This is a genomic window from Flavobacterium bizetiae (genome assembly GCF_024271895.1).
GTDB lineage: Bacteria > Bacteroidota > Bacteroidia > Flavobacteriales > Flavobacteriaceae > Flavobacterium > Flavobacterium bizetiae.
Window position 1 is genome coordinate 580,172 of the sequence record NZ_CP091861.1, and the last position, 57,671, is coordinate 637,842.

At 33.5% G+C, this 57,671-nt stretch carries 53 protein-coding genes (2 of these 53 running past the window's edge); 27 read left to right on the plus strand and 26 right to left on the minus strand.

Annotation, left to right across the window (positions count from 1 at the left end; genetic code table 11):
• From L0669_RS02725 to L0669_RS02735, 3 genes are all read right to left on the minus strand, one after another.
• Positions 1-241: the beginning of a ribonucleoside-diphosphate reductase subunit alpha gene (locus L0669_RS02725; RefSeq protein ID WP_263761133.1), read on the minus strand. The gene continues 2,156 nt to the left of window position 1, outside the view; the window shows 241 of its 2,397 coding nt (coding positions 1-241); its start codon is at positions 239-241; its stop codon lies beyond the left edge, outside the window.
• A 265-nt stretch (positions 242-506) separates the two neighbouring features.
• Complete coding sequence (locus L0669_RS02730; RefSeq protein WP_029270611.1) at positions 507-1,484, minus strand: ribonucleotide-diphosphate reductase subunit beta; 978 nt, start codon at positions 1,482-1,484, stop codon at positions 507-509.
• A 336-nt stretch (positions 1,485-1,820) separates the two neighbouring features.
• Positions 1,821-2,390 (minus strand): DUF3109 family protein, encoded by a 570-nt coding sequence (locus tag L0669_RS02735; protein WP_263761136.1) that lies wholly within the window; start codon positions 2,388-2,390, stop codon positions 1,821-1,823.
• 297 nt (positions 2,391-2,687) lie between these two features.
• Here L0669_RS02735 and L0669_RS02740 point away from each other — a divergent pair, with 297 nt between their 5' ends.
• The 3 genes from L0669_RS02740 to L0669_RS02750 all read left to right on the plus strand — a co-directional run bounded on the left by L0669_RS02740 (position 2,688) and on the right by L0669_RS02750 (position 4,189).
• The gene (locus tag L0669_RS02740) at positions 2,688-3,266 is read left to right on the plus strand and encodes a MarC family protein (RefSeq protein ID WP_263761138.1); all 579 of its coding nucleotides are present in this window, start codon (positions 2,688-2,690) and stop codon (positions 3,264-3,266) included.
• Positions 3,267-3,372: 106 nt separating this feature from the next.
• Positions 3,373-3,573 carry a hypothetical protein gene (locus L0669_RS02745; RefSeq protein WP_017496183.1) on the plus strand — a complete coding sequence of 67 codons (201 nt, stop codon included), beginning with the start codon at positions 3,373-3,375 and terminating at the stop codon, positions 3,571-3,573.
• 1 nt (position 3,574) lies between these two features.
• Complete coding sequence (locus L0669_RS02750; RefSeq protein ID WP_263763899.1) at positions 3,575-4,189, plus strand: NAD(P)/FAD-dependent oxidoreductase; 615 nt, start codon at positions 3,575-3,577, stop codon at positions 4,187-4,189.
• Positions 4,190-4,357: 168 nt separating this feature from the next.
• On the opposite strand, the gene L0669_RS02755 is transcribed toward L0669_RS02750, so the two are convergent.
• The 5 genes from L0669_RS02755 to L0669_RS02775 form a co-directional block, all read right to left on the minus strand.
• Positions 4,358-4,669 carry a hypothetical protein gene (locus tag L0669_RS02755; protein ID WP_173971419.1) on the minus strand — a complete coding sequence of 104 codons (312 nt, stop codon included), beginning with the start codon at positions 4,667-4,669 and terminating at the stop codon, positions 4,358-4,360.
• Between the two features lie 75 nt (positions 4,670-4,744).
• Entirely contained in the window at positions 4,745-5,110 is a 366-nt protein-coding gene (locus L0669_RS02760) for a nuclear transport factor 2 family protein (protein WP_263761140.1), read from the minus strand.
• 19 nt (positions 5,111-5,129) lie between these two features.
• A complete protein-coding gene (locus L0669_RS02765) occupies positions 5,130-6,707 on the minus strand; it encodes a S41 family peptidase (RefSeq protein ID WP_263761142.1) in 1,578 nt (525 codons plus the stop codon).
• Positions 6,707-7,138, minus strand: coding sequence for a deoxycytidylate deaminase (locus L0669_RS02770; protein WP_173971416.1), 432 nt, complete (start codon positions 7,136-7,138; stop codon positions 6,707-6,709). Before L0669_RS02770 ends, L0669_RS02765 begins: the two co-directional genes overlap by 1 nt.
• Before the next feature lie 5 nt (positions 7,139-7,143).
• Positions 7,144-7,737, minus strand: a complete 594-nt coding sequence (locus tag L0669_RS02775; protein WP_263761144.1) for a HupE/UreJ family protein — start codon at positions 7,735-7,737, stop codon at positions 7,144-7,146.
• Positions 7,738-7,906: 169 nt separating this feature from the next.
• On the opposite strand from L0669_RS02775, the gene L0669_RS02780 reads away from it, so the two are divergent.
• Complete coding sequence (locus L0669_RS02780; protein ID WP_263761146.1) at positions 7,907-8,338, plus strand: tellurite resistance TerB family protein; 432 nt, start codon at positions 7,907-7,909, stop codon at positions 8,336-8,338.
• Positions 8,339-8,498: 160 nt separating this feature from the next.
• Here the strand turns inward: L0669_RS02780 and fbp are convergent, their stop codons facing one another.
• Positions 8,499-9,503: a class 1 fructose-bisphosphatase gene (gene fbp, locus L0669_RS02785; RefSeq protein WP_173970320.1), complete on the minus strand. Its 1,005-nt coding sequence runs from the start codon at positions 9,501-9,503 to the stop codon at positions 8,499-8,501.
• A 263-nt stretch (positions 9,504-9,766) separates the two neighbouring features.
• On the opposite strand from fbp, the gene L0669_RS02790 reads away from it, so the two are divergent.
• Entirely contained in the window at positions 9,767-10,255 is a 489-nt protein-coding gene (locus L0669_RS02790; protein WP_263761148.1) for a GNAT family N-acetyltransferase, read from the plus strand.
• Between the two features lie 138 nt (positions 10,256-10,393).
• Positions 10,394-11,653: an aspartate kinase gene (locus L0669_RS02795; RefSeq protein WP_173970322.1), complete on the plus strand. Its 1,260-nt coding sequence runs from the start codon at positions 10,394-10,396 to the stop codon at positions 11,651-11,653.
• A 74-nt stretch (positions 11,654-11,727) separates the two neighbouring features.
• Here L0669_RS02795 and L0669_RS02800 read toward each other — a convergent pair whose 3' ends face one another.
• From L0669_RS02800 to L0669_RS02810, 3 genes are all read right to left on the minus strand, one after another.
• A complete protein-coding gene (locus L0669_RS02800) occupies positions 11,728-13,905 on the minus strand; it encodes a TonB-dependent receptor domain-containing protein (RefSeq protein ID WP_263761150.1) in 2,178 nt (725 codons plus the stop codon).
• A gap of 115 nt (positions 13,906-14,020) precedes the next feature.
• Entirely contained in the window at positions 14,021-15,082 is a 1,062-nt protein-coding gene (locus L0669_RS02805) for a helix-turn-helix domain-containing protein (protein WP_263761152.1), read from the minus strand.
• Positions 15,083-15,120: 38 nt separating this feature from the next.
• Positions 15,121-15,489, minus strand: a complete 369-nt coding sequence (locus tag L0669_RS02810; RefSeq protein ID WP_263761155.1) for a helix-turn-helix transcriptional regulator — start codon at positions 15,487-15,489, stop codon at positions 15,121-15,123.
• A gap of 340 nt (positions 15,490-15,829) precedes the next feature.
• On the opposite strand from L0669_RS02810, the gene L0669_RS02815 reads away from it, so the two are divergent.
• The 5 genes from L0669_RS02815 to L0669_RS02835 all read left to right on the plus strand — a co-directional run bounded on the left by L0669_RS02815 (position 15,830) and on the right by L0669_RS02835 (position 21,713).
• Positions 15,830-16,060 (plus strand): DUF5808 domain-containing protein, encoded by a 231-nt coding sequence (locus L0669_RS02815; RefSeq protein WP_263761157.1) that lies wholly within the window; start codon positions 15,830-15,832, stop codon positions 16,058-16,060.
• A 46-nt stretch (positions 16,061-16,106) separates the two neighbouring features.
• Positions 16,107-16,277: a hypothetical protein gene (locus L0669_RS02820; protein ID WP_173970327.1), complete on the plus strand. Its 171-nt coding sequence runs from the start codon at positions 16,107-16,109 to the stop codon at positions 16,275-16,277.
• Between the two features lie 90 nt (positions 16,278-16,367).
• Positions 16,368-19,799 (plus strand): hypothetical protein, encoded by a 3,432-nt coding sequence (locus tag L0669_RS02825; protein WP_263761159.1) that lies wholly within the window; start codon positions 16,368-16,370, stop codon positions 19,797-19,799.
• A 63-nt stretch (positions 19,800-19,862) separates the two neighbouring features.
• On the plus strand, positions 19,863-20,396 hold the full coding sequence (locus tag L0669_RS02830; protein WP_263761161.1) for a hypothetical protein: 534 nt from the start codon (positions 19,863-19,865) through the stop codon (positions 20,394-20,396).
• Between the two features lie 246 nt (positions 20,397-20,642).
• Positions 20,643-21,713, plus strand: coding sequence for a glycosyltransferase (locus tag L0669_RS02835; protein WP_173970330.1), 1,071 nt, complete (start codon positions 20,643-20,645; stop codon positions 21,711-21,713).
• Positions 21,714-21,715: 2 nt separating this feature from the next.
• On the opposite strand, the gene L0669_RS02840 is transcribed toward L0669_RS02835, so the two are convergent.
• The 3 genes from L0669_RS02840 to L0669_RS02850 form a co-directional block, all read right to left on the minus strand.
• Positions 21,716-23,011: a porin gene (locus L0669_RS02840; protein ID WP_173970331.1), complete on the minus strand. Its 1,296-nt coding sequence runs from the start codon at positions 23,009-23,011 to the stop codon at positions 21,716-21,718.
• A 170-nt stretch (positions 23,012-23,181) separates the two neighbouring features.
• Positions 23,182-24,261 (minus strand): sensor histidine kinase, encoded by a 1,080-nt coding sequence (locus L0669_RS02845; protein ID WP_173970332.1) that lies wholly within the window; start codon positions 24,259-24,261, stop codon positions 23,182-23,184.
• Between the two features lie 212 nt (positions 24,262-24,473).
• The gene (locus tag L0669_RS02850; protein ID WP_041518469.1) at positions 24,474-25,157 is read right to left on the minus strand and encodes a response regulator transcription factor; all 684 of its coding nucleotides are present in this window, start codon (positions 25,155-25,157) and stop codon (positions 24,474-24,476) included.
• 233 nt (positions 25,158-25,390) lie between these two features.
• Between L0669_RS02850 and L0669_RS02855 the strand changes: the two genes are divergently transcribed.
• The 4 genes from L0669_RS02855 (at position 25,391) to L0669_RS02870 (ending at position 31,241) form a co-directional block, all read left to right on the plus strand.
• Positions 25,391-28,210 (plus strand): TonB-dependent receptor, encoded by a 2,820-nt coding sequence (locus L0669_RS02855; RefSeq protein ID WP_263761164.1) that lies wholly within the window; start codon positions 25,391-25,393, stop codon positions 28,208-28,210.
• Positions 28,211-28,343: 133 nt separating this feature from the next.
• A complete protein-coding gene (locus L0669_RS02860; protein ID WP_263761166.1) occupies positions 28,344-29,558 on the plus strand; it encodes a hypothetical protein in 1,215 nt (404 codons plus the stop codon).
• A 107-nt stretch (positions 29,559-29,665) separates the two neighbouring features.
• Positions 29,666-30,004, plus strand: a complete 339-nt coding sequence (locus tag L0669_RS02865) for a T9SS type A sorting domain-containing protein (RefSeq protein ID WP_263761167.1) — start codon at positions 29,666-29,668, stop codon at positions 30,002-30,004.
• A gap of 256 nt (positions 30,005-30,260) precedes the next feature.
• Positions 30,261-31,241 carry a LuxE/PaaK family acyltransferase gene (locus tag L0669_RS02870; protein WP_263763901.1) on the plus strand — a complete coding sequence of 327 codons (981 nt, stop codon included), beginning with the start codon at positions 30,261-30,263 and terminating at the stop codon, positions 31,239-31,241.
• Positions 31,242-31,321: 80 nt separating this feature from the next.
• On the opposite strand, the gene tyrS is transcribed toward L0669_RS02870, so the two are convergent.
• Complete coding sequence (gene tyrS, locus L0669_RS02875; protein WP_263761169.1) at positions 31,322-32,617, minus strand: tyrosine--tRNA ligase; 1,296 nt, start codon at positions 32,615-32,617, stop codon at positions 31,322-31,324.
• Positions 32,618-33,093: 476 nt separating this feature from the next.
• Between tyrS and L0669_RS02880 the strand changes: the two genes are divergently transcribed.
• Positions 33,094-34,092: an NAD-dependent epimerase/dehydratase family protein gene (locus L0669_RS02880; protein ID WP_263761171.1), complete on the plus strand. Its 999-nt coding sequence runs from the start codon at positions 33,094-33,096 to the stop codon at positions 34,090-34,092.
• 3 nt (positions 34,093-34,095) lie between these two features.
• Here the strand turns inward: L0669_RS02880 and L0669_RS02885 are convergent, their stop codons facing one another.
• Genes L0669_RS02885 through L0669_RS02895 form a run of 3 tightly spaced genes read right to left on the minus strand, consistent with a single transcriptional unit; the run spans position 34,096 to position 36,664 of the window.
• The gene (locus L0669_RS02885; protein ID WP_263761173.1) at positions 34,096-34,575 is read right to left on the minus strand and encodes a DUF4296 domain-containing protein; all 480 of its coding nucleotides are present in this window, start codon (positions 34,573-34,575) and stop codon (positions 34,096-34,098) included.
• A 9-nt stretch (positions 34,576-34,584) separates the two neighbouring features.
• Positions 34,585-35,925: a dihydroorotase gene (locus tag L0669_RS02890; protein WP_173970340.1), complete on the minus strand. Its 1,341-nt coding sequence runs from the start codon at positions 35,923-35,925 to the stop codon at positions 34,585-34,587.
• Positions 35,926-35,938: 13 nt separating this feature from the next.
• Positions 35,939-36,664, minus strand: a complete 726-nt coding sequence (locus tag L0669_RS02895) for a polyprenol monophosphomannose synthase (protein ID WP_173970341.1) — start codon at positions 36,662-36,664, stop codon at positions 35,939-35,941.
• Positions 36,665-36,770: 106 nt separating this feature from the next.
• Here L0669_RS02895 and L0669_RS02900 point away from each other — a divergent pair, with 106 nt between their 5' ends.
• The 3 genes from L0669_RS02900 to L0669_RS02910 all read left to right on the plus strand — a co-directional run bounded on the left by L0669_RS02900 (position 36,771) and on the right by L0669_RS02910 (position 38,996).
• On the plus strand, positions 36,771-37,463 hold the full coding sequence (locus tag L0669_RS02900; protein ID WP_263761175.1) for a DUF4271 domain-containing protein: 693 nt from the start codon (positions 36,771-36,773) through the stop codon (positions 37,461-37,463).
• A 14-nt stretch (positions 37,464-37,477) separates the two neighbouring features.
• Positions 37,478-38,227: a uroporphyrinogen-III synthase gene (locus L0669_RS02905; protein WP_041518659.1), complete on the plus strand. Its 750-nt coding sequence runs from the start codon at positions 37,478-37,480 to the stop codon at positions 38,225-38,227.
• A gap of 298 nt (positions 38,228-38,525) precedes the next feature.
• Positions 38,526-38,996: an Lrp/AsnC family transcriptional regulator gene (locus L0669_RS02910; RefSeq protein WP_007811264.1), complete on the plus strand. Its 471-nt coding sequence runs from the start codon at positions 38,526-38,528 to the stop codon at positions 38,994-38,996.
• 404 nt (positions 38,997-39,400) lie between these two features.
• Here the strand turns inward: L0669_RS02910 and L0669_RS02915 are convergent, their stop codons facing one another.
• The 3 genes from L0669_RS02915 to L0669_RS02925 all read right to left on the minus strand — a co-directional run bounded on the left by L0669_RS02915 (position 39,401) and on the right by L0669_RS02925 (position 42,831).
• Positions 39,401-40,087: a zinc metallopeptidase gene (locus L0669_RS02915; RefSeq protein ID WP_173970343.1), complete on the minus strand. Its 687-nt coding sequence runs from the start codon at positions 40,085-40,087 to the stop codon at positions 39,401-39,403.
• A 103-nt stretch (positions 40,088-40,190) separates the two neighbouring features.
• The gene (locus tag L0669_RS02920) at positions 40,191-40,826 is read right to left on the minus strand and encodes a response regulator (RefSeq protein ID WP_263761177.1); all 636 of its coding nucleotides are present in this window, start codon (positions 40,824-40,826) and stop codon (positions 40,191-40,193) included.
• Positions 40,819-42,831 carry a tetratricopeptide repeat-containing sensor histidine kinase gene (locus tag L0669_RS02925; RefSeq protein ID WP_263761179.1) on the minus strand — a complete coding sequence of 671 codons (2,013 nt, stop codon included), beginning with the start codon at positions 42,829-42,831 and terminating at the stop codon, positions 40,819-40,821. The genes L0669_RS02920 and L0669_RS02925 overlap by 8 nt, the downstream gene beginning before the upstream one ends.
• A 167-nt stretch (positions 42,832-42,998) precedes the next feature.
• On the opposite strand from L0669_RS02925, the gene L0669_RS02930 reads away from it, so the two are divergent.
• Positions 42,999-43,397 (plus strand): MmpS family transport accessory protein, encoded by a 399-nt coding sequence (locus L0669_RS02930; RefSeq protein WP_263761181.1) that lies wholly within the window; start codon positions 42,999-43,001, stop codon positions 43,395-43,397.
• A gap of 68 nt (positions 43,398-43,465) precedes the next feature.
• Here the strand turns inward: L0669_RS02930 and L0669_RS02935 are convergent, their stop codons facing one another.
• From L0669_RS02935 to L0669_RS02945, 3 genes are read right to left on the minus strand one after another with little or no spacing between them, the layout of a single operon-like run.
• Entirely contained in the window at positions 43,466-44,059 is a 594-nt protein-coding gene (locus L0669_RS02935) for a hypothetical protein (protein WP_263761183.1), read from the minus strand.
• Positions 44,046-44,519 (minus strand): RNA polymerase sigma factor, encoded by a 474-nt coding sequence (locus L0669_RS02940; protein ID WP_263761185.1) that lies wholly within the window; start codon positions 44,517-44,519, stop codon positions 44,046-44,048. Before L0669_RS02940 ends, L0669_RS02935 begins: the two co-directional genes overlap by 14 nt.
• A gap of 3 nt (positions 44,520-44,522) precedes the next feature.
• Positions 44,523-45,371 (minus strand): alpha/beta fold hydrolase, encoded by an 849-nt coding sequence (locus L0669_RS02945; RefSeq protein ID WP_263761187.1) that lies wholly within the window; start codon positions 45,369-45,371, stop codon positions 44,523-44,525.
• A gap of 509 nt (positions 45,372-45,880) precedes the next feature.
• Here L0669_RS02945 and L0669_RS02950 point away from each other — a divergent pair.
• The 3 genes from L0669_RS02950 to L0669_RS02960 all read left to right on the plus strand — a co-directional run bounded on the left by L0669_RS02950 (position 45,881) and on the right by L0669_RS02960 (position 49,992).
• The gene (locus tag L0669_RS02950) at positions 45,881-47,512 is read left to right on the plus strand and encodes a hypothetical protein (protein WP_263761189.1); all 1,632 of its coding nucleotides are present in this window, start codon (positions 45,881-45,883) and stop codon (positions 47,510-47,512) included.
• Between the two features lie 504 nt (positions 47,513-48,016).
• Positions 48,017-48,997, plus strand: coding sequence for a helix-turn-helix domain-containing protein (locus tag L0669_RS02955; RefSeq protein WP_263761191.1), 981 nt, complete (start codon positions 48,017-48,019; stop codon positions 48,995-48,997).
• Between the two features lie 2 nt (positions 48,998-48,999).
• The gene (locus L0669_RS02960) at positions 49,000-49,992 is read left to right on the plus strand and encodes a helix-turn-helix domain-containing protein (protein ID WP_263761193.1); all 993 of its coding nucleotides are present in this window, start codon (positions 49,000-49,002) and stop codon (positions 49,990-49,992) included.
• 91 nt (positions 49,993-50,083) lie between these two features.
• Here the strand turns inward: L0669_RS02960 and leuS are convergent, their stop codons facing one another.
• Positions 50,084-52,951, minus strand: coding sequence for a leucine--tRNA ligase (gene leuS / locus L0669_RS02965; RefSeq protein ID WP_263761195.1), 2,868 nt, complete (start codon positions 52,949-52,951; stop codon positions 50,084-50,086).
• 272 nt (positions 52,952-53,223) lie between these two features.
• Between leuS and L0669_RS02970 the strand changes: the two genes are divergently transcribed.
• The 4 genes from L0669_RS02970 to L0669_RS02985 all read left to right on the plus strand — a co-directional run.
• Entirely contained in the window at positions 53,224-53,571 is a 348-nt protein-coding gene (locus tag L0669_RS02970) for a winged helix-turn-helix domain-containing protein (RefSeq protein WP_263761197.1), read from the plus strand.
• Positions 53,572-53,665: 94 nt separating this feature from the next.
• The gene (locus L0669_RS02975; RefSeq protein ID WP_263761199.1) at positions 53,666-56,221 is read left to right on the plus strand and encodes a TonB-dependent receptor; all 2,556 of its coding nucleotides are present in this window, start codon (positions 53,666-53,668) and stop codon (positions 56,219-56,221) included.
• A 467-nt stretch (positions 56,222-56,688) separates the two neighbouring features.
• Positions 56,689-57,564, plus strand: a complete 876-nt coding sequence (locus L0669_RS02980; protein ID WP_173970353.1) for a cell division protein FtsX — start codon at positions 56,689-56,691, stop codon at positions 57,562-57,564.
• A gap of 86 nt (positions 57,565-57,650) precedes the next feature.
• Positions 57,651-57,671, plus strand: partial view of a DUF3098 domain-containing protein gene (locus L0669_RS02985; protein WP_173970354.1) — the beginning only. 234 nt of this gene lie beyond the right edge of the window; 21 of the gene's 255 nt are visible here — the first part of the coding sequence; its start codon is at positions 57,651-57,653; the stop codon falls past the right edge of the window.

Genomic DNA, 57,671 nt, shown 5'->3' on the forward strand with positions numbered 1-57,671 from the left:
CCACACGCGCTGCTAATTGTGCATAGTCTGGATGCGCAATTGTCATAGAAGCCGCCGTTTCTGCCGCAAGATTATCCAGTTCAGAAGTTGAAACCCCATCATACAATCCTTCGATAACACGCATGGCTACCTTAACAGGATCTACAAGTTCATTTAAACCGTAACACAATTTTTTGATTCTTTCTGTAATCTTATCAAACATTACGGGCTCTCTGTGGCCATCTCTTTTTACTACATACATAAGCTTACTATTTTAGTTATTGAAAAAATGAAAGACACTGGAATAACGATTTCCAGTACTTAAACATTGCGTGTTTTAAAATTATTTTTTGAGAATTGCAGGATTCTCAATAGTTATCTGTTCCAGCCTACAAAATAGACCGAAAAGGCATTAAAAATTGTTATTGAATCTGCGATTTGGGAAAGAGATTCAACCGAAAAATGTTCTGTTATAAAATTCTATTCTTTTTAGCGTTTCGAGGTAACGCTAAAATTATTCTTGTTGTCTAAAAATCTGCATCAAATGAAATTTTCTGAGCATCACTGTCTGTGTTCATCACACCAGATTTTTGATACTCTGCAACACGTTTTTCAAAGAAATTAGTTTTTCCCTGAAGAGAAATCATGTCCATGAAGTCAAACGGATTCGCTGATCCATATACACGTTCGCAACCTAATTCTACTAATAATCTATCCGCAACAAATTCTAAGTATTGCGTCATTAAAGCAGCATTCATACCAATTAAACTTACCGGCAGAGATTCTGTAACAAATTCTCTTTCGATATCTAAGGCATCAACGATGATTTCTTTAATTCTGTCTTTTGGTACTTTGTTAATCAGGTGATGATTGTGTAAGTGCACTGCAAAGTCACAGTGTACACCTTCGTCACGAGAAATCAACTCGTTAGAGAAAGTTAAACCTGGCATTAAACCACGTTTTTTTAACCAATAAATAGAACAGAAAGCACCTGAAAAGAAAATTCCTTCAACGGCAGCAAAAGCAATTAGCCTTTCAGCGAATGAATCAGATTCGATCCACTTTAAAGCCCAGTCTGCTTTTTTCTTAATTGCAGGAAAAACTTCCAAAGCATTAAACAATTCTGCTTTCTCTGCTTCATCTTTCACGTAAGTGTCAATTAATAAAGAGTAAGTTTCGCTGTGAATGTTTTCCATCATGATCTGGAAACCATAGAAAAACTTCGCCTCGGCATATTGAACTTCGTTTACAAAGTTTTCAGCAAGGTTTTCATTTACAATTCCGTCAGAAGCTGCAAAGAATGCTAATATATGTTTAATGAAATATCTTTCGTCGTCACTAAGTTTATTGTTCCAATCTGTCAAATCCTGGTGCAAGTCAATTTCTTCGGCAGTCCAGAAACTAGCCTCCATTTTTTTATACCATTCCCAAATATCGTGATGTTTGATAGGAAAAATAACGAAACGATTTTTATTTTCTTGTAATATTGGCTCGACTTGTGACATGGTAATTTTTATTTAATTTTTGTACTGAATTTTTACTAATTCAATAGACTACAAAGATTGTCAATTATCGCTAAAAATGAAAGCCAAACTTATTCACAATTCGACGTAGTTTTTAACAACGGTCGAAAAATGCGATATTTTTCAGACAATAATTAATTTATTGTAAATGAATGGTTTAAAAACGAATAAACGACCTTGAAGCCCGTAAAATATAGACTTTTTACAATAAAAAGCAAGAAATTTTCAATTGTTTTTAAAAGTTTTTTTTTGAGTTAAAACTTTATTTTTTGAGTTAAAATATATCCTCTAAAAGCAGTAACTAAGGCGCCGGAATTTTTAAGATTTCTTAAGTTCTTCGGCTACTTTTTCAAGCTCTAAATACCAATCCTGACCAAAACGGCGGATCAACGCTTCTTTTACAAATTTATAAACCGGAACTTCCAATTCTTTACCTAAAGAACAGGCATCATCGCAAATATCCCATTTATCATAATTGACCGCAGCAAACTCTGTAAAGTCTTTTACACGGATTGGATACAAATGACAAGAAACTGGTTTTTTCCAATCTATGATTCCCTGATTATAAGCTTGCTCGATTCCGCAAAGTGCAGTTTTGCCATCAAAAATAACATACGCACAATCTTTTTCATCGATTAATGGTGTTTCAAGATCACCATCGGTTCCTTTTACCCAAGTTCCTTGCGCTTCGATTGCAACAATTCCTTCTTTACGTAAAAATGGTTTTACTTTAGGATAAATCTCTTCCAGTATTTTAGTCTCCGCTTCGTTTAATGGCGCACCGGCATCTCCGTCAACACAGCAAGCTCCTTTACAAGCTGACAAGTTGCACACAAATTCTTTTTCAAGAATATCTTCTGAAATAATGGTTTTTCCTAATTGAAACATGATAATAAAGTACTGAAATTTATAAAGTGCAAAGATAGTCAAAGAAAGCAGATAAACACTTTAAAATATTAACCGCAAAGCACGCAGTGATTTACGCAAAGCTTTATAACATTTTATCCTTTGTGAACTTTGCGTAAATCTTTACGAATCTTTGCGGTTAAATTATTTTTTGTTACAAATATCACTTTTTTAACCACTAAACCATGTTTTTATAACAAAAATACATCGTATCAAAAAAACACCTACCTTTATTATCTACCTTTGCAAAAAATTTTAAATCCTTAAAATCAAAGTGATATGCTAGAAATCGACTTTAAAGAAATAATTACTGTTGGGATGGTACTTTTTGCGGTAATTGATATTGTAGGATCAATTCCGATCATTGTAAACTTAAGATCTAAAGTGGGCCATATCGAATCTGAGAAGGCTTCGATTGTAGCAGGTCTTATTATGATTGTATTTCTTTTTGTTGGAGAAGGCTTTTTAAGTCTTATAGGTATCGACGTGCATTCGTTTGCCGTTGCGGGTTCGTTTGTATTATTCTTCCTGGCTTTAGAGATGATTCTGGGAATCAGGATTTATCGTGACGAAGAACCGGGCTCAGCTTCTATCGTTCCGTTAGCGTTTCCGTTAATTGCGGGAGCAGGAACTATGACAACTTTATTATCGCTACGATCTCAATTTCACACCATTAATATTATCATCGCAATTATATTAAATATTATACTGGTTTACATCGTTTTAAAATCTTCTAAAAAAATCGAAAATTTATTAGGAGAAAACGGACTTGGCGTGGTTCGCAAGACATTTGGAGTGATACTTTTAGCAATTGCTGTTAAATTATTTGCTGCTAATGTTAAAGGTTTGTTTGTCTAACATTTATTTTTATAAATTTACCCCATAAAATTTCTAAAATACAACTTTAAGACATTTTTTAAGTCAAAGAGTTTTACTTTATTATTTTAGGCAAACAACAACCATTATGAAAATTTTTACTTCAATCTTAGTGCTTTTAGCATTAGCTTTAATTGTTTTTAATATTACGTTGCTAGACTTCAAAAATCCTTTCCAGGGAGACAGTGTAGTTGCTTTTATTGGAATCGCAGCTTCATTTTGTGCCGTTTTGATTCTTTTAATCTTTAGAATTTCTAAAAGAATTGAAGAAAAAACAAACGGTCGTTAATATGTTCGAGGTTTTAATTATTGGCGGAGGTGCTTCGGGAGTTTCTTGTGCACTTGTTTTGGGTTCAGCTAAGAAAAAAGCTTTTGTCATCGATAAAAAAATCGGGATTTTTATGCATCAGAAAAACTCTGCTTTACAAGAAGCCGTTTTCTATAATGCTTATGGCGTCCCTTCAGGAAAATTAGGTTCTCAATTGCTAGATGAAAGTTCACAATTTTTAGGTGAAAGTTATCCGCAAATTGACCAAATATTTAATGAAAAAGTAATAAAAGTCGAAGGCTCTTACCCTGAATTTACGGTTACTACAAACAAAAATTCTTATCAAGCAAAAAATATTGTTGTTGGTATTGGTTCTGCGAATACTTTTGACATCGAGGGCTTGATACAATATGTAGAACCCCACAAAAAAGCATTACCAGAAAAACAGCGTATTCAGCTTAAAAATGACGATCATAAAGTAGCCGACGGTATTTATGTTATTGGAACTTTAGCAGGCTGGAGAAGTCAATTGGCAATTGCTGCCGGAAGTGGCGCTGCCGTTGCAACGGATATTCTTACTTTATGGAATAACGGAATACAAACTCACTCGCACGATAGTATTCGAGAAACCCTATAAAATTATTAAACCATATAAATTATATAAGTTCATTTAATGCATTGCGCATATTATCAACTTATATAATTTATATGGTTTCTTTTTTTTACTTAAGTTTATTTTCTTTTAATAGTTATTGCTTCACGCATAGTATTAAATGAACTTATATAACTTATATGGTTTAACCCTTTATTTTACCGAAACAATTTCTTTTACTGTGATATGTTTCTCAGTATCTGCTTTCCAGATTTCTCCTTTTAGAGATACCTCATCGCCTTCTTTAAATCTTTTGAAATTCTCAGGTCCACCAAGATTTACAATGCTGATTGTAGCAAAATAAACCTCATTTTTATCGGTGTTGATCTTGGCCGTATAACCGTCTTTTCCATTTTCGATAGAAATCACTTTTCCTGAAATCGTATTTTTATCTTTCATACAGGCACAAGAAATTACAAAAGTCATTAGCAATAATAAGAAACTTACTCTTTTTAGATTTTTCATATTTTATAATTTAACCGCAATTCCAATAATTATCAGAAACCGGTTATGTTAGATTTATATTTTTACTTTCAAAATTTATACCATTTGTGTACAACTTCCGGCAATAACTTTTAGGCTTTCGCCGAATTGCCTCCACACTCTTATATAACGAAACGAATTAGCGATAGGATTATTATCATAAGCTCCTTTTAATAAGATAATCACACTCACTACTGCTGTATCTTCTATGATATTAATGATTTGATCAGAAGCTTCTAAGGTTTCGATTTTCATTTTTCCTAAACGATACGATTCTAAATCAAATTCTTTCGTGATGGTTTGTCCGTCCGACAAATTAAAAAGCAAATCATCGTGCAGCATTTTATCCAACGCTGCAACATCAGCATTTTTTATTGCCGTTAAAAGTTCGATTTCAGCATTTACAATAGTTTCTATTTTCATCTGATACAAGAATTAAGGATTACTTTTTCGGATTCAAAACTGCTTTGATCATGGCATCATCTTTCAGGATAACATCATAATAATACAATTCGCCATAAAGCTGACGGGCAAATTCTGCAGCAATATAACGGTTTACCAATGCTTTGGTTTTATCTAATTTTAAGTCAAGCCCTGTCATTAAAATATAATTTCTGAACTTTTTAAAATAAGCATCAGAGCTTTTCATCTTAGCCAAAAACTCATTAAAATGAAGTCCCGCAAAAGCATCGCGGTTTTTATCTAATTCCTCAAAAACAAAATGCCCCACAATTCCGGTCTGCATTAAATAAGCCACATTCTCGTTTCCGTGTTCTGCTTCAATTGGCACAAAAATGTCAGGAACGATTCCGCCGCCGCCATAAACGATTTTACCTTTTGGAGTTTTAAATTTTAATGAGTCGGCTACTTTTATGCTGTCTTTTGCATAAAGTTCGCCTGATTTTACACGCGATTCTGATTCTTTAAAATACTCTTCGTTTCCTTTTTTATAAGGTTTCTGAATCGATCTTCCGGTTGGGGTATAATATCTCGCTACGGTTAATCGCACAGCAGATCCGTCATTGAAATCCATTTCGCGTTGTACCAATCCTTTACCAAAAGAACGGCGACCTACAATAGTTCCGCGATCGCTATCCTGAATAGCTCCTGCCAAAATTTCGCTTGCTGAAGCACTATTTTCATTAATTAAAACGTAGACTTTTCCGGTTTCAAAACTTCCTGCTTTTGTCGCAAAAGTTTTTTCGGTTGTTCCGTTTTTATTCTTGGTAAAAACAATCAGCTGTTTGTCTTTCAAAAACTCATCGGCAATTGCAATAGCTTCTTCCATATAACCGCCGCCATTATCGCGAAGGTCGATGATAAGTGATTCAATTCCGTTTTGTTTTAGTCGCGTTAAACCGGTTTTAAATTCATTAAAAGTAGTTTCTGCAAAACGGTTGATCTTGATATAACCTGTTTTATTATCGAGCAATAAAGAAGCATCCACACTTTTTATAGGGATAATATCTCTTTTTACTTTAAACTTTAATTTCTTTTGTTCTGATTTTCTAAAAACCGTCAATTCAATTTCAGAACCTTTTATTCCTTTTAATTTCGAAAATAAACTGTCAGATGGTAATCTTCTGCCGTATAATTTCGTTTTTCCTGCAAATAAAATTCTATCTCCGGATTTTATTCCGGCTTTCGCCGAAGGTCCGTTTTCGATTGGTTTTATAATCGCAACAGAATCTTTATACATATAAAAATTAATTCCGATTCCCACGAAATCACCTTTCATACTTTCGGCTACTTCAGCCTGTTCTGTTGGCGGAATATAAACAGAATGCGGATCTAATTTTGAGAGAATATTATCTACGGTAAGGTTTACAATAGAATCGGTATTGATGCTATCAACATATTCGTTATTGATAAAATCAATGAGTTTGTTCAGCTTGGTTTTCGAATAATTTTTAGCCAAAAGCTGATCATCAACGGGAGCATTCATAAGGCTTCCGCTGACAATACCAAGAGCAAAGGTTGCTCCTATAATAATTGGCAAATATTTTGAGTTAAATTTCATTATTCTTCTAAAACAGGAATATGTTCTACTTCGACACCTGCTTTTATTAAAAACTGAATTCCGGAATCATCACGATATCCGTTATGATACACCACTCTTTTTATTCCTGACTGATGTATCAATTTACTGCATTCTTTGCAAGGTGAAAGCGTAATATATAAAGTGGCACCTTCGCACGATTGTGTTGATCTGGCTACTTTAAGTATTGCATTTGCCTCGGCATGAAGAACATCCCAACGGGTTAAACCGTCTTCGTCTTCACAGCAATTTTCAAATCCGGATGGCGTACCATTGTATCCATCAGAAATAATCATTCGGTCTTTTACGATAATGGCACCTACCTTTTTTCGCATGCAATAGGAAAGTGCTCCCCATTCTGTCGCAATTCTTAAATAAGCCTTATCGTATTTATTTAACTTTTTTTCTTCCATTTACTTTATCTGTTCCAAATTGGGCTTTCGATAATCATCGGAACTACAACTCCAATAATAAAAGCCGACATTACAAGTGCCCAATCGCGCTTTGAAAAGCGAAATACGGTTTGTACAATATATGATATAATCAGAACTACAAAAACCACAACTAACTGAGCTGCTTCGATTCCTAACGCAAACTCGCCTAAAGGTAGTAATTTTGAACTAGGTGAGCCACCTAAAATTGTCTTGAAATAATTAGAGAAGCCAAGTCCGTGAATTATCCCAAAAAACAGGGTTACAAAAAACACTAAATTCAGTCCGTCATTCTTAGATGTTTTACCTGCTGTAAAAAGATTAAAAACCGCCGTTATCAAAATAGTGATCGGAATTAAAAACTCGACTGTATTAACTTTTATAGCAATGATTCCGTAAACTGAAAGCAATAAAGCCAAAGTATGGCCAATTGTAAATATAGAAACGAGAAGCAAAATGCGTTTCCAGTCTTTGAACAAATAAGGGGTTGTTAATGCGATTAAAAAAAGAACGTGATCATAAGCGTGAATATCTAAAACGTGCTTTAATCCTATTTGAAAATAAATCCAAAATTCTGACATACGGGTAATACTATTAAATGTTTAGGGGTTGTAAACTTACGATTTATTTTGAAGATTTAATGAGGCCAAAGATTAATTCAATGAATATTGATAAGTTAAAATTTATGAGAAAATTAAAATTAATAATTTAAAATAAAATTTATCTTTGCTTAATAAAAATCCACAAATTATGCCATTTTCAGAATTATTTGATAACGAATTCAAACAAAGAAACAGAGGTCATTTCTCTGCAATTGTGCGTGTAGCTTTTGCTGACGGCAAAATAAGTCCAGAGGAAAAAGATTTCTTAGGAAAACTAGCTTCAACATTACAAATCTCAGAAGACGAATACAACGAAATTTTAAAAGATCCGTTGAAACACCCAATAAACCCACCTTATTTATACTCTCAACGTTTAGAGCGTTTGTATGATTTAGCCAGAATGGTTCACGTAGATCACCATTTAGGAGATCAACAAGAAGTGATGTTAACCCGTATGGGACTAGCTTTAGGATTTACTCCAGGAAACGTAAATTATATTATTAGAAAAGCATTGTCTCTAGTAGACAAAAAAGTAGATTTAGATACTTTCCTTTTCGAAATGGAAAACATGAACAAATAGTATCCAGTTTACAGTCTCAGTCACAGTAGACAGTGTTGTACCGAAAATTGAAGCTTAATTGAAACCAAAAAATAAACCCGACAGATTTTAAAAATCTGTCGGGTTTTCTATTTAGTTCAATCTGAGACTGAAAACTGAGACTGCGACTGAGACTGAAAACTTACTCAGCTGCCATAAACTCTTCTGCTTTTTCTACCATATTATAACTTCCGCAGAAAAAAGGAACTCTTTGATGTAATTCTGTTGGCTGAATTTCCATGATTCTTCCAAAACCATCTGTGGCCTTTCCTCCTGCTTGCTCTGCAATAAACGCCATTGGGTTACATTCGTATAATAAACGTAATTTCCCTTTTGGTGCTTTTGAACTTGTTGGATACAAATAAATGCCGCCTTTGATCATATTGCGATGAAAATCAGCAACCAAACTTCCGATATATCGGGAAGTATAAGGTCTGTCTTCTTCTTCTCTCTGACAATATTTAATGTAATTTTTTACTCCTTGCGGAAAATGAACATAGTTTCCTTCATTCACAGAATAGATATTTCCGTTTTGAGGAAATTTCATATTCGGGTGTGACAGATAAAATGTACCAATTGCCGGATTCAGTGTAAAACCATTTACGCCATGACCTGTGGTATATACCAACATGGTCGAAGTTCCATAAATTACATAACCTGCTGCAACTTGATTGATTCCCGGTTGTAAAAAATCCTCGCTTGTTACCGGAGTTCCTATTGGAGTAATTCTTCTAAAAACAGAAAAAATAGTTCCTACTGAAACATTTACATCAATGTTTGAAGATCCGTCAAGCGGATCCATTAAGATCACGTACTTATTATTATGACTGTTGTCGCTCCCCTGAACAGTAATAAAATCGTCGTTTTCTTCTGAAGCAATACCACAGACAATCTCACGGTTTATTAACGTCTGGATAAATACTTCGTTTGCATACACATCTAATTTTTGTTGGTCTTCGCCCTGTACATTTTGTTCGCCTGCAGCGCCAATAATGTCTACCAGTCCGGCTTTGTTTACTTTATAGTTTACGACCTTGGCCGCCAAACGTATAGAGTTGATAATTCGGGAAAGCTCTCCCGACGAATACTGAAATGCTTTTTGGTTCTCAATAATAAACTCTCCTAGTGTTTTATTGCGTTCTTCCATTACTATATCGTTATAGATTTTGATTATAAGTCACAAATATCGCTTTTTTTGTGAGAATGATTCAAAAATTATTTTGTTAGTTTGCCACTATTGTATATTTGCTAATTAATAGCAGGAAGTGTCAAATAAAAAAATACATTTTTAGCTAATAAACGCTTAATAATAAGAATATATGAATTGCCCTTATAAGAAATTCGTACAAGCAAATTTTTAAAATAAAAGCGGTAATTGTATATTTAGGATTAAAATAAAACGAATAGAATATGAATATTAGAAAAGGAAATCCTGAAGACATGGAATCGGTTTTGGGATTAATACAGGAGTTGGCAATATTCGAAAAAGAACCGGAGGCTGTTGTCATTACTGTAGAAGATTTAGTGCGCGATGGCTTTGGCGAAAAACCATTATTTCATGTTTTTGTTGCAGAAATCGAAGATGAATCAAGCAACAAAGAAATAGTTGGAATCGCATTGTATTATTACAGATATTCTACCTGGAAAGGTAAAACCATACATCTTGAAGATTTGATTGTTAAAGAAAAAATGCGCGGGACAGGTTTAGGATCTGCTCTTTATGCTGAAATCATGAGACAAGGTAAAAAAGATAACGTAAGAAGAGTTGAATGGAATGTTCTGGACTGGAATACTCCTGCCGTAAAATTCTACGAAAACTCTGGTGCAAAAATTCTGGAAGAATGGAGAGTGGTTCAAATGGATGAAGCGGGCGTAAATTCGTTCTTACAAAAATTATAAAGATATATTTTGCCACAGATTAAAATGATTTTCACAGATTTTTAAAATCTTTTTAATCCTAATAATCTGTGGCAGGAAAACAAAATACTAGATTTCGATTTGAATCTGAAATCTAAAATTAAAAATCTAAAATTAATAATGAGAGTATTTAAATTTGGTGGTGCATCGGTTAAAGATGCTGATGGAATTAAAAACGTATACGACGTTTTACAAAAAGTAGGTTATGAAGATGTGATTTTGGTCGTTTCGGCAATGGGAAAAACGACAAATGCTCTTGAAGTTGTTATCAAGAATTATTTTGATAAATCGGCAGAGTTGAATTCATCTGTACAAGAAATAAAAAAATATCACAATCAAATATTATTAGATTTATTTGAGGATGAAAAACACGAAGTTTTTACGGCTGTAAAAGCTCAGTTTTCTGAATTAGAATATTTCCTGGCGCATAATAAATCTCCTAATTACAATTTTGTTTACGATCAGGTGGTAAGTTTTGGAGAATTAATTTCGACTACCATCTTAAGTCATTATATGAATTACAGAGGTATTCAGACGCAATGGCTTGATGTTCGTAATTTCATTAAAACCAATGCAAATTACAGAGATGCGGAAGTAGATTGGGAAACGACTCAACAATTGATCAGCAAAAATGTAAAACGCAAAATATTAAACATCACTCAAGGATTTTTAGGTGCTGACGAAAATAACTTTACTACTACTCTTGGTCGTGAAGGTTCTGATTATACAGCAGGAATTTTTGCTTATTGCTTAAATGCCGAAAGTGTAACCATATGGAAAGATGTTCCGGGAGTTATGAATGCGGATCCGCGTTATTTTGAGAATGCGAGTTTGTTGAATCAAATCTCTTATCGTGAAGCAATCGAATTGGCTTTTTACGGTGCAACGGTTATTCACCCAAAAACATTACAGCCATTACAGAAAAAAGAAATTCCGTTATACGTAAAATCGTTTATCAACCCATTATTAAAAGGAACCTGCGTTTCTAAAGGTGTTGATTTAGAGCCACAATATCCGTGTTTTATTGTAAAAAGAGAACAGCTTTTAATTTCGCTTTCTTCAATTGATTTCTCTTTCATTATGGAAGAAAACATCAGCGAGATTTTTGGTTTATTCCACGAATTCAAAATCAAAGTAAACTTAATCCAGAACTCTGCAATTAGTTTTTCTGTTTGCGTTGAAGATAAATTCGGAAATTTCAATGAATTAAACGCTATTCTTTCGAAAAAATTCAAAGTAGATTATAATGAGAATGTGACTTTATATACTATTCGTCACTTTACAGAAAATGCAGCCGAAACTGTTGAAGCAAACAAAGAAGTTTTACTAAAACAAGTAAGCCGCGAAACAATGCAAATTGTTACTAAAGAGATCAACTAAATCTTCTTTATACGTTAATTATACAATTCAATTATATTTAGAAAAGGCTTCACTAATATGTGAAGCCTTTTTCTTTATCTCGCTCTGTTATTTTCGCTTTGTTCAATCTCTGTTTTCTTAAAAGCTTGTTTCTTTGAATTTCCAAAACTATATGTTGCTATCAGTTTAAAATAATTGGTGGTGTAGGTTCTGTGGTAATATATTTCGGTTTGACCAACATCATAATTACCGGAAACCATAAAATCGTGAAAGATATCATTTGCGGTAAAATTGAGTTTCAGGGCATCTTTCAAAAAGTTTCTTTCGATTCCTACAGTAACTGTCGATCTGCTATTTTCGCTTCTTAATCCGTAGCTTTTATCGCCAAGATACCAGGCAAGCAACTGAACTTTAAAAAGATTCGGAATCGTAAATGTATTATTAGAATAGAGATAGATTTGAGGTTTGACAGGACCCAAAGCATATTCATAAAAATTATCGATAGATTTGCTTAAATTCATACTAATGGTATTTGTCGAACTCCACCATTTGTTTGTAAATGATCTTGAAAGCGAAGTAAAAAAAGTATGTTCTTTTTCTATATTTAATGATCTCAAAATATAACTATTTGGTGTATCACCGCGCAAAGCAGCTCCGGAAATTGGATCGATTTTATAGGTATATCCTATTTTAAAATCAAACTTTTTGTACATCGTACCAATCTCAAAGGCGTGAGTTTTTTCAGGAAGTAAATTAGGATTTCCTTCTATAGTAGTAAAGGGATCCTGATAAATAACAAACGGATTCAAACCCTGATATCTTGGTCTTGTTATTCTGGAAACATACGATGCATGTAGTTTTAAATCATCTGAAACATCCATATTTAGTAACACATTAGGAAAAAAATTGCCATAACTTTTTTTGAATTCCTGAATCCCATTTGCAGTAGTGTACAAATTATAATTCGTCCATTCGCCTCGTGCGCCAACCGAAAAACTAAACTTCTCCCCTAATGAACTTCCATAATTAAAATAAGCGGCACTGATTTTTTCAACATATTTAAAATCACTCGAGAGTTGATCATCAGGTTCAAAATCGCCATTTTCTACATCAGAAATCAGGAAAACTGTTCCTGATTCTACTGTTGCATTGCTGTATTTTGCTCCGGTTTCGAGCTTTGTATTTTCATTTATCTTTTTAGAATAATCTGCCTGAATGCTTATAATATCAATTCTATTGTCGACATTATTCTTCAGATACTTTTCAGCATTACGTTCGTCAACCCAACTATTTTCATCGATAAAATCTTTTACAGTTCCGTTATAATTAGAGTATTGTGTTCCTATAAACAACGACGAACCCTTACTATCTGTTATTGCATTATAATTTAGATTAATGAACTGATTCAGCAGCACATCATTTTTAGCAATATCTGTGGCATAAAAACTATTTCCCACATTATTACTAATAGAGTTTCGGCTTTCTACAACTCCTCCCAAATCTTCAATATTGCCGCTATACGCTAATGAAATGTAATTCTTTTCAGAGAACGTGTATTGCAATCCAAAACCAAAGTTCGAATAATTATTAAACTGACGTTTCCAATCTGTGGTTAATTCAGATCGCATATATTCATCCGGATTTGGTCGTGTTCTGGTCGTATATAACAATTCGCGGCCTTTGCCCAATTGCAATCCGTAATTGGTGATGAACGAAAATTTGCCTTTTGTATAATTAAAATCCAAAAGTGTATTAGTACTCGTTCCGGCAAACTCAGAAACGGTCACTTGCTGACTCGCGCTTCCTAACATTCCGTTTTCGATATTTTTTTTGGTAATAATATTAATAACCGCCTTTCCTTCGGCATCGTATTTTGAAGATGGATTTGAAATTACTTCGATTTTTAAAATTTGAGAAACCGGAATCGCAGCAAAACGTTCGTAATTAATCAAAATTCCGTTAAGGTAAATAATCGCTTCTCCTCTCCCCAGAACACTTATTTGTCCTTCGGCTACAATAACATTCGGAACCCTGCCCAATAATTCATTGACCGAACTACTTGTTGAAAGCAATGTATTTGCGACGTTTATATCAAGCGTTCCGTTGGCAGCATATTTTACTAACGATGCCTGTTTTTTAATAACTACTTCGTTTAATTCGTTATTGGGAGTTACAATCTTTTCCTGAGTTGTTTTTGAAGATTGTGCGTTTGCAGTAATGGCATAAAGAATCATGCAATACCTATAAATAAAATTGGTAACTGAAAATCTCATGAATTTTGGCGATTAAAATTTGACTTATTTTTAAAGCAAAAGTCAACTGATAATCGCATTATGAGGTAACCAAAAGAGAAACTAGGAGTACGAATTTATAAATTCACACTTTCTGCTACGATCGTAAAGTCTGATTTTGGTAGTTGGAAGGCGTTGTTCCGGTATACTTTTTAAAGGCAACAAAAAATGTCGATTTAGAATTAAAACCTACATCGTAGCCAATAGATTCTAAAGTAAGTTTATCATTTGAAGTTATAATTTCACAAGCTTCTTTTATTCTAAATTCATTTACAAAGCTGGTAAAGTTCTTACCTAAATTATTATTTAAAAGTTGGGATAATTGATGACTTGAAATGTTTATTTCTTTAGACAAATCCTGCAATGTAAGATTGGGATTTTTATACAATGCTTTTTCATTCATTACACTTTCGAGTTTTTGTGTAAAAATTTCCGCTTCGGTTGCATCTATCTTTTTACCGGAATTCTTTGATCCGTTTAATAAAAACAAATCATCGGTTTTTTTACGATATAAAAGGATCGAAATAATTAAATAGAACATAATCGAAAAAACAATTGCCCCACTAATATAAGTAGCGGCCGGAGCGTTCATTATGGCAAGAAAATAAAAAAAGAATAAAAGGGAATTGCCTAGAAAAAGCATTCCGAACCACATTTCTGCCGGAGTTGCTTTGTATTTTTTACTTATGATTTTTTGTAGAATGTCTTTAATGGTAAAGCCGGAAAAAATAATATACACAAACCATTGAAAATAAATCGCTTTTATAAAATAGTGTCTCCACAGTTCCGGATAATATTCATAAGGATATAAAAATCCAATTGTACCTATAAATAAAGCCCAGAATAAAAGGGTAAGTTTCCAGGATTTGGGCATTATATTAATTTCGGCAACGGCTGATTTGAGGAAATAATATAAAAAGGGACCAATAAAAAAGCAAGCGGTTAACCCAAATTGCAAATACATTTTTGGCAACGTAGGATTAAAATACACAAAAACCGATTTTCCAATTCTGATGCTTAGTGCGAATAATAATGCACCCAAAAAATAATTGGTCAGGAACTTTTTCTTCGTAAAAAAGAAGAAATATACACTTAAAATAATTCCGTTAAAAACTCCTAATGCGCTAAAAAAGAATAAGAGTTCTTTGCTGGTATCCATAATTTAAGTTTGTTTTATTCTCACAAAGCTAAAAAAAATTATGACTTTAATGCTTTTTTATCCTTCTTCAAATCCTTAATTACTTTCTTCAGCTCTTTGATGCGTTCTTCGTATTGCACGATTATTTCACCTGATATCTGATTTACAGTATTGTTAGAAGACGATCCCTTGTCCAGATCTACTTTGAGTAAATCTTCAGGAGTTATATCATAAATTTTACAGATGGTTAAAATATGATTTGCCCACGAATGGCTTTCGCCGCTTTCCATTCTAGCATACGCTGATTGAGATATATGAAGACAATCTGCTACTTCTTCTTGTGACATGTTTTTGTTTTTCCGAAGTATTTTAAGTTTATTACCTACAACAGTATGCATAATTAATACAGTTTTTCGTTCTAAAAGCATAGAGGACAGTTTTATAAATATATACTCACAAAAAAGAGACTATTTTTAAATAAAAAACAGATATAATTTACTTATTAAAAATACCCGATAATCACATAATAAAAAGGCGCACAAAACAGTAATTTAGATTTTCCAAAAAACAAGTAGATAGTACCTGAAATCAGGGATAAAATCTATTAAAAAACTTAACCACTTAATCTACACAATATGAGTAATGCATCATTGTTTTTATGTCTTCTAATAATAATTATCGCACTTGGTTACCGATTTTCGAAAAAACATCGTTAAAAATCTTCTTTCAAATTAATTAGTAATAATAAATTTAAAGTGCGAAAAAACCATGGGCATAAACAATAAACCTGATCAGGAAAACCATAACGATTGGGACAATGATCCGGATAACTGGATCTGGGGAATGTTCTATTATAATCCAAAAGACAATAGATTATTTCCTCCTAAAAGAATAAAAGAATTTGGCTGGACAATAAATTTTGCCAATCCCAATTCTGTTTTTATAGCGTTAATTGTCATTGCAATTCTCCTTATTCTTGGGGAACATAGTAATCATTAAACGCAAAAAAAGAATAACTGCCCCTGATTAATTTATTCACTAAAACATGAAATTCTTTATATTCAAATATAGTATGGCTATTATTAGCTGTCTTTATTTAGCTTACTTTTTCTACAGCCCGGATCATACGGGCAATATGATTAAAACCGGAACTTCAATTGTATTGGCTCTTTTAATTTTTCTTTCTATGTACAGTCAGATAAAAAGCAGAAAATAACCTTAAAAACACAACTAAAATCTCCAAATTACAGACTCGGAATTTCCCAATTATAAATACTACTTTTGATTTTTTAGAGTTAAAGTATTTATGTTGAAAAAATTACTGTTTTTAACGGTTTTTATCTGGTATTCCGGGCTTCAGGCACAGGAAACGGAATCATCGTACAAAACGAAAAAAGTAATTGTAAGCCGTGACACGATTCATCTCGAAGAATTCAGCATCAATTCCAGCTTTTTTGAAATTCTAAATACAAAAAACAAAATCATAGATTCTAGTTTTTATAAAATCGATTTTCAAAAAGGAACTTTGATTTTAACCGAAAATGCAGGCACTCTTTCTGATACTTTAATTGTAAATTATTTAAAATATCCTGATTTCTTAACCAAAGAATACAGTCTCTACAAATCAGATCAGGTAGTTACCAATGATGTTGGTTCTGAAAGATTGTATCGAATTGATAATACCAGCACTAAGAAAGTCACTCCGTTTGATGGTTTGGTAACTTCAGGAAGCATCACGCGTGGCGTTACGGTGGGAAATAATCAAAATACGGTTTTAAACTCTAATCTGGATCTTCAGATTACCGGAAAAATATCAGACAAAATAAGTCTTCGGGCTTCTCTTCAGGACAATAATATTCCGCTTCAGGATGGTGGTTATTCGCAAAAGCTGGATCAATTCGATAATATTTTTATAGAACTTTTTAGCAACGACTGGAACATTCGGGCGGGAGATGTTTTTTTAGAAAACAGAAAAACTCAATTTTTAAATTTTAATAAAAAAGTACAAGGCCTTTCGACCAGTTTTAATTTTGGAGATGAAGAAAGCAAAACCAATATTTTTGCATCGGTCGCTTTTGTAAAAGGCCAATATGCTAAAAGTACTTTTACAGGGCAGGAAGGTAATCAGGGACCTTATAAATTAAAAGGACAAAATGGAGAATTGTATGTTCTGGTAATTTCAGGATCAGAGCGTGTTTATGTAAATGGTATTTTGCTAAAACGCGGCGAAAACAACGATTATGTAATTGACTATAATGCGGGAGAAATTACTTTTACCTCTCTTTTTACGATTACATCAGAAATGCGTATTAATGTAGAATATCAATATTCTGAACGCAATTATAATCGTCTGGTTACATATGCCGGCGCGACTCATGAAAATAAAAACTGGAGTTTTGGCGGTTATATTTATTCTGAAAATGATATGAAAAACCAGCCTCTTCAACAAAATCTTTCAACAGAACAAGTGGAGATTTTGAGTCAGGCGGGAGACAATCCTAATTTAATGAAAGCGCCATCAGCTTATGAAGATACTTATGCTGAGAATAAAATTTTATATAAAAAAATACTGGTCAATTCTGTAGAAGCTTATGAATATTCTAATGATGCGAGCAATGTTTTATACAATGTAAAGTTTAGCCTCATGGGCAATAATCTTGGAAATTACATCATTCAAAACAACAATTCGGTAGAACGTATTTATGAATATGTTCCTCCGGTAAGCGGTGTTTTACAAGGAAATTATGAACCTATCGTACAATTAGTTGCTCCAATAAAATTGCAAGTGGCTACTTTTTTAGGAAAATACAATCCTGACGAAAAAACGCTGGTAGATTTTGAAATTGCCATAAGCAACAACGACAAAAATTTATTTTCGAAAATTGATGATGGAGATAATAGCGGAGTTGCACTTAAAACCAACATCAAAAAACGTCTTTTTACCCGCGAATGGACTTTAGATGGTTTTGCTAACTATCAGTTTGTTCAGGAAGATTTTAGATCTGTTGAGCGATTGTATAATATAGAATTTAACAGAGACTGGAATTTAAACGAACCCCTTTATGGCAATCAGAGCTTATTGGTTACGGGTTTAAACTTTGATTTATTTACTAAAAAAGAAACCTCAAATATTGGTTTGTTTACCTATCAGTTTGAAAAATTAGATTACTCCGAAAGTTATTCCGGGGCAAGACATACCACGACTGCATTATTTAAATTAAAAAACTGGACGATCGAAAATCAAGGCAGTTTTATGAATAGTGACGCGACAAATTCTACTTCGAAATTTATTCGAAATCAAACCAGAACAAAATATCATTTTGGCAAAAACTGGATTGGCGCGAGTATGCAACTCGAAAATAATCAGCAACGGGATAAAGTTAGCAATCAGTTTTCGGCTTTAAGCCAAAGATTCACAGAATACGGCGCTTTTCTCGGTCGTGGAGACAGCACTAAAGTATATGTAGAAATTGGGTATTTGCAACGCCGAAATGATAGTTTGCAAAACGGATTGCTGCAGCACGTAAACAATTCGCAAACGTATTATTTAAAGTCAAAACTTATTCAGAATAAAACAACCGATTTAGCGGTTTACGCCAGTTATCGTAATCTTGATTTTATAAATTCATCCCGAAAAAATGAGCCGTCCTTAAATTCGAGAATACTTTACAACGATCGATTCTTTAATCAATTCATGCAAATTGGTACGGCTTACGAAACCAGTTCCGGAACTATTGCGCAACAAGAATTTACTTATGTTGAAGTGCCAACAGGTCAGGGTGTTTATACCTGGAACGATTATAACGGCAACGGAATTCAGGAATTAGAGGAGTTTGAAATTGCCGCTTTTCCGGATCAGGCCAAATATGTTCGCATCTTTTTACCCAACCAGATTTATATTAAAACCAATCAAAATAAATTTTCGCAATCTGTTGCCCTGAATCCGCTGCAATGGCAAAACGAAACGGGCTTTAAAAAAATCGCTTCTTATTTTTACAATCAGACTTCTTTTATCATGGATCGAAAGGTAAAAAGCCAGGGCGAGCGTTTAGAACTCAACCCATTTGATTCATCTGAAGAAAATATCTTAGGATTGAATTCGAGTTTTAGAAACAGCCTGTATTATAATCGCGGAAAACAAAAGCATTCGGTAACATATACCTACCTTATTAATAAAGGTAAAAATTTACTGTCTATAGGTTCGCAAAATGTGCGAAACAGTTCCAATCAATTGCAGTATACTCATTTGTATCAAAAAAGCTGGTTGTTCAACTTCTTTACCAAAACCATCAATACCAACTTAGTTTCTAAAGATTTTGTCGAAAAAAACTACGATTTAAGAGGGTATCAATTGGCACCAAAAATTAGTTATTTGTTTTCTAAAAATACGAGTTTAGATTTTTTCTATGAATTTCAGAACAAAGAAAATCAAATTGGCGATTTCGAAACTTTAGTTCAAAACAGACTTGGAACTTCTTTTTCGTTTGCGGGAGAGAAAAAAGTAACTTTAAACGGAGAGTTTTCTTTTTACCAAAATAAATTTAACGGAAACGAATTTTCATCAGTAGGATTTCAGATGCTCGAAGGGCTTCAGGAAGGGCAAAATTTAGTCTGGAAACTGCTTTTACAAAAGAACTTAACTCAGTTTCTGGATGTAAATTTAAACTATCAGGGGAGAAAAAGTGAGACGGGATCAGTTGTTCATACGGGCAATGTTCAGCTTCGTGCTTATTTTTAACACTTTACGAAAAACGTATTAATAAATTGATTAATTTTAATTGAAATTTAAATAGGAAACCTTATGAAAAAATTATTATTACTTTGCTTAATGGTGGTTTTATCTACCAATTTCTACGCCCAGGAAACTGCTACAAAAGCAGCTAAAAGCAAGACTGAAGCGACGGCTAAAAAAGCTAAATCTGATGCGGATAAAGCAAAAGCCGATGCGAAAAAAGAAGCTGCAAAATCTAAAAAAGCAGCCAAAGATGCCACAGATGCCTCGGCAGCAAGTGCCGCAGCAACTAAAAAAGCAGCCGACAAAGAAGCAGCTAAAGCAAAAAGCGATGCTACTAAAGCTTCAAAAAAAGCAACTTCAGCAGCAGAAGGAGCTAAGGCAGACGCAAAAAAAGCTGAAACCAAAGCAACTGTAGCTAAAAAAGATGCTACAGCAACGAAAAAAACGGCTACTAAAACATTAAAAGAAACTACCGAAAAAGCTCCTAAAGTAGCCGATAAAGTTACCGGAGAATACAACGGAAAAAAGGTATATACAGGACCAAAAGGTGGTAAATACTACATCAATAAAAACGGAAATAAAACTTATATTCAGGATTAGTTTAAAGGTGCTGAGATTCTAAGGTTCTGAGGCTCTAAGATGCTAAGGTTCTAAGATGTATATATTATAAAGGTAAAAACTTCAAGCCGGACTTATGTTCGGCTTTTTTATTTAACAAGCAAAAAACTTAGCATCTTAGTACCTTAGAAACTTAGAAGCTTAAATCAGAGTTAATAATTTAGTAATATGTACGAAATAACATAAAAAGCTTATTTCTTTATCTTCGTTTTTAAAAAGCGTTAAACTATGAGCATTGACTATTCTGCGAACAAAACAATTTTAGTTGCTCCATTAAACTGGGGATTAGGCCATGCCACAAGATGTATCCCAATTATAAAAGCGCTTCAAGAAAATAATTTTATCCCGATAATAGCTTCTGATGGAGTTGCCCTGGCATTATTAAGAAAGGAATTTCCATACATTCAAACACTGGAGTTACCTTCTTATCATATTGAATATGCTAAAAATGGCAAAAACTTTAAATGGAAGCTGATTAAAAGTTTACCTAAAATGATTGTCGCTATTTTAGATGAGAAAAAAATGGTGAACCGCTGGATCAAAAAACATGGGATCGATGGTATTATTTCAGACAACCGATTAGGTGTTTTCAGTAAAAAAATCCCATCTGTTTTTATGACACATCAATTAAATGTCATGACCGGAAACACGACTTGGTTTACTAGTAAATGCCATCAGTATATTATAAAAAAATACAATGAATGCTGGGTTCCCGACACCAATGAAACGGTGAATTTAACCGGTAACTTGGGTCATCTTAAAACCAATCATCTTAACTTAAAATATATTGGTCCTTTGAGCAGAATGCGTAAAAAGGAAACGCCAAAATTATATGATTTGATGGTGATTTTGTCCGGACCTGAACCTCAGCGTACTTTTTTAGACGAGAAACTTCAAAAAGAAGTGGCCAATTATAAAGGTAAAGTGGTTTTTGTACAAGGTATTGTAGAGAAAACGCAAACCAAATGGCAAGCCGGAAATGTTACGTATTACAATTTTATGAACTCAAAACAACTGGAACAAACCTTTAACGAAAGTGATTTTGTTTTATGTCGTTCGGGTTATACAACTGTAATGGATTTGGCAAAATTGGGTAAAAAAGCTTTTTTTATTCCAACTCCGGGACAATATGAGCAAGAATATTTAGCGATAAAACTTCAGGAAGAAAACCTGGTACCGTATGCAATGCAAAACGACTTTACCATTGAAGATCTTTCAAAAGTAAAGTCGTTTAAAGGTTTAACTCAGTTTAACGAAGATATCGACTGGGATTCGCTATTTAGCGTTTTCGAAGATTAATTTTAGAAATTAAACTGGGCTTGCAGTCGTAATAAATTTCCTTGCTGACGGTTGATAGGAAGCACACTGTCTTCGAAAGTCCTGTCGGCAATGACATATTCGGCTGTAAACTCAAAAGCTTTAATGGGCTGCCATTCTATACCAATTTCATAATCTCTAACGACATAACTTCTGGCGTCTTTTTCGTATTTTTTTCCTCCATCATAATATTGAAATTTTGCAAAAGGATATATGTGTTGTTTTTTAATATCTAATTTATAATTCAGCAAAACATAACCACCGTTTAAATCTGTTTCGTCAACCGTATTGGTTACTGTATTGTAACGAGGTCCTGTACCAATATTATATTCTGTCTGAATTCCGAAAGGTCTAGGATACAAAACAAACGTTGCTCCTACTCTTTGGTCCTTAACATATTGCGGATCATTGACTTTTACTCCCGGTGAAATTTCGCCTGTAAAAGCCCATTTTCCTGTGTAAGCCTGAATTCCTGGTTCGATAATCTGGCTTCCAATAACAAAAGGATAGGTTAATCTGGCAACAACATTTAAATCTCTGTTTCCATCAAGTTTATTGGCAATTTGCCCATTGTAAACTCCAAAAGCAAAAACTCCATAATCACCAGAACCTTTATAACCATCTTTTACCAACATGGCAAAACGCTCTCTGATTTCGGCCGGAGCCCAATAAAAGAATATTCCTAAATCACGTTCGTTTAGTATGGCGCTATTCATCGCATCATTACGATCTAATGCTAAACGCTGTGAACTGGATTGCATGTTTTCGAAACCATACGGAATTTTACTTTGCCCAACACGAACGCGATATTCTCTTTTCTTATCAAAAGAAAGGTCGAAATACAAATCACGAATCTGAACAAAATTCTGGATTCCTGTACTTGGCGAACTCGCAAAATCAGGTTGGAAATAAAAAAACACATTAGGGTGTACTTGCCCTGAAAACACTAAACGTGCACGTCTGATAAAAAGTCCGTTGTTCGCTTTTGCATCCGGATCAGTAGATGTTGTCCCCCAGGATTTATCACATTGTTCGCAGGAAACTTTATCATTTGTAGAAAAAAGACCATTGTATCGTATTTGTGCATATCCTCTTAAAGAAATTCTGTCATACCAGTGTTCTTCAACTCCTCCTCCGGATTTAGTGTCCGGAAGTTTTGCTTTGTTGATAGAATCTAAAATACGCATTACTTCGTTTTTTACATCCTGTTTATTTAAATCCTGAGCATTTGCTGCAAAATTCAACAGCAATAAAACGGCAACTAATTTTCTTTTTATCATCCTTTCTCTAATATCCCTTAATTTCAGGGTACAAAGATGTAGCATCAATGTTAAGAAATCATTAACAGGATGTTACTATAATAAAAATTTAATGTTACGAAGTTTTGCTTTAAATTGATTAATTGTTAAAACGCCTTATTTTAAGGCACTTCGCTTAAATCAGCTTACAATTATTTAACTTCGGTTTTTACAGCTTTATGGGCTTTTTCGAGTGTAAAAGAAAACTCAGATCCAATTCCGAATTCACTTTCTACATATACTTTCTCTTTATGAGCTTCAATAATATGTTTTACAATCGCTAATCCAAGACCAGAACCACCTTCTGAACGGGTTCCGCTTTTATCAACTCTGTAAAAACGTTCAAAAAGTCTTGGAATATTTTGTTTTTCAACTCCTTCTCCGTTATCGCTAATACGAATTAAGACTTTTTTCTTAGTTAAGTTTACCACACCAACCTCGGTTAAACCGCCATCTTTACCATATTTGATAGAATTGACAATCAGGTTTTCTAAAACTTGCTGAATCCTGTCCTGATCTCCGCGAATGATAACCGACTGTACATTTTTGCTTTCAAAAGCCAATTTGATTTTCTTTTTGTCGGCTTTCATTTCTAACAAATCAAAAACGTTCTGAATAAGTTCGACGATATTAAAATCAGTCATATTCAAATCCAGATCACCTGATTCTAATTTGGTAATCATGTCCAGATCTTCTACAATATATATAAGACGCTCTACTCCCTTTTCAGCACGTTTTAAATATTTTTTTCTAATGTTCTTATCGTCCATCGCGCCATCAAGCAAAGTCGAAACATAACCCTGAACCGTAAACAATGGGGTTTTTAATTCGTGCGAAACGTTACCAAGAAATTCTCTGCGGTATTGTTCACGAATTTCGAGCATTTCGATTTCCAGCTTTTTGTCGGTAGCAAACTTTTTCACTTCACGCGAAAGCGTTTCCATATCTGTAGTAATAGGCTGATTGATTAATGTCGTAGATTCTAACAACGAAACCTCATCGTAGATTTTCTTTACCCTTCTGTAAATAAATCGCTCTACACGATATTGCAATACCAGAAATGAGAAAATATAAATTGAAATAATAAAAATAATCCCAAATGCAACCTGATGTTTCAGTTGATTTTTATAGAATAAATTCATCAGGATTAGTACAAATCCTGTTCCGAAAAGACTTATGTATAATGCCGACTTTACAGCAAATTTGTATGTTTTTTTAAAATTAATTTTCATTGATATTATTAAGAGATTATATTTTTACCATATAAGTTATATAAGTTCATTTAAAGTAAAGCGCAATTGTATAATACATTAAGAACTTAAAAAAAGAAATCTTTGTCAAAGTTTTGAACTTTGACAAAGATAAACTTTGATTCGAAAAGTATGTTGTACTATAATTTAAATGAACTTATATAACTTATATGGTTCAAATATTTATTGAATGTCTAGACTTCAAATTTATAACCAACACCTTTGATGGTTTTAAAAAGGTCTTCTCCTATTTTTTCGCGTAGTTTTCTAATATGAACATCTATTGTTCTTCCTCCTACTACCACTTCATTACCCCAAACTTTATCCAGGATTTCGTCTCTTTTAAAAACTTTTCCAGGTTTTGAAGCCAATAAATAAAATAATTCGAATTCTTTTCTTGGTAAAGCAATTTCTACATTGCCTTTTATGATCTTATATTCCTCTCGGTTAATCTCGATTCCGCCAACATTTAGAGTGTCACTAACAACTTCTTGTTCTTTTAACCTTCTTAACAAAGCCTTTACTTTGCTTACCAGTAATTTTGGTTTTATTGGTTTGGTGATATAATCATCTGCACCTGCATCAAAGCCAGCCACTTGTGAGTAATCTTCGCTTCTCGCTGTTAAGAATGTTATGATAACATTATTTAATTCAGGGATTTTTCTGATGTGTTCGCAAGCTTCCATTCCATCCATTTCGGCCATCATTACATCCATAATAATTAAGTCCGGCAATTCTTTCTGAGCCTTTGCAATAGCTTCTTTTCCGTTAGAAGCTGTTACAATCTGGTAGCCTTCCTGAGCAAGGTTATAGCCAACGATTTCTAAGATATCTGGTTCATCGTCAACTAATAAAATCTTGGTTTGTGTTTTTTTCATAAATAGCAAAAATTGAGATTTTTACATCAAATTTTCTTCATTATACATTCGATGTTTTTTATTTCACAGCGTAAATATACTAACAAAATAACCGTTAAAAATTGCGGTTAACGGTAATTTAATCTGGTAACAATTTGATAATCTACAAGACACAAAAACATAACAAGTGCCTAACATGAACTTTACACGGCGTTTCTTTCTTTGCACAAAAATAAATTAAACACAACACTGAAATGAAATTCAATTTAAAATTTCTATTTATTACATTATTTATTTGTACGATTTCGGTCGCGCAAAACAAAGGTACGATTTCTGGTGTATTAACCGACAAAGAAACCAACAATCAGCCTTTACCTTTCGCAAATGTTTTAGTAAAAGGGACTACAACAAGCGCGAACACTGACATTGACGGAAAATATTCGTTGAACGTAAATCCAGGAAACTACATTCTTATTTTTAGTTTTGTTGGATATGAATCTGTAGAGCAACCAGTAACTGTTAAAGCAAATGAAACTATCAAAGTAAATCAGGTACTTTCGTCTGGAAGCTATACTCTTAAGGATGTAGTTGTAAAATCTACAGCAAGCAAAGAAAAAGAAACGGCCTTATTACTAGACCAAAAAAATGCTGTTGTTATTAAACAAAGTATTGGTGCACAAGAAATGTCACGAAAAGGTGTTAGCGATGTTGAGGCAGGTTTGACAAAAGTAACAGGAATCACTAAAGTAGACGGAAGGGGTTTATTTGTGAGAGGTTTAGAGGATCGTTACAACACTCTTTTACTTAACGACCTGGCTGTTCCGTCAAACAATCCATTCAAAAAAATCATTCCGTTAGATATTTTTCCAACAGATATTGTAAGCGTTTTAGAAACATACAAAACTTTCAATCCTAATTTATACGGTGATTTTGCTGGAGCAACTTTTAACATTATAACAACTGCTACAGGAAAAAGTCAAACAAAAATTAATTTTGGAGCTGGTTATACAATCAACAATAACCTAAAAAAATTCCTTATTTCGAGAGACGCGACTTCAACATCTGATTTCTTCGGATTTTCTGGAAACGAAAGAGATTTACCATCTGCTTTAAACAAAACTCCAGGTAACCAAGCATTAACTACAGACCAGGCTGCAAACGGATTTGGTTCAGGGTTTGACGTTAAAAGTGACGTAGCTCCGTTAAATACAAGTTTTGGAGTTACTCATTCAGAAAAATTCAACGTAGGTAAAAACCAAAATGTATTTCAATATTTGGTATCATTAAACTACGAGAATAAATATCAAATCAGAAGTGGAGCTGACAGAATCTTTAATACTGCAGCAGGTAATTATGATAATAATTTAAATACAACACAGTATAAATTTATCACAAATTCATCTGCATTATTAGGTTTAACTTATAAAACAAAAAGACTTTCTCTTACATCAAACACGATCTACCTAAAGTCGACTGAAAACTTAATACAAGATCAGATAGGTTACACAAATTCTAACGTAGCCCAAACAAATGGTATTATAAGAATGAATCAATTGCAACAGTCTAATTTTTTTAACACACAATTGTTTGGTACTTATAAAATAACTGAGGATGAAAGACACACTTTAAAATCTGGTGTTTCGTACTCTACAACACAATACGAACTTCCTGACAGAAAATCTTTTAAAGGTGTTAAAACTGATGACAATACAACTTCAATCTCATATACCGGTAATAGTATAACAAGACAATATCTTGATTTTAAAGGCGACCAACATATCTCTGGTTTAGTAGAATACAGTTGGAAATTTGGAAATGAAGATCTAAGTAAATCACACAAACTTACAGCAGGATATAACGGCTATATGAACAAAATGGGATCTGAATTCAGATTTCTAGTATCACAAATGTTAAAAGATTCAAATAACAGTGCTACTTTCCCAACGAATACTCCTGATGCTACTTTGAGAAATGAAATTTTAAATAACCAATTCACTTACTCAGAAGGAACAAACTCAACTTACAAAGCAATGTTAGAAGAATTTGTTAACGCCGGATACTTAGATTTAGGCTTGAAATTCTCTGAAAAATTTGAATTGAATGTAGGAGCAAGAGTTGAACAAACTCATAGAGATACAAAATATAAGGAAGCAGGAAGTTTTGAAAATCCATATGAAAATATAATTAATGATAAAACAGATATTTTACCGTCTATAAATACAAAATATATGGTAAATGAAAAATCAAACTTAAGATTTGCAGCTTCAAAAACTATTACAAGACCAGTAATTATGGAGTCTTACCCTCTTGAATTTGTAAATCCAGATGGTACCATAGAAAGAGGTAATCAATTTTTGACTAATAGTGCGAACTATAACTTTGATTTAAAATACGAATTATTCCCAACTAGTAAGGAATTAATTTCTGCTACAGTTTTCACTAAAATGATAGATAATCCTATCGAAAGATTATTTACGACTTCAGCAGGAAGCGGTGGACAAATCATAACATACGGTAATTCTGATAAAGCTGTATTATATGGTGCTGAATTAGAATTCTTATTCCAGTTAGAAAGAATTTCGAAATCATTATCTAATTTCTCATTTGGTGCAAATGCTTCATTAATGGATACAAAAGTAACTATTAATAAAGTTTTTGAAAATGGAGTGAACAACCCAGAAACCATTACAGCTGACGAGAATCCATCTAGAAAATTACAAGGAGCTTCTCCTTGGATCTTAAATGCTGACCTTAGATATGAATCAGTATTTAGTGAAAAATGGAAAAGCTCTATGACTATGGTTTATAATGTTTATAGCAAACGAATCTACGCCGTAGGTACAAATGGATTAGATAATTATTATGAAATGCCGTATGGTAAACTTGACTTTATCTGGCAAAACAAAATTTCAGACAAATTTGATGTTAAACTTTCTATAGACAACCTTTTAAACCCAGCTTATAAAATAGAAATGGGTGACAAGAGCAGAATTGAAATAACTGAAAACGATCTTACAGTAAGAGAATACAAAAAAGGAGTAGGTTTCTCTATGAATGTATCTTACACATTTTAAGAAACACTTAACAATTACAAAACACAAGCTTAAATAACGAGTAATAATTTGATAACATTCTCTTAAATAGATTAAAAGAGACTCGGGTTACATTTGTTCAAGATTGAAATAAATAAAACAAAACACAAAACTTATGAAAAAATTAGTATTCTGCTTAGCAGTTTTAGGAAGTATCTTTACAGGATGTTCAAGTGACAACAATAACGATGCACCCGTAAAACAACCAGTATCTGGAGAAATATCTTCAAATATTACAGCAAATAAAACTTATGCTTACGGTAACTATACATTAAAAGGGATGATCAAAGTTAGCAGTGGTGTAACTCTTACTTTTGAGCCAGGTTGTACAATTACTTGCGACAAAACTACAGGAGAAAACGGTCTTATTATATTAAATGGAGGAAAACTAATCGCTAACGGTACAGCAGATGCTCCAATCGTTTTTACTGAAAAATCAAAATTAGGAGGTTCTTGGGCTGGTATCATCATGTACGGTGATGCTCCAATCGTAAACTCAGCAACTGCTCCTGCTCCACAAACAGCAATTTCAGAAGATGGTTTAAACTTACCTTACGGAGGTTCAAATGCAGCTCACAATGGAGGTTCATTGAAATATGTAAGAGTTGAATATGCTGGACAAGTAATTACAACTAACAGTAAAGAAAATAACGGATTCTCATTCTACTCTGTTGGAACAGGAACTGTGTTAGATCACTTAGTTTCATACAAAGGTAATGATGACGGTTTTGAATTTTACGGAGGAACTGTAAGCTTAACAAACTCAATTTCTTACGGTAATAGTGATGACTCTTTTGACTGGCAAGATGGATGGAGAGGTCAAGACAATTCAAACTGGTATGCATACCAAACAGGTGTTGCTAACTACGGTATCGAAGTAGAATCTAAAAGTGTTGACAATGCATTCTGGCCAAAAATTACTGGTATTACTCTTAGAAGAGCTGCTGGTACAACTACAGAAGCACAAAACGAAATTCAATTAGATGCTATCCAATTTAAAAAAGAAGGAAATGGTGATTACAGCAACATCGTAATTGATGGTTTTGGTAGCCAAACTACTCCAAAAGCTTATGAAGGTGGTGCTATTCAAATATTAGACAAAGCTACTTATGATCATCAAGTTGCCGGAGGAAAAATCAAATTAAACAACGTGAAAATCACTAATACTCCAATTACGTTCATTTCAGGAGTTCCTGCTGTATTCACAGTAACTGCAGCTAGTTTTGTTCCTGCAACAAATTGGACAGTTAGTACTACTGCTACAGGAGCTGTTTTAACTGGTGGTGCATGGGCTACAGTTGACGGTGTAAATCTATTAGCGAAACTATAAGTTCTTCACATATAAATTGTTAAAAACATCCTAAAAATTTAGGATGTTTTTTTTTGGCGCACTTTTTGTAATTTTTTTTGTATATTTACGGTAATCAAAAAAATGCGATGGCAAAAAACTACTTTTATATTACATTCTTATTGGCTTTTTTCTTTACTATAAGTGTCTCGGCGCAAGATAGCAAGCAATTACCAAAACCTCAAGAGGCAACTACTATTGAGGGTCTAAGCTTGTACCCTAATCCCGTGACAAGCGGAAAAGTATCCATCTCGTCTAAAAATGACCTTGAAAAAGAAATTATAATTTTTGATGTTCTGGGTAAAAAAGTACTTCAAACACATTTAAGTTCAAGAGAATTAAATGTATCAGAACTTGTTCCAGGTGTATACATCATTAAAATAAGCGAAGAAAATGCTTCTGCAACAAGAAAGCTCATTATTCGATAAATCATAAAAAAGCTCCTTTTCAGGAGCTTTTTTAGTTTTTAGTCCCAGTGTCAGTTTTCAGAGATCACCAGGAACGCTGAGCTTTTTATTTCATTAGCTTTGCGACTCTTTGTGATAAGAAATATTTAGAAGTATCATCTTTATGTTTTTACACAACATTTAGCATTCACCTATTTTTCAATTTCACTACATACCAAAAACTCCCACTGAAAACTGCGACTAAAAACTAAAAACAATATCTTTGCACAAAAAAGTTTTGATTACATCCAACGATATATTTACGATTTCGAGTCAGAAACAATTTGAAAAGATCGCTTTAAAAGTGTTTCGTTTTCAACATGAGAATAACGTCGTATATCGTGATTTCTGCGATTTTTTAAAAGTAAATCCACAACAGGTAAAATCGCTGGAGCAAATTCCATTTTTACCTATTCAGTTTTTCAAAAGTCACAATGTTGTTTCTAACAACGATCCTGCTCAGGTTACTTTTACCAGCAGCGGAACAACCGGAATGATTACAAGCCGACATATAGTGACCGATGTTTCCCTATATGAGGAAAGTTACCGCAATGGATTTTCTCAGTTTTACGGCAATATCGAAGATTATGTTGTTTTAGCCCTTTTACCGTCTTATCTCGAACGCGACGGCTCTTCGTTAATTTATATGGTCGAAGATCTTATAAAGCTATCCAATCAGCCTGACAGCGGCTTTTATTTACACAATCACGACGACTTAATAAAAAAACTAACAGCTCTTGATGAATCCGGTCAAAATGTTATTTTAATTGGAGTTACTTACGCTTTATTAGATTTAATCGAAAAGCACCAATTCAACCTTCAGAATACCATCATTATGGAAACCGGAGGAATGAAAGGAAAACGTAAAGAAATGATTCGCGAAGAATTGCACGAACAACTTTGCAAAGGTTTTGGCGTTACTGCAATTCACTCAGAATACGGAATGACGGAACTTTTAGGGCAAGCCTATTCTTTAGGCGAAGGCGTTTTCGAATGTCCGTCATGGATGCACATTTTAATTCGCGATCCTGAAGATGCTCTCACTTACGTGAAAGATGGAAAAACAGGCGGAATAAACGTTATCGATTTAGCCAACATCAACTCTTGTTCTTTTATCGCCACGCAGGATTTGGGCAAAAAAAATCCCAACAACTCTTTCGAGGTATTGGGACGTTTTGATAATTCTGATATTCGTGGTTGTAATTTGATGGTGCTTTGATGTTAAATCGTGGATTTGTTAAATCGTTTAATCGCTTTTGCACTCGATTAAACAATTAACCGATTAAACAGTTAAACCTTTTAAACCACTCTAATCACAAAATAGTTTTTCTTTCCACTTTGTAATAACACAAACTGATTGTTGATTAAATCATTTGATGTCAATACAAAATCTTCTTTTATTTTTTCTCTGTTTACCGAGATTGAGTTTGCTGTTAAAGCACGTCGCGCTTCTCCGTTTGATTTAAAGAAACCTGTTTTTTCATTTAAAACCGAGATAATATCCAATTCGTTTTCTAAATCTGCTTTTGCAATTTCAGCTTGCGGAACTCCGTCAAAAACTTCTAAAAAAGTAGTTTCATCTAATTTCTTCAAATCGTCTGCAGTAGAATTTCCAAACAAAATATTCGAAGCCTGGATCGCTTTCTCTAATTCTTCTTCAGAATGAACAAAAATCGTGATTTCTTCAGCTAGTTTCTTTTGTAAAACTCTTAAATGCGGAGCCGTTTTATGCTCTTCGATCAAAGCATCAATCGTTTCTTTATCTAAAAAAGTAAAGATTTTGATGTATTTCTCAGCATCAACATCAGTTGAATTTACCCAAAACTGGTAAAATTTATATACCGAAGTTTTATCAGCGTCTAACCAAACATTTCCACCTTCAGATTTTCCGAATTTAGAACCGTCAGCTTTTGTAATTAATGGTGTTGTCAAAGCAAAAGCTTTTGCATTCTCTCCTCCCATTCTACGCACTAATTCTGTACCTGTGGTAATATTACCCCATTGGTCAGAACCTCCCATTTGCAAAACGCAATTGTTGTTTTTATATAAATGATAAAAATCGTATCCCTGAATTAATTGATAGGTAAACTCTGTAAAAGACATTCCTTCGCCTTCTCCGGCAAATCTCTTTTTTACTGAATCCTTCGCCATCATATAATTTACCGTGATACGCTTTCCAACTTCACGGGCAAAATCAATAAACGAGAATTCTTTCATCCAGTCATAGTTATTTACCATAACCGGAGCATTTGCTTCTTTTGAATTAAAGTCTAAGAAACGAGACAAAACACTTTTTATTCCCGCAACGTTTTTAGCCAAAGTTTCTTCGTTCAACAGATTTCTTTCGTCAGATTTCCCAGATGGATCACCAATCATTCCGGTTGCACCACCTACCAGGGCGATAGCTTTATGACCGGTTCTGTTTAAGTGAACCAATAAAATAATCTGAACCATACTACCAATATGTAGTGAATCTGCCGTTGGATCAAAACCTATATATGCCGTCGTTACCTCTTTTAGCAATTGTTCTTCCGTTCCTGGCATGCTATCATGATATAACCCTCGCCACTTTAATTCTTCAACTAGATTCTTCATTTTTAAAATAATTTGTGCAAATATAGCAATTGTGAATTGCAATCTCAAAAATGAATTGAACGACTGATTTAAAATCGAATAAAATTATACCGTTAAATCCCTTTTACGCAAAAAAGAGAAAACATTAAAAAGCAACACTATAAAAAAACATAAAATACTAAAACATAAAAAATAAACCTTGGCCAGGTCATTATCAAATCCGAGTAACTGAATCATTAAAAACAATAAAAACGAACCTGATCCTAAAAACCATAATATAATTTTTCTTCTTCTCACATCAAACTTTGTCATTTCTTACTTCGCTGATTAATTAAACAATTTATAATCTCTACAACATCAAACAAATGAATATTTCGATACAAAAGTAATATTTTTCTTTCTTTTAGGTGTGGTTTTGAATACTATTTTAATCAACTTTTTAAAATCAATTACAAGAAATAATTTCGAATTAGTAAATCATTCAATATCTTTACAAAATGGTATTAGTAACTGGAGGAACAGGTTTAGTAGGCTCGCATTTATTGCTTCATTTAATTGAAAATGGAGAAAATGTTCGGGCGATTTACCGAAATCAGGATAACATTCAAAAAACAAAATCGGTTTTTGAATTGTATAAAAAAGGAGATTTATTCGAAAAAATCAATTGGCTTGAAGCCGATATTCTTGATGTTCCCTCGTTAGAAGTTGCTTTTATAGATATCGACTACGTTTATCATTGTGCCGCTTTTATCTCTTTTGACCCTAAAGATGAAGAATCTCTTCGAAAAACTAATATCGAAGGAACGGCGAATATGGTTAATTTTTCGATTGCCAAAGGAGTAAAGAAATTCTGTTATGTGAGTTCTATTGCGGCTTTAGGAGATATAGCACCACACGAAACTTACATTACAGAAGAAACCGACTGGAATCCGGAAAAACCGCACAGCGATTATGCTATTTCTAAATATGGTGCCGAAATGGAAGTCTGGCGCGCACTTCAGGAAGGCCTAGACATTATAATTATCAACCCGGGTGTGATTTTAGGACCAATTGCAGCGACAAAAATCTTCGATGAAGGAAGTGTTGAATTGTACCGAAAAGTAGCCAACGGACTTTCTTTTTACACACTTGGAAGCACTGGTTTTATTACTGTAGTTGATGTGGTTCGAATTTCGCACGAATTAATGAAAAGCGACATCAAAAACGAGCGTTTTACTTTAATTGCAGATAATATTGTTTTTCAGGACATCCTAAACACAATTGCCGATACCTTAAAAGTAAAAAGGCCAGCCAAACATGCAAAACCGTTATTCATGAATTTCCTCTGGATGGCAGATTTAGTATTTTCAACTTTGTTTTTTCAAAAAAGACGTCTTACCAAAGCAACTGCAAAAGCTTCTTATTCTAAAAATCTGTATGCTAATGAAAAAATAAAAACCGCTCTGGGAACGGTTTTTCTAGATGTGCATCAATATATAAAAGATAGTTTGAAGTAAAATCTATCTCTTTTTTCTTAATTGTATTAATTGTTTTATCGAATCGATGGTAGCTTGTTGTTTCAAAGGTTTCTTAACAGCTTCTTTAATCGAATCTTTTTCTTTCTTCTTTTTTTCTTTTGCTGCTTTTTTCTCTTCGATTTTCAAGATCGAGTCTGTAGCTCTTTGATTTACAGCCAATCGTTTACTTACCTCGTCAAACATTTCTTTGTAACCCTCATAATCGGTTGCGTAATACATATTGCTTTGAGCAAACTGTAAACTATCGACTTTGAATTTTCTTAAAATGAATTTTACAGGATCTGTTTCAACTGAGTCCAGCGGAAGTGGATTTTGATATCTCATTGCGTCCAAAAGAGACAAATCATACATAATATCGACCATCTTTTCTTTCTCTATAAGTTTTGCAGGTTGTTTGACCAACTCTTTTTTACAACTTACAGAAAGAAACAAAACCAATATTATTACTATACAATTCTTCATTTCAGCTTTTTATCTATCAAACAATAATCTTTTTCCGTTGCGAAGGTCTTTTACTTTAAAATTATTATAAACCAGTTCACCATTCACGAAAGTGTGCGTAATTCTTGATTTAAAAGTATAATTTTCAAAAGGCGACCATCCGCATTTTGCAAGGATATTTTCTGGTTTTACGCTCCATGGTAAACTTGGATTTACGATTACCAAATCAGCAAAATAACCTTCTTTTATAAAACCTCTTTTTTCGATTTTGAAAATTTTAGCCGGATTGTGGCACATTTTCTCTACGATTTTTTCTACAGTAATTTTTCCCTGGTGATGTGCTTCAAACATTGCCACAACAGCATGTTGTACAAGCGGACCTCCTGAAGGCGCATTAAGGTAAGATTGCATTTTTTCTTCTTTGGTATGTGGTGCATGATCTGTAGCAATTACATCTATACGACCATCATTTAATGCTTTCCAAAGTTCTGCTCTGTCCTGAGCAGTTTTTACAGCAGGATTCCATTTAATGAAATTTCCTTTTGTTTTATAATCCTCATCGGTAAACCAAAGATGGTGTACACAAACCTCAGCGGTAATTTTTTTATCTTCTAACGGAATTTTATTTGTAAACAATTCCATTTCTTTCGCAGTCGAAAGATGAAAAATATGCAAACGTGCTCCTGTTTTCTTTGCCAGTGCCACTGCTTTTGATGATGAAATATAACAAGCCTCAGCACTGCGGATCAAATGGTGCGCCGTCACCGGAACATCATCACCATATTGCTCCTTAAAAGCAGCAAGATTATTCTGGATTGTAGTTTCATCTTCGCAATGTACCGCAATTAACATTGGCGTACTTGAAAATATTTTTTCTAAAGTCGCTTCGTTATCTACCAACATATTTCCGGTAGACGAACCTAAGAAAATCTTGATTCCGGCAACATTTTTCGGATTGGTTTTTAAAACTTCTTCCAGATTATCATTGGTTGCCCCCATCATAAACGAATAATTCGCAAATGATTTCACCGCAGCAATTTGATATTTATCTTCTAAAATTTCCTGAGTAACTGCATTAGGAACCGTGTTGGGCTGCTCGATAAAAGAAGTAATTCCTCCTGCAACTGCCGCTCTCGATTCTGATTCGATATCTCCTTTATGTGTTAAGCCCGGTTCTCTAAAATGTACCTGATCATCAATTGCACCCGGAATTAAATAACTTCCTTCGGCATCGATTACTTTACAATCAGATGATTTTAGGCTGATGCTGTCTGCCACCTCAACGATCAGGTCGTTTTCGATTAAGACATCACCTTCAAAAATAGATCCTTCGTTTACAATTTTAGCATTCTTTATTAAAATCCTGTTCATCGCCATTGTGGTATTATAAGGTATTGACTAGTTTTTTTAATCTTAGTGAAATTACACCAAGAATTGCTTCTTTGATAATGGCATTGCTCATTTTCGAAACTCCTTTTGTTCTGTCTGTAAAGATAATAGGAACCTCAGTAATTTCAAATTTAGCACAATAGGTTCTGTATTTCATTTCGATCTGAAAAGCATAACCCACAAATTTAATTTTGTTAAGATTGATTTTTTCCAAAACTTCTCTTTTATAACAAACAAAACCTGCCGTGGCATCGTGAATTTTCATTCCGGTAATAAACTTCACGTAAACAGAGGCAAAATAAGACATTAAAACACGGCTTAACGGCCAGTTTACCACATTTACTCCCGTTACATAACGAGAACCAATAGCCAGATCTGCTCCACCAAAATGGCAAGCATCAAATAATTTTTCAAGGTCATTGGGGTTATGAGAAAAATCAGCATCCATCTCAAAAATGTAATTGTATTTGCGCTCTAAAGCCCATTTGAAACCGTGAACATAAGCAGTTCCTAAACCTGATTTTTTGGCTCTTTTTTCTAAAAACAATCTATCAGGAAATTCTTCCTGCAACGCAATTACCTTATTGGCCGTAAAATCGGGCGAATTATCATCAATAATCAAAAGATGAAAGGGTTTGTGTTGCGAAAGTACAGCTCTAACTATACTTTCAATATTTTCGATTTCGTTGTAAGTGGGGATTATGACAATACAATCATTCATTTTTCTGCGTAAATTTCATCGCAAAAGTAAACTTTTTATAGCATTTGATTCATAATAAATATATAATAAAAGTATTGAGACAAAAAATTACTAATTTTGTGTCGTTATGATTGAACAACTTCACCCTCGAATTATCGAAAACAAAGACTGGGCAACACTTTTATTTGTGTTGACCTTTGCTGTTGTAGCTATGACTAAATCAGCTTATGAAACTAGATTTAGCGAATTCAGCAAGCTTATTTTTTCAGACAAATACGCAAAAATTTACCGCGACAACAACCACCTGAAAAGTAGTTTTACGGTTGGTTTATTTTTCGTTCAGGTTATTTCGTATGCATTTTTCATTCAGTTGACGATGCATATTTTTTCAGAAGATCCTAAAACGGGAACTTATAGCGTTTTAAAAACCGACTGGATCTTGTTTATTCAGATCGCTACATTTTTACTTTATTTTATTTTAGCGAAGTTTTTAATCGAAAAAATTGTTGCAACTTCATTCAACATTGATGAGTTTGCCGACCTTTTTAACTTACAAAAAGTCACTTACAGAACTTACATAGGCGTTTTAGTGCTTCCTATTAATGCTATTTTGTTTTATTATGACAATATTCCTAAAATTATACCGCTAGTAATCATAGGTATTTCGCTATGTATCAGCCTATACTCATATTTTATTTCAATAAAAACGTATCAAAACGTAATAATCAGCAAGTTATTTTATTTTATTTTATATCTTTGCGCTCTTGAAATAGCCCCTTATTATTTTCTTTATTATTGGATTACAAAAGGGAACGCTTAGAAAAAGTTTACAATATGAAAGTGAAAACAATTTTGGTGTCACAGCCTGAACCTAAAGTGGAAAATTCTCCTTACTTTGAGCTCCAACAAAAACACAAAATAAAAATTGATTTCAGACCATTTATTCATGTGGAAGGGGTTAATGCAAAAGAGATTCGATTACAAAAAATCGATCTTAATCACTATACTGCCATAATTTTGACAAGCCGTAATGCGGTGGATCATTTTTTTAGAGTAGCAGATGAAATGCGTTATAAAGTTCCTGAAGGATTGAAATATTTCTGCCAATCTGAAGCTGTTGCATTTTACCTGCAAAAGTATGTTGTGTATAGAAAACGCAAAATTTACGTTGGAGCAAAAGATTTTGCAGACTTATCACCACTTATCAAAAAGTACAAAGACGAAAAGTTCTTGTTACCAGCATCTGATCAATTAAATGCTGATGCTCCTATAACGTTAAACAATCTAAAAGTAGACTGGGCACAAGCTGTTTTCTATAAAACAGTAATGAGCGACTTATCTGATCTTGCAGATGTTTATTACGATGTTCTAGCATTTTTTAGTCCAACCGGAATTAAATCTTTATTTAAAAACTTCCCGGACTTTAAGCAAAACGATACCAGAATCGCTGTTTTTGGAAGCACAACTCAAAAAGAAGCTCTTGATCATGGTTTAAGAATCGATATTCTTGCTCCAACTCCTGAAACTCCTTCTATGACAATGGCTTTAGAAAAATACATCGCAGAAGCAAACAAAGGAAAATAATTCCTTCAAAATATTTAATTTTTTAAAATTCCAAATTCCAACTTTAATGCTGGGATTTGGAATTTTTCTTTTTAGATCTATTTCAACATAAACAACGGTTTCAACCGTTGGGACGCAATCCATTATCTCCCTGTGGTTGAAACCACGGGCTATGTTTTGGAATTTGATGCCGTAGCTTCAGCATAAAAAATGGAATTTGGAGTTTGAGTATTGGAATTTTTCTTTTTACAGCATTTTAACTACATTTGATTTCTAACTAAAACCAAATAACTAAAATTAGTTTCAAATTACAACTCTTATGAAAATCAACTCCCTTTTAATCGAAATTGATGGTATCGATAAAGAAATTCTTAGATACCTTATGGACGATGCCCGAAAACCTATTTTACAAATTGCCAATAAAATAGGCATTTCAGGAGCTGCGATTCATCAGCGTTTAAAAAAACTGGAACAGTCGGGAGTAATATCAGGTTCTAAATTTACGGTTAACCCAAAAGTCTTAGGATATAACACAATGGCTTTTATTGGTGTTTATCTTGACAAAGCTTCAAGAAACTCCGAAGCCGTAAAAGATCTAAAAAAGATTCCGGAAGTCCTGGAATGTCATTATACCACAGGAAACTGGTCTGTTTTAATCAAAATCATTTGTCGTGACAATGAACACCTGATGCAGCTTTTAAATACTAAAATTCAAGCCATAGAAGGTGTTTCAAGAACTGAGACTTTTATATCGCTGGATCAGCAAATTGATAGGCAAATACAGCTTTAGAATTAGATAATGAACCAATTTGATAATTAGATAATAATTAAAACCTGCATGACAAACATTAGGCCTGAGATTAAAACCATTGTCTTTTTCATATCTTATTTTGTACTAGCATTGATAGGAGAAAAAATGAGTCCGAGTGGCGTCTGCACACCGGGACTTGGATTTTTATTATTCTTACTTGCAATTCCCATAAGTATAATTTATTCTTTAATTCTGTTTTTTAAGTATCATAAAACAGAGAACAAACAATATTTAAATTCCGTTTTTATAATCTCCGGAATATGGGTTCTGCTATTCATCTTCTTAAGTTTCAATAATTCATAAAAAATAAAAACCCGACAAATTTCTAAAATCTGTCGGGTTTATTATAAATTTTCTAATTGACTAATTATCTAATTGCCAAATTAATTCCTTCTACTTCCTGAATAAATCGAGATATAGTACAGCAACGTTGCAATAGATCCTATAGCAGCAACTACATAGGTTCTTGCAGCCCATTTTAAGGCATCTTTTGCTCCTGCTTGTTCTTCCTGTGTCAGCATATGTTTATTTTCTAACCAGGCAAGCGCTCTGTTACTCGCATCATATTCTACAGGCAACGTTATAATGGTAAACAATGTTGTTGCAGCAAAAATCACGATTCCTACCAATAGCAATTGCGGAAACGTTCTAATCATTAAAATTCCGGCCAGCAAAATCCATTGTACATAATTGGATGCGATGCTAACAATTGGCACTAATTTAGAACGCAAAGTCAGCCATTCGTATCCTATAGAATGCTGAACCGCATGACCACATTCGTGCGCAGCAACAGCAGCGGCAGCGGCATTACGATGATTGTAAACTGCCTCACTTAAATTTACTGTTTTATCTGAAGGATTGTAATGATCTGTTAACTGTCCCGGAGTCGAGATAACACGAACATCTGTAATTCCGTTATCAGCCAACATTTTTTCGGCGATTTCAGCACCACTCATTCCGTTTCTTAATTGTAATTTCGAATATAATTCAAATTTGCTCTTGAGCTTTGAACTCACTATCCAGCTGAACAACATAATCGCTCCGGCCAGAATTAAATATCCACTTCCCATATTTTTTTACTTTTATTTGATTGATTATTAAAGTTACAAAAGAAACTGCAATTTCTGAACCAAACTCAAAAAATGTCATTTTGGCATTTTTACAGACATTTTTTCAATCTAAAAGATTGTTTTTCAGCAACAGCGTAATTAATTCTGCTACATTTTTAGTTTTATATTTCTGAAGAATATTTCGTCTGTGCGTTTGTACCGTTAAGAAACTTAAAAAAAGTTCATCGGCAATTTCCTGAGTTTGTTTTCCTTTTGAAAGCAAAACAGCGATGTCTTTTTCTCTTCTGCTTAAACTGGGAATTGTATCTAAATCTTCAGATAATGGCTGACTCACAATTGTTTTAACCTCATCACTAAAAACAATTTCACCCTCGATTGCTTTATTGATACAGCTTTTAAATTCATCAAATGAAGCGCTTTTCAAAATATAACCATTTCCTCCATTCTGAATAAACTTCATCACTAAACTTCGTTCAGACTGACTGCTCATCCCGATAACAATTACGCGAGGATATTTCTGTTTAATGGCTTTGCATAAATCTATACCCGTAATTACAGGCAAAAAAATATCGATTAAAACCAAATCTACCTTATTGTTTTCTATGTAATCGAGAAGCGTAACACCAGATTGCATTTTCTCGATAATTTCTATGTTTTCTAAATCGGCTAAGAGTCCTGAAATACCCGAAATCACAATAGGATGATCATCCACCACAACCATTTTATATTTTTTACTCATTTTCCTGATTTTCGTTTATTACATTTAATTCAATATATGCCGATGTTCCCTGATTGGGTTTACTTTCAATTTCTAACTTTCCGTTCAGGAATTCTACACGGTTTTTAATATTTTTCAGCCCCATTCCGTTTTTGTTTTTTGGGTCCGAAATATCAAAACCAACTCCATTATCTTCGACTGTAATAAAAAATACATCTTTGTTTTGGGAGCATGAAACCAAAACCTGAGAGGCTTTTGCATATTTTAGAGCATTATTCAACAATTCCTGAATAATTCTGTAAATCATGATTTCGTAATTTTTAGGAAGCCTTGATTTTTTTATCAGATATTGAAATTCAACTTTAGTAACAGCATTAGAATTCGCCGCACATAAATCTCTTAAAGCGTGTTCTAAACTCAATTCTAACAAACTTTCGGGCATTAGATTCTGCGATATATTGCGAAGTTCTTTAATCGAATTATCCAATAGCGCGTCTACTCCATTTACCGTTTCGGCATTTTCTTTTTTTGCCAGGTTCAAATGAATTTTCACACTCGAAAGCATACTTCCCAAACCATCATGCAGATCTCTGGCAATTCTTTTACGTTCCATTTCTTCTCCCTGAATCAAAGCCTTAGAAACCGAAAGTTTATGTCGGTCTTCAAAAGCAGATAATTCTTGTTTGAGGTTGATTTCTTTTTGAACGCTTAATTTCTTTTGATTCTTATTGAAAATCCAGAGAAACAAAACAATTAAAAGTAACAGAAAAGACAAACCTGCAAAGAGCAATGAATTTAATCGGTTGCTGTACACCATTAAGGCGGCTTTATCATTTAGCGATTGCAGCATCGTTATTTTTTTCTCGCTTTCGGCTTTTTTATATTTTGCTTCAAGCTCTACAATCTCACTTTTAAACTTGGTATTATTTAGACTATCGTTTACTGCATTGTATTTATGCGAATAAAAATACGCCTTGTCATATTCTTTAGTCGCATTGTACACTTTGGCCAATTCGTTATAATAATTCTTTTTATCTACAACAAAAGGAGTGTTTTTTAAAAGATATTCTAAGTTCTTTTTTGCCTTTTCATAATTCTTTAATTTAAAAAGCACTTCATATTCGGCAAATTTCAATCGGTTTAAAGCGATGGCATTCTGGTGTTTTTCGGCTGATTTTATTCCTTTTTCATAACTTTCTAAAGCGATTGCATTTTTATTTTGTTTGGCGTAATACAACCCTTCCGAATAAAAATAGGAATCATTTAAATTGGAGTCCGGGAAATTTTTTAATGTCGAAAATGCTTTATCGAGTACTTTTTCGGCATCATAAAAATGCTTCAATTCTACCAGGTTTTCAGCATTAATAATGTAAGTTTCCATTTTTGATTCGGCAAGAGTTGGCGATTTTTTAATGGCTCTTTCAATGTAAAGCTGGGCTTCATTTAAATATTCGCTCGCTTTCTCGCGTTCGTTGTTATTCATAAAAATAATAGCAACCGCTTTATACAAACCACTTATAAGTTCATAATCACGACTTTTTTTTGCCGCAGGAATCGCTTCATTAATCAGCAATTTCATATAGGCTTTTTCGTTGTTTTTACGTTGCTGCATAATACCGTAATTCTGCAGGATAATTGCCCTGAGTCGAAATGCTTCGGTATTATAATACTTTTTTAGTTTGTTGTTTCCTTCAAGCAGTGCTTTTTCGAAACCATCAACATCTCCTTTTTCTAAAAAACTATAAGAATTGTAAAATACTCCCGCATCGTTTAAGAACGGAAATTTGCTTTTTAGTTTATTGGCCTGCTCTAAATATTCTTTTGATTTTTTAGCATCCTGAACCATCAAATATAGTTTAGACAACTTAAAGCTATACAAACATTTAATACTATCTGACTTTGTGTTTTTAGTGATTTTAGCAATACTGTCTATATAAACCGAATCATCATCAAGTGAAAGAATTACCTGCGAATGCGAAACGACAGATAAAAAAAGAAATAATATTAATAAGTAGATTTTCTTCATAAAGTGGTATTTATTCAAAAATATCAAATAAAAAAATGTTTGAAAAGGAATTCCACCACTTTTACCTGATATCAGGTAATTCAAAATGCATTTTATCAGGTATTGCCATGTCTTTTATAAGCGCCTAATTTTGTTTTAAATGAATGTTAATTAATAAAAAAAATATTATGAAATCAGTTTTAAAGACTTTAGCAATTGTATTAACTCTTGCTTTTACAGTAGGATCTTGCAGCAGCGACAACGATAATGACTCAACACCAGTTTCAAGAGATGTAAAATATGAACTAACCGGAAATTTTTCAGGAGAACTTAGTACAATTTATTTTGACAAAGGTGGAAACCCTTTAAATGAGGATGTTACCAAATTACCTTGGACTAAAGAAATTACCGTTGATAAGGATGTAAATGGTGTAACAGCCAGCGCAAGTGGTCATGGTGGTGTTAAAGATCAAACTCTAACTGCCAAAATTTATGTTGGTGGTGTAGTAGTAAAAGAATCTACGGCAAAAGCAAACAGTGACGGAATCATCGTAGTGACTCTTGTACCTTATGTTTTTCCTCTATAAGTTTTAGGAGTAGAATTTTTATTTTAATTTTGGAAAAAAGGAGCTCCGCATTATTGTGGAGCTTTTTTTTATTCTTCCAGTTGGTGGTTGATCGCTTCAAATTTCTCAATCAATCCATTAATTTTATTTTGTTGTTTTGCAATTTGTTTTGGGCGAATGTAAAACCAATTAAAGGCAATCCATAACAAAGTGATCCCGTAGGTTATCAAAGCATAGAAAACAGTCATTCTTGATGCGTATTCATACATATACAGGCAAATTCCTGCCATAAGCAAAACAAAATACCAGCTTAACACTTTCGACTGCATGTATTGTTGCTTTTTTCTAATCAAGATTAATTGTTGCAAATATTCCTGATTGGTTTGTGTCGAATCGATATGTTTAAAAGTACTCAACACTCTGTTGTAAACTCCAACATACATTACCATTGCTAAAATGGCTAAAATGATTCCAATTTTGGTGGAGATAAATTCAGGCTGATAACGGTACCATATAAAAATTATAAAAGCACTTGTTGCTGCAAGTAAAATATTAGTTCTCCACAATAATCTTAAACTTGCTTTTTTAAACTGTTTTAATCTCACCAACAAATCTTCGATATTGGGTTTATTTACGGTTTGTTTCTTCCATAAATCTTTAAAGTCTATATTATTGTTGTCCATTTTCTTTAAATTTTTGAGTCAGTTTTTCTTTAATTCTGTGAATTTTCACTCTAACATTTGCTTCAGAAAGACCAATAATTTTGGCTATTTCGGCTTGCTTTACATCTTCTAATTCCAGCGAAATAATGATACGTTCTGTTTCCGGCAATTCGGCAATACATTGATACAAAAACTGAATTTGTGGTTCTAATGATGTTTGTTTTTCTTCGGTAAGATGATTGGGCAAATCCGATTTAGGGAAACGTTTTTCTTTTTCGATCTGCCTTAAACAATTATTGGATGCGATTCTAAAAATCCAGGTTCCTATACCCGATTCATTTCTAAAAGTTTCCAGCTTTTGCCAGACAATAATAAAAGTTTCCTGAGCTAAATCCTGCGCGACATCATGATCGTTGACAAAACCCATACAAAGCCTGAATATTCTGTCCCAATACATTTTATAAATAGTTTCAAACTCCATTTATTACGATTTTATAAAATTGTTGATCTGATTTAAATACCACACTTTATCATCATACATTATAAAGTGTAAGCCTTTATTGGCATATTGAAAATTGCCTGTTTTTAAATTTTTATACTGAGCATCAATTGCAGGTTTTAAATTTACAAAATAAGATTCCAGTAAAATTAAAGACGGACATTTTATAGTCGCAATTTTATCTCTTAAATCTGTATTAGAGAAATCGCAATACATTTCGGCAAAGGTTTTTCGATCTGATTTTACGCTCCAATCTACTACCATATCAAGTTTCGAAGTATCTTCAAGCAGTCTTGGCATTGTTTTTTTCTGCATATCAGCAAACTGAGTATCTGATAATGCCGTCATTTGACTTACCATAGCTGAACAGTCATTATTTTCTTTTGATTCGAATGAAGGATCCATCAACGCGCCTAAACATGGTAATGCATCGACCACAACAATTTTGCTAATTAACTCAGGATAATCTGCTGCAATTGCCAATGCTAATCCGCCACCCATACTATGACCAACAATAATTGGTTTTTCTATTTTATTTCCTTTGATGTAATCAGCAATTTCGTTTTCCCAATTTTTGAATGTTGCGTTTCCTTGTGGTTTTACTCCGGCAAAACCCGCCATTGTAAAAGTGTAACAGGTAAAATCTTTTTCGAAGTTTGCTCTGGTTTCATTCCAGACATCTCCTGAAGAGGCAAATCCAGGAATGAATACTATTGTTTGTTTTCCTTTTCCAGTTTTAAGAACTTCAAACGGATATTGTTTTGTTTGCGCAAAAACATTTAAACATAATGCTGAAAATAAAAGGGCGATAACCAGGATGATATACTTTTTCATTTTTAATAGATTTAAGTTGTTAAATGATTTAATTCGCCTTTTGGATACGGTAAGTTTTAAAATGTTACAGATTTTTTTGAAAAAAAATAAATTTCAATATTTTAAAATCCCAAATCCCAATTTTCATGCGCGTTATTTAACCGCAAAGTGCGCGAAAGTTTACGTAAAGGACGCGAGTTTTTTTTGCGCGCAAAGGCGCAATGTCGCAAAGTTTTTTTCGCAATCTTGTCATTTCTGTAGATGTTATAAATTCCGCAAAGTGTCAATCTTTGTAGAGTTACTTGTGAAGATTTCTCGTTCCTCGAAATGACAAACTATGTGTTTTTCGGAATAAAATTTGTGGAAATTCGTGTAATTTGTGGCAAAAAAATCCCAAATCTCAACAAATTACGTATTGCAAAAAATACCTTCAGTTATTATTTTTTCGACGTTTGCTAACAAGAATATTATGTCATTTTGTACAGTAATTATTTACAAGAAATTTTTAATACTAATTAAGAAAAATGACAATGAAAAAGACACTTTACTCATTTATAATAATAGTTTTTGCTATAACCCAGTCTTTTGCACAAACGGATGCTCCGTTAGTAATAGGCGGACAGCAAAAAGGAGAGCCTAATGCAACGGTCGAAATTATCTCAAAAGGCGGAACGAAAGGGTTTATGCCTCCTCGTTTAACATCGGCACAAGTAATTACGCTTACACAAAATTTAACTGCTACATCTGAAGGCTTAACTGTTTTTAATATCGATACTGATTGCCTGCAATACTGGAAAGGTGCAAAATGGAGTGATTGCAGTACTTACTCTAATGCTGAATTAACTTTTGATTGTTCAGCCAGCTCTATAAAAGGTTCGTACAGTTTAGATAAAGTGGTAAGTGATAATGAGTACATGGAAGTTAAGGTGAATGTAACGAAAAGCGGACCTTTCTCTTTTTACTCAGATAGTAAAAATGGAGTACGTTTTTATTTAACTACAATTTTAGAAACAGGTTCTCATATAGTACAGGTTCCTGCAGTAGGAACACCAAAAGCAGTTGGGGATTTTACATACAATTTATTTGATCAGGCAGGAAATGCAATTTGTGCAGGGAATGCAAATTTTAAAACAACGGTAATTGATAATACCGCTAATTTTACCATAAAATGTAGCGAAACTGCAATCGTTGGCAGTTTTCATGATAATGTCGCAGCCGACATCCAGACATTAGTAGTAAAAGTAGCGGTTTCTACTGCCGGTAATTATAATTTAAAAACCAACACTGTAAATGGTTTATGGTTTGAAGGCAGCGGAAATGTTAATTTTGGAACTACCGAAATTATATTAAATGCTAAGGGTATTGCCAATACCATAGCTGGAGACACTGGTATAAGAACTTTTACTTTGCAGGATAAAGATGGCGTAAGCTTAGGTTGTACAGCAACAACCTCATTAATGGCAGCCAAAGCGGTCTTTACTGTGAATTGTAACAGTGCCATTATGGAGGGAACAGATAAAATTTTTATTCCGGATTACGTTTTTAGAGATGTTGACAAACTTACAGTAACTATAAATGTAACCAGAACTGGACCAATAAGTTTGTTTACAGATCCCAGCCAGCCAGTGGTATATAGTTATATAGGAAACATTGATAAAACAGGCAATCAAACAATTACTATGAAACCAACTATAGAAAAACTTAACTATCATGGTCCATGGGATACAAGCGGTTCGCCTCGTATGTTCTTTACACTTAAGTTTTTCAATTTTGATACAGATACATATTGCTCAACTCCTTTGTTTTACAGAATTTGGGATTATGTAGCGCAATACAAATTTTTAAACACATTAGTACCCACTGACATACAAACCGACCAATTTAATTTTGATAAAGTAAAACTTTTTGTCCCTATCACAACTCCAATTGGACTTGTAGTCCCTATTAATTTTACCAGCCAGGGGATGATTAATTGTAAAGGAACTGCCGCCGGACTTACAATTTCGTTTTCAGGTACTGGTGGAGGAAATTATGGAGACACCACTTTCAATGCTTTAACCATTACCGGAACATTAACCAGTACCGGACTTATAACATTCCCTATGTATGATCAGTTAACCGGTAAGTTTTTAGGAGGTTTTACAATTAATTTTAAAGGATAAGCACTTGGTTTAACCTAATAATACACGACAATTTTTTTAAATTCATTGTTTTCTTTTATTGTTGTGCAGGTGAGGGAGCGACTGACTCCCTCACTTTTATTATATACATTCACAACAAATTTCTGCTTTTATCTATAATACTGCAAACAAAAAAATCCAGAAATATTCATTATACTTTTTATCCATTTAATTGTTTTTTAATATTAAAAAAGAATAAAAATTCAATCTTCAACAAATGAAATTTCTTTACAAGAAAAATAAAATCCTGCTATTACAGATTAACCAAAACAGTTTATTTTTTTTTACAAATAGTTTATATCTTGCTGAAATTAAGTAAATTAGACATTATTTACTATATCTTAAATATATTATATTTTTTTGTTTGATATCCTGCAAAAGCTTGTAGAAAAATCCCCTAATAAACGCAAGCCACAATAGAGATTGATTTAGAAATAACTTTTTAAACAGTAAACGAACTCAATTATTTCATTTTTAATCTGGAGTATGAAAAAAATAACTCATTATTATGGAGCAGATTTAAGCTGGGTAGAAAATTTAGCCGAAAAATACGAAGGCTATGTAGAAGGTAATTTCGTGAGAGTTCCTGAGCATATTCATACCGGGGTTCGATATTTTCTTGACTGTGGTGACGGCATTATTGCCTGGTATGTTGATGTTAATTACAAGCAGGATTTACATTTAATTCAAATTAATAAAGTAAATGATTTTATAGGTCTTTATTATAACTTAACAAAAGGTCATGCAGTTGTAAATATTGGTGAAGTTTCCGAAGAAGTGGGCAAACTAGATTATAATTTACTGGTAATAGATAGCACACTACAGCCTGAATACTATGTAAAAGAAGGCAGCAGCACTTATGCACTTTGTATATTTATAAAAAAAACACATATCGAAAGATATCTTAAAAAAAATAATGTTCTTCTTAAACGCATTCAAAAATTAATGGACCCAAAAGAAAACACCTTTATTAAGTTTGACCGAATGACTGATGAAAGTTTTCATATTTTAACTGATTTACGAAAACACGAAGTGGGCGGATTATCATTTAACCTTAACTTATCCGGAGCTGTAAATTTGCTTATATCTGAGTTTTTAAGAAAAATGACAAATGAAAAAGTGACAATTCAGACTGTCAATAAAGCTAATCTGGATGGAATTATAAAGTCGCAGTCCTGGATGATTGATAACATCGAAAAAAGCTTTCCAAGCATTAAAAAGATTGCCGCACAAGCCAATATGTCTGAATCTAAATTTAAAATTTTATTCTATAAAGTGACAGGAGAAACACCAAATGTTTTCTTTATGCGCAACAAACTTATCAGATCAAAGGAATTGCTTGAGGAGAGACGGCTTACAATCTCTGAAATTTCAGATAAATTAAATTTTTCAAACCATTCTTATTTTACTATTAAGTTTAAAGAGAAATTCGGGATGTCTCCAAAAAGATTTTTAACTAAACTATAATTATGAGAGCAGTTAGTCTTACTTATTCCCACAAACCGGATTGGTTTTATAAACTCGCAAACGAAACTGATGCAGAAATAAAAGACGAAAAAACAGTACATATATCTGAAACATTTGGCAATGGCCGTTTATATTTTACGCCGGTAACGCCTGAAATTTCCAGTCTTTTTGTAGATGTTTTATTTACTATCCCGATACAACTGACAAGATACCCAACAGAGGAAGATTTTTATATTATTCATTATGACTTAAGTGATTCTGCCAATATTATTCAGGTTGGTAATGTAAGGCACAAAATTGGTCACACTGTAAATTCAGGAATGCTGGTTCTCGAAAATAAAACCCTGAATACGTTCGAGCCCGCAGTAGGTAAACCACAATTTATGCTCATTTTGCTTGTTAACAAAAGTTTACTCAACAATATAATCGAAAGTGCTGCTGATTATAAAAATGGAAATGCAAAAATTAAGGTAGCAGAAAAACAACTTTTCTTTTACGATTATGTCGAGAGTAACAGTAAAGTACTAATACGCTCTCTAAAAAACCGAATTATTGATGATACATTTGACACTTATATAAAAGGAATTACCTTAAAACTACTGGCTAATTTTATCAACAGATATTCTAAAACCTCCAAAGATCATCATCTTACCCATGCAGAAATACACGGCATGAATGAAACCATACAATACATGCAGGATAATTTGTATGGCTTATTTCCTTCTGTTTTAGTTTTGGCAGAAATAGCAGCTATGTCTATTTCTAAGTATAAATTTTTATTTCAAAAAATGTTTGATGATACTCCAAATCATTATTTCATTAAAAGAAAAATGGAACTCGCCAAACAGCTTCTGGAAAGTGGTGATTATAACACCATAGCAGAAGTTACCCACAAACTGAAATACGTTAATTTAAATCATTTTAGCCATATGTATTCTACATTTTACAACAGAACACCTACCGATGATTTTATAAAAAATGACACCATAAATTAAGGCATTAAAACATTACCTATAAAGACAAAAAAATCCCAAACCCCAATCGTAAAATTGGAATTTGGAATTTTTAATATTGGAATTTATTCGGTTATCCAACCAAATTAATAATCTTTCCAGGAACAATAATCACTTTATTTGGTGTTTTACCATCTAACTGACGTAGTGTTCTTTCGTCTTTCATGATGATTTCTTCGATTTGTTCTTTGGTTAAATCCAAAGGCAATTCGATCGTGAAACGCATTTTACCATTGAAAGAAACTGGATATTCTTTATTCGTTTCTACTAAATGTTTGGCTTCAAAAACCGGGAACGAAACTTCAGACATAGAAGTTGCGTGTCCTAATTGCGACCATAACTCTTCAGCGATGTGCGGTGCATAAGGCGAAACCAAAATTGCTAAAGGCTCTAAGATTGCTCTTGAATGACAATTTTGAGTCGACAATTCGTTTACACAAATCATAAACTGAGAAACTGAAGTATTGAAAGAGAAACTCTCGATATCTTCGGCTACTTTTTTGATCGTTTTATGTAATGATTTTAAGTTGTCTTTTGTTGGTTCGTCGTTGTTTACGATTAAACCGTTATTTTCGTCAAAATACAATCTCCATAATTTTTTCAAGAAACCAAATACTCCAGAAATCCCTGCGGTATTCCAAGGTTTAGCTTGTTCTAACGGCCCTAAAAACATTTCGTACAAACGCAATGTATCAGCTCCGTATTCGTTACAAATATCATCCGGAGTTACTACGTTATAATATGATTTCGACATTTTTTCGACTTCACGACCTACAATGTATTTTCCGTTTTCATCAAAAATAAACTCAGCTGTATTAAAATCTTCTCTCCAGGCTTTGAATTTTTCGATATTTAATTCATCTGAAGAATTTACAAAATGAACATCAACGCGAATTGGCTGTATATTTTGACCTTCAATTTTATTTTTAGATACAAAAGTATTTGTTCCTTCTAATCTGTAAACATAAGCCGTTGTACCCAAAATCATTCCCTGATTGATCAGTTTTTTGAATGGTTCTTCGGTTGGAGCAAAACCTTTGTCTTTTAAGAATTTGTTCCAGAAACGAGAATATAATAAGTGCCCGGTTGCGTGTTCGCTTCCTCCAATGTATAAATCTACACTTTCCCAATACGCCAAAGCTTCTTTACTTGCCAATTCAGTTTCGTTATGCGCATCCATATAACGCATCCAATACCATGAACTTCCTGCCCAACCTGGCATAGTGTTCAATTCTAATGGAAAAATCGTTGCATGATCTACTAAATCTGTATTGACAACTTTATTATTTTTTGTGTCCCAAGCCCAAACTGTTGCGTTTCCTAACGGAGGCAAACCATCTTCGGTTGGTAAATATTTCTCTACTTCAGGCAAGATAATTGGCAAATGCTGCGCATCGATCATCTTTGGCAAACCATTTACATAATATACCGGGAAAGGTTCTCCCCAATAACGCTGACGAGAGAAAACGGCATCACGCAAACGGTAATTTGTTTTTCCGGTTCCTTGTCCTATTTTCTCTAAAGCCGTAATCGCAGCCTGAGTTGCTGTTTTATAATTTAATCCGTTTAAGAAATCAGAATTTGCGATTTCGATATTGTCTTTAGATCCGTAAGCTGCTTCAGAAATATCAACATTAGCGAAGATATTCTTGATTTCCGGCATTCCGTTTTGACCTTTAAAGAAATTAGTAAAAGCATAATCTCTTTCGTCTCCACAAGGAACCGCCATTACAGCACCAGTTCCGTAGCCTGCAAGAACATAATCTCCAATCCAAACCGGAATTGGTTCTTTTGTAAAAGGATGTTCTGCATAAGCTCCGGTAAATACTCCCGAAATTGTTTTTACATCGGCCATACGCTCACGCTCTGAACGTTTTGCTGTTTTTTCGATATATTCTTCAACTGCTGCTTTTTGTTCCGGAGTTGTAATTTCAGCCACCAAAGGATGTTCTGGCGCCAAAGTCATAAAAGTAACTCCAAAGATTGTATCAGGTCTTGTCGTAAAAACTTCGATCACTTCTTTATGATCTTTTACATTAAAAGTCACTAAAGCTCCAACCGATTTTCCGATCCAGTTTCTTTGAGATTCTTTAATAGATTCGCTCCAGTCGATATCATTTAAACCTTGAAGCAAACGTTCTGCATAAGCCGAAATTCGCATGCTCCATTGTGTCATTTTTTTACGAATAACAGGATATCCTCCACGTTCTGAAACTCCGTTTACAATTTCGTCATTTGCCAAAACAGTTCCTAAACCAGGACACCAGTTTACTTCGGTTTCAGCCAAATACGTCATTCTGTATTGCAAAAGGATTTTTTCTTTCTGATCGTCTGAATACGATTTCCATTCTGCTGCGGTAAAAATGGCAACATTATCATCGCAAACTGCTTCAACCAAAACATTTCCTTCTTCTTCAAAAACTTTTACAAGTTCTGAAATTTCAAAAGCTTTGCCTTGTTTTTTGCAATACCACGAATTGAATAATTGGATAAAAATCCATTGTGTGTGTTTATAATAATCAGGATTTGACGTACGTACTTCACGACTCCAGTCAAACGAAAATCCAATTTTATCTAATTGTTTTCTGTATCCTGCAATTTGTTTTCCTTCTTTATCTACTCCACCGTCAATATTTACACGCGTTGTATCTTCCGGACGTTGTCCTGTTTGTATCGCGTATTGCTCTGCCGGTAATCCGAAACTGTCGTAACCCATTGGGTGCAAAACATTGAAACCCTGATGTCTTTTGAAACGAGAATAAACATCTGAAGCGATGTAACCCAGCGGGTGCCCAACGTGTAATCCTGCTCCTGACGGATAAGGAAACATGTCCAGAACATAATGCTTTGGTTTTTCAGAATTATTTTTTGCAGCAAAAGTTTGGTTTTCTGCCCAATACTTTTGCCATTTTTCTTCGATTTCGTTTGGATTGTATTTCATTTCTAAGGTTCAAAGGTTCAGAGTGACAAAGGTTCAAAGACTTTTTCACTAATTAATTATAAACCGCAAATTTACGTTTATTGTGGATTGTACCAAAGTAATTTTTTTAGATTAAAAAATGTGATAAAAATCATTCTTTAAATATCCGTAAATAATCAAATTTGCACTCTACTATTTAAGAACGGAATTGGACTTTTTAAACACTTTTATTGTTTGAAGAATAATTTTACTAAAAATAGAGTATTTTTAAAGATGTTTTTTAATGTGTAAAAATGGAAAATAATAAAAAATATTCTATCGAAGTACGTCTTTGGATTGAAGAAGCTGACGGTCCTTTTTTAGGAATTGGAAAAATCTGGTTATTAGAAAACATTCGAAAAACCGGATCGATTACAAATGCTGCTAAAGAAATGAAAATGGCGTATCGCCAGGCGTGGCAATTGGTCGAAGAAATGAATCAGCGTGCCGAAAGTCCTTTGGTCGAAAAACTTCTTGGTGGAAAAGGTGGAGGCGGCGCAAAACTAACTGAAGCGGGTGAAAAAGCCATAACCGTTTTTTATGAAATCGAAAAACGAATTAAAGATTTCGCCCAAAAAGAAACTCAAAACCTAAAGTTTTAAAATCGTACCCTATTTTATAAAAAAATTAAGCCGAAAATATTCTTTTAAATCTATCAGTATTCATTTTTAAACACACTGAATAATAATTACAATCATGAAAATTCAACTTTACCTTTTTCTGTTTCTCATAAGCTTTACTGGTTTTTCTCAGGTAGAAAAGTCAAAAACACCTCAGGATAGCATCAAAAAAGAAGAATTAAATGAAATTGTAATTACAGCTTCTCGCCGTTCCGAAAAAATAATGCGTTCACCTATAAGTATCGAACAGTTAAAATCGGCGGAAGCCAAAATAATGGGATCAGCAAGTATTTATGAAGCGCTTGAAAATGTAAAAGGCGTACAGATTATTACGCCAAGTTTAGGTTTTAAGGTTATCAATACAAGAGGTTTTGCCAACTCAACCAATGTACGTTTTGCACAATTAGTAGACGGAATCGACAATCAGGCTCCACATTTGGGCGCGCCAATTGCCAATGCATTAGGTGCCAACGATCTTGATATTGATAAAATAGAAATTATTCCGGGAACGGCTGCTGCTTTATACGGAATGAACGCTATAAATGGTCTGGCAAATATTCAGACTAAAAATCCATTTGAATATCAGGGTGTCAGCATTCAGCAACTAACCGGAGTAAATCATGTTGGTAATATTGATCGGTTTTCACCGAAGTTGTATTCGCAGTTTAATATGAGATTTGCAAAAGCTTTCAATGAAAAATTTGCCTTCAAAATTAATGCTTCTACTACAGGCGGAACGGATTGGGTTGCGGATGACCGAACTGATTTGGCACCCAACGCAAATGCTTCGACCAATTTATACGGCGCAAACAATCCGGCTTATGACGAAGTAAATGGTTACGGAAATGAATCGGCAAACAGAAAAACATTAAACCTGAATGGCAAAAATTATGTTGTTGCCAGAACAGGATATCGCGAAACAGACATTACAGATTATGACATTAAAAATTACAAAGCTGATGTTGGTTTTTATTTCCGTCCGAAAAAAGACCACGAATTGGCGCTGACTTATAAAACAGCATTAATTAATACCATTTATCAGCGTTCGAACCGTTTTAGATTGGATAATTATACTTTAAACCAAATTGCGTTAGATTACCATACGCCTGTTTTTCAGGTAAAAGGATATGCTACTTTCGAGAATACCGGAAATTCATACAATCTTCGTTCTCTTGCCGAAAACATGGATCGCGCTTATAAATCAGATGATCAATGGTTTGCCGATTACTCGACTGCTTATAAAAATGCCATAACCAATGGAGTTGCGGTTGCCGATGCACACAAAATAGCCAGAACATCTTCTGACCAAGGTCGTTTTGAGCCGGGAACAGCAGCGTATAATGAGAAAAAAGAACAATTAATAAATATAAACAATTGGGATTATGGTGCTGCACTTCGAGTAAAATCGACTTTGGTTCATGCCGAAGGTTTATTCAATTGGGATAAAGCTTTCTCTACTTTTTTCGAAAAAATAGACGCAAAATTATTGAGCGGTTTCGATTACAGAAATTATATTATTGTACCTGACGGAAACTATTTTATCAATCCGGTAAATCCTTCTGAAAATTTAACGTACCAAAAAACGGGTGCTTTTACCCAATTGAAGAAAGATTTTTTAGATCGAAAAATAAGTCTTGGTGCAACAATAAGAATGGACAAAGCCGATTATTTCAATACAAAATTTACGCCTCAATTTACAGCCGTTTATGCTCCTAAAAACGAAATCAGCTTTAGAGCCTCCTATCAAAACGGTTATCGTTTCCCGAGTATTTTTGAAGGCTTTTCGAACGTAAATAGTGGCGGTGTAAAACGTGTTGGCGGGCTCCGAATCATGTCTGATGGTATTTTTGAGAATTCATATACCAAAGCTTCAATTGATAAATTTCAATCGCAGGTAAACAGCGATGTAAATACCTTAGGAATTACTCAGGCGCAAGCTATTGAAAAGAACAAAAACACGATTCAGAAAAACCCTTATACATATTTACAGCCTGAATTTGTTAATTCTTTCGAATTTGGTTTTAGAGGAATTGCCCTGAAACAAAATCTTTTTATTGATGCTGATTTCTATTACAACTCGTATAAAAATTTCATTGCACAAGTCGAAGCAAGTATCCCAAATACTAAAGATCCTAATCAGATTCCGACCGCATTATATTCTAAAAATTCACAAAATAGATATCGTTTATGGACCAATTCTAAAAGCAAAATCTACAATTACGGAGGAAGTTTAGGTCTAAAATACCGTTTTGATCCAACTTTCACCGCTTTAACCAATGTTACTTATACCAAACTCGACAGAACTGATGATAAAGATGGTCTCGAGGACGGATTTAATACTCCTGAATTCAATATCAACGGAACTTTAATCGTAAACAATATCTGGAAAAATCTTGGTGCAAGTGCAACGGCACGTTATCAGAACAATTTTGATTATGTTTCTTTTCTAGTCAGCGGAACGGTTCCTGCTTATTGGTCGATGGACGCACAGATCAACTACAATTTCAAAAAAACAGGCCTTACTACGAAACTTGGCGGAACTAATATTTTAAACAAAACCTATAATTCTATCTTGGGAGGTCCGTCAATTGGCGGATTGTATTATTTATCATTGGTTTGGGAAACGAAGTAATTTGAAATAGGGAACTTAACTATTGACATTAACCGCAAAGCGCGCAAAGTTTTTTAAATTTTGAAGGCTTTGTAAAAACACAAAGTTCGCAAAGCTGAATGTTAATTAACTTTGTGTGAGTCTTTGTATAATCTGTAGTAAATTTTTCTAAGTTCTATTTTCCCCAAAGCTTTGCGAACTTTGCCTTTTTCAACATAATCTAAACACAATCTGTTATAAAGACTTTGCGCACTTTGCGGTAAAATCAAATTTTAAGATCAACAATTGCAAAGCTTGAGAACTAAAGCTTTTTATTTTCTTTACGACTTTGCGTCTTTGCGTGATTAAAAAATAAAGCTTTGCGGCTAAATAAACTTTTTATTCAACATCTAATTGTACATTTATAGTACGAAAGTCAAAACTTTGATCGTTATTAACTTCAAATAAAGAAATTCTTTATTATTTTTACCACATAATTTAAGCAAACTATGAGTTCTAACTTTGATAAATTTCAAAAGCGCAGGTTAATTTCCTCTTATTTTTCGGTTGTACTAAGTGTATTCCTGGTTTTATTCCTTTTGGGAGTACTAGGATTATTCATTATTAATTCTAAAAAATTGGCCAATGATTTTAAAGAAAAAATTGCAATGACAGTTTTCTTTAAAAATGAAGCTAATGATAGTGTGATAAAAGCATTTGACACTGAATTGAAAAGAGCTCCTTTCGCAAGATCTTATGTTTATGTTACCAAAGACAAAGCAGCAAAAGAACACACCGATATTATTGGAGAAGATTTCCTGACCTTTTTAGGAGAAAATCCTTTATTGAATTCATACGACATTCACTTAAAAGCAGATTATGTTGAGAGAGACAGCATCGTGCAAATCGAAAGTAAATTGCGTAAAAATACCATGATCGAAGATATCGTTTACGACAAACAATTGGTAAATCTGGTAAACGACAACATCAAAAAAGTAAGTATGTGGATTTTGATTATTAGCGGTTTCCTTGCTATAATCGCTGTTTTATTAATTAACAGTTCATTACGTTTATCGATACATTCTAATAGATTCATCATTAAAACCATGCAAATGGTGGGTGCAACAAAATCGTTTATTCGTAAACCTTTTGTAACACGTAGTGTAAAACTAGGAATGTTAGGCGCAGGATTGGCGATCATTGCCTTGATTGGTCTTTTATTTTATGTAGAAACTAATTTTCCTGGTTTAGGTATTTTAGAAGATAAAGTCTTAATTGGTTTGGTATTATTAGCCGTTTTTGGACTTGGAGTTTTAATTACCTGGGTAAGTACACATTTTGCAACACAACGTTTCCTGAACTTAAGAACAGACGATCTTTATTAAAAAAGTATTCAGTCTCAGCTTTTAGTTTACAGTAAAAAAGATAATTCATATAAATAGAGGATTGCTTCGTTCCTCGCAATAGTAAGATGAAAAACAATAACAATACA

Excerpts from the sequence above, each read along its gene's own strand:
- L0669_RS02945 (WP_263761187.1), bottom strand. The coding sequence starts at position 45,371 with ATGAAAAAGTATATCATCCTGGTTATCGCCCTTTTATTTTCAGCATTA.
- L0669_RS02935 (WP_263761183.1), bottom strand. The coding sequence starts at position 44,059 with ATGGACAACAATAATATAGACTTTAAAGATTTATGGAAGAAACAAACC.
- L0669_RS02930 (WP_263761181.1), top strand. The coding sequence starts at position 42,999 with ATGAAATCAGTTTTAAAGACTTTAGCAATTGTATTAACTCTTGCTTTT.
- fbp (WP_173970320.1), bottom strand. The coding sequence starts at position 9,503 with ATGGAAGAACGCAATAAAACACTAGGAGAGTTTATTATTGAGAACCAA.
- L0669_RS02800 (WP_263761150.1), bottom strand. The coding sequence starts at position 13,905 with ATGAGATTTTCAGTTACCAATTTTATTTATAGGTATTGCATGATTCTT.
- L0669_RS02940 (WP_263761185.1), bottom strand. The coding sequence starts at position 44,519 with ATGGAGTTTGAAACTATTTATAAAATGTATTGGGACAGAATATTCAGG.
- L0669_RS02755 (WP_173971419.1), bottom strand. The coding sequence starts at position 4,669 with ATGAAAAATCTAAAAAGAGTAAGTTTCTTATTATTGCTAATGACTTTT.
- L0669_RS02905 (WP_041518659.1), top strand. The coding sequence starts at position 37,478 with ATGAAAGTGAAAACAATTTTGGTGTCACAGCCTGAACCTAAAGTGGAA.
- L0669_RS02855 (WP_263761164.1), top strand. The coding sequence starts at position 25,391 with ATGAAATTCAATTTAAAATTTCTATTTATTACATTATTTATTTGTACG.
- L0669_RS02970 (WP_263761197.1), top strand. The coding sequence starts at position 53,224 with ATGGAAAATAATAAAAAATATTCTATCGAAGTACGTCTTTGGATTGAA.
- L0669_RS02845 (WP_173970332.1), bottom strand. The coding sequence starts at position 24,261 with ATGAAAATTAATTTTAAAAAAACATACAAATTTGCTGTAAAGTCGGCA.
- L0669_RS02915 (WP_173970343.1), bottom strand. The coding sequence starts at position 40,087 with ATGGGAAGTGGATATTTAATTCTGGCCGGAGCGATTATGTTGTTCAGC.
- L0669_RS02820 (WP_173970327.1), top strand. The coding sequence starts at position 16,107 with ATGAAATTCTTTATATTCAAATATAGTATGGCTATTATTAGCTGTCTT.
- L0669_RS02925 (WP_263761179.1), bottom strand. The coding sequence starts at position 42,831 with ATGAAGAAAATCTACTTATTAATATTATTTCTTTTTTTATCTGTCGTT.
- L0669_RS02955 (WP_263761191.1), top strand. The coding sequence starts at position 48,017 with ATGAAAAAAATAACTCATTATTATGGAGCAGATTTAAGCTGGGTAGAA.
- L0669_RS02975 (WP_263761199.1), top strand. The coding sequence starts at position 53,666 with ATGAAAATTCAACTTTACCTTTTTCTGTTTCTCATAAGCTTTACTGGT.
- L0669_RS02775 (WP_263761144.1), bottom strand. The coding sequence starts at position 7,737 with ATGTCAGAATTTTGGATTTATTTTCAAATAGGATTAAAGCACGTTTTA.
- L0669_RS02810 (WP_263761155.1), bottom strand. The coding sequence starts at position 15,489 with ATGCTTTTAGAACGAAAAACTGTATTAATTATGCATACTGTTGTAGGT.
- L0669_RS02740 (WP_263761138.1), top strand. The coding sequence starts at position 2,688 with ATGCTAGAAATCGACTTTAAAGAAATAATTACTGTTGGGATGGTACTT.
- L0669_RS02790 (WP_263761148.1), top strand. The coding sequence starts at position 9,767 with ATGAATATTAGAAAAGGAAATCCTGAAGACATGGAATCGGTTTTGGGA.
- L0669_RS02830 (WP_263761161.1), top strand. The coding sequence starts at position 19,863 with ATGAAAAAATTATTATTACTTTGCTTAATGGTGGTTTTATCTACCAAT.
- L0669_RS02840 (WP_173970331.1), bottom strand. The coding sequence starts at position 23,011 with ATGATAAAAAGAAAATTAGTTGCCGTTTTATTGCTGTTGAATTTTGCA.
- L0669_RS02860 (WP_263761166.1), top strand. The coding sequence starts at position 28,344 with ATGAAAAAATTAGTATTCTGCTTAGCAGTTTTAGGAAGTATCTTTACA.
- L0669_RS02745 (WP_017496183.1), top strand. The coding sequence starts at position 3,373 with ATGAAAATTTTTACTTCAATCTTAGTGCTTTTAGCATTAGCTTTAATT.
- L0669_RS02900 (WP_263761175.1), top strand. The coding sequence starts at position 36,771 with ATGATTGAACAACTTCACCCTCGAATTATCGAAAACAAAGACTGGGCA.
- tyrS (WP_263761169.1), bottom strand. The coding sequence starts at position 32,617 with ATGAAGAATCTAGTTGAAGAATTAAAGTGGCGAGGGTTATATCATGAT.
- L0669_RS02880 (WP_263761171.1), top strand. The coding sequence starts at position 33,094 with ATGGTATTAGTAACTGGAGGAACAGGTTTAGTAGGCTCGCATTTATTG.
- L0669_RS02815 (WP_263761157.1), top strand. The coding sequence starts at position 15,830 with ATGGGCATAAACAATAAACCTGATCAGGAAAACCATAACGATTGGGAC.
- L0669_RS02910 (WP_007811264.1), top strand. The coding sequence starts at position 38,526 with ATGAAAATCAACTCCCTTTTAATCGAAATTGATGGTATCGATAAAGAA.
- L0669_RS02980 (WP_173970353.1), top strand. The coding sequence starts at position 56,689 with ATGAGTTCTAACTTTGATAAATTTCAAAAGCGCAGGTTAATTTCCTCT.
- L0669_RS02850 (WP_041518469.1), bottom strand. The coding sequence starts at position 25,157 with ATGAAAAAAACACAAACCAAGATTTTATTAGTTGACGATGAACCAGAT.
- leuS (WP_263761195.1), bottom strand. The coding sequence starts at position 52,951 with ATGAAATACAATCCAAACGAAATCGAAGAAAAATGGCAAAAGTATTGG.
- L0669_RS02750 (WP_263763899.1), top strand. The coding sequence starts at position 3,575 with ATGTTCGAGGTTTTAATTATTGGCGGAGGTGCTTCGGGAGTTTCTTGT.
- L0669_RS02865 (WP_263761167.1), top strand. The coding sequence starts at position 29,666 with ATGGCAAAAAACTACTTTTATATTACATTCTTATTGGCTTTTTTCTTT.
- L0669_RS02795 (WP_173970322.1), top strand. The coding sequence starts at position 10,394 with ATGAGAGTATTTAAATTTGGTGGTGCATCGGTTAAAGATGCTGATGGA.
- L0669_RS02825 (WP_263761159.1), top strand. The coding sequence starts at position 16,368 with ATGTTGAAAAAATTACTGTTTTTAACGGTTTTTATCTGGTATTCCGGG.
- L0669_RS02920 (WP_263761177.1), bottom strand. The coding sequence starts at position 40,826 with ATGAGTAAAAAATATAAAATGGTTGTGGTGGATGATCATCCTATTGTG.
- L0669_RS02805 (WP_263761152.1), bottom strand. The coding sequence starts at position 15,082 with ATGGATACCAGCAAAGAACTCTTATTCTTTTTTAGCGCATTAGGAGTT.
- L0669_RS02835 (WP_173970330.1), top strand. The coding sequence starts at position 20,643 with ATGAGCATTGACTATTCTGCGAACAAAACAATTTTAGTTGCTCCATTA.
- L0669_RS02885 (WP_263761173.1), bottom strand. The coding sequence starts at position 34,575 with ATGAAGAATTGTATAGTAATAATATTGGTTTTGTTTCTTTCTGTAAGT.
- L0669_RS02735 (WP_263761136.1), bottom strand. The coding sequence starts at position 2,390 with ATGTTTCAATTAGGAAAAACCATTATTTCAGAAGATATTCTTGAAAAA.
- L0669_RS02960 (WP_263761193.1), top strand. The coding sequence starts at position 49,000 with ATGAGAGCAGTTAGTCTTACTTATTCCCACAAACCGGATTGGTTTTAT.
- L0669_RS02950 (WP_263761189.1), top strand. The coding sequence starts at position 45,881 with ATGAAAAAGACACTTTACTCATTTATAATAATAGTTTTTGCTATAACC.
- L0669_RS02770 (WP_173971416.1), bottom strand. The coding sequence starts at position 7,138 with ATGGAAGAAAAAAAGTTAAATAAATACGATAAGGCTTATTTAAGAATT.
- L0669_RS02890 (WP_173970340.1), bottom strand. The coding sequence starts at position 35,925 with ATGAACAGGATTTTAATAAAGAATGCTAAAATTGTAAACGAAGGATCT.
- L0669_RS02780 (WP_263761146.1), top strand. The coding sequence starts at position 7,907 with ATGCCATTTTCAGAATTATTTGATAACGAATTCAAACAAAGAAACAGA.
- L0669_RS02760 (WP_263761140.1), bottom strand. The coding sequence starts at position 5,110 with ATGAAAATAGAAACTATTGTAAATGCTGAAATCGAACTTTTAACGGCA.
- L0669_RS02765 (WP_263761142.1), bottom strand. The coding sequence starts at position 6,707 with ATGAAATTTAACTCAAAATATTTGCCAATTATTATAGGAGCAACCTTT.
- L0669_RS02895 (WP_173970341.1), bottom strand. The coding sequence starts at position 36,664 with ATGAATGATTGTATTGTCATAATCCCCACTTACAACGAAATCGAAAAT.
- L0669_RS02730 (WP_029270611.1), bottom strand. The coding sequence starts at position 1,484 with ATGTCACAAGTCGAGCCAATATTACAAGAAAATAAAAATCGTTTCGTT.